Below are 56018 nucleotides of genomic sequence, written 5' to 3'. Positions count from 1 at the left end.
CCGACGACCCGGCGCTGATGCAAGCGATGGGCATGGCGGATGCCGAGCCCGCCGACGTGTTCGCCGCCATTCGCAAGAAGAGGGATCAATACTGATGAGTTCGGCTGCCCTGAAGATCGTCAAGACGCTCGACCTGAAGCCGCATCCCGAGGGCGGATGGTATCGCGAAACCTTTCGCGACGAACCGGCGAAGGGCAAGGGCCGGGCCCGCTCGACGGCGATCTACTATCTGCTCGAGGAAGGCGAGACGTCGCAATGGCATCGGGTCAAGGACGCCGCCGAGGTCTGGCACTGGTATGGCGGTGCGCCCCTGGTGATCACGGTGTCGCAAGATGGCCACGCGGCGTCGTCCCATCGTCTCGGTCCGGATGTCGGCGAACATGAATCGCCGCAATTCGTCGTACCCGCCGGCTGGTGGCAGACCGCGACGAGCCTTGGCGAATACACGCTGGTCGGCTGCACGGTCGCGCCGGGCTTTACGTTCAAATCGTTCGAGATGGCGCCGGAGGGCTGGCGGCCGACGCCGCGCGAGATCGCCGAGGACTGATCGCCGGCTCCGGGTCGAACCAACTCGGAGCCGACCTCAGTCGTGACGGCAAAGCAGCTTGCCGTCGGGGGATGTCAGTGTGAGATGGGCATCATAGGTCAACCGGTCCGAGCCGCCGAGGCCGACCACGCCCAAGACCGCGGTTTCATCTGCTTTCAGCTCGAAATCGCCGCTTTGCGCGGAGCTCGATATGCCGCCTCCACCGCGTTTTTGCACCTCGAACAGATAGGTTCCCGCGATCGCCTTGGGGCTTTCGGCGATGGCATTGAGGGTGATGCCGCCGCTGGCCTCGATCTTTTCGATCCTGCATGAGATGGCGGCATCGGCGCTTCTCTCGGTTTGTGCCGAGGCGGTGAAGCCGGCGACGAGAGCGAGGGCGGCGGTCAGGAATCCGGTCTTCAATGGCAGGGACATGTTGGTCTCCCTTGGTTGTCCGTTCGCCGGGCCGGGTGGAAGCGGATCGCCTCCACCCGTGTGACGCGGGATCAGCGGCGCCCCTGGATCACGACGGAGATATTGTTTCCACCATTCTGGACGATGCTGGTGCTCTGGCCGCTGCCGACCTGGATGGTCGCGGCGGCGTTATTGCTTCCGCTCTGCTCGATCATGGCCTCGTTGTCGCTGCCCATTTGCGCGGCCCCGGCCATGTTGCCGCGTCCGGTCTGGATGATCTCGCCGTAGTTGCGGTTGCCCTCCTGGCCGATCACGGCCTCGTTGCGCGCGCCCAGCTGGTCGGTGAATGCCCGGTTGGAGCGGCCGCGCTGGAAGGTGTCGGAGTAGTTGCGGTTCCCCTTCTGTATGGTTCTGACGTCGTTGCGCCGACCACGCTGGGTCTGGAAGATCACGCTGGACGAGCCGTCCTGGCTGATCGCGGCGCCATTGCCCCAACCGGACTGGTTGACGACGGTGCGGCTGCCGGCCGAGGCGATATCCAAGGTGGCGGCGGAGAACAGGCTGGCGAGGGCGGCGGCAGTGATAATCAGGCGCTTCATTGCAGTCTTCCTTCGTTGCGACGTCCAGAAGTGGCGTCCGATGACGATGGATGATGTGTAGGGAGTCGCGGGTGATCGGGTCGTGAATGCGCCGTTGTGCGCCGTTCAGGAATACAGGTGGCTCAATGTCGCAGCAGCCGCCGAAACAGCGGCAGCGCCGCGAGGCAGGCGCCGAGGGTGATCAGAACTGCCGCCGCGACGATTGCGCCAGTCAGGGCCGCTTCCCCCGCCGCGACCAGGACCAGCGTCGACAGGAGCGGCGCGGCATAGCTCGACGCGCCGATGATCTGGATGTTGCCGTGCTTGACGCCGTGGTCCCAAACATAGAAGGCGCCGCCGACCGGCAGCAGCCCCAGCAGGAGGACGGCCAGCCATTCGCCGGAGGTCTGCGGCCAGATGGTTGCCTCGAAGATGAGGTGAGCGACCAGCGAGAGCACCGCCGTTCCTGCGCAAAAACCGGTGACGACGTCGCTCGGAACGCTGCCGAAGCGGCGCGACAGCAGGGAATAGCTCGACCAGGTGAGGGCGCAGAGCCCGGCCAGCGCATAACCAAAGACGTAGTCGGGCGAAAAGGCGATGGCGCCGCCACCGGTGACAATCAGCGCCGCGCCGGCAAGGCCGAGGAAGGCGCCCGCTGCGTGAAACCAGCGCAGCCGCTCGCCGGGAAGCATAGCCGAGCCGAGCACGATGAACAGCGGCCAGAGATAGGCGATCAGGCTCGCCTCGGCCGTCGGGGCATTGCGCAGGGCGGCGAAATAGAGCGCGTGATAGCCGAACAGCCCGCCTACGCCGAGAATCCAGACGGCCAGCGGTTGCCGGAACACCGCCATCCCGGTTCCGCGGGCTTTCATTGCGACAAGACCGACGAGAGTGGCAATGACGAACGTCATGGCGGCGAGCTGAAACGGCGGCACCGCGCCGCTGCGGGCCGTCAAAAGCGCCAGCAGCGAGCACATCAGCACCGCCGAAAAGCCCAGAAAAGTTCCCAAACCCGCGTCCCACAATCCGTATCGACGCGTGCTTATGGGCGGCAGGCCGTTATCCGGTCAATGCGGTGCTCAGGAACAAGGCTCTGACGGTCACTTCACCGACACGGAGGTCGCTTGCAGCGTCAGGGATCCGACCTGGGTCGGGATGCGGGCGTAGACCGGCACGAAAAGATCGGGGCGCGCGATCGGCGCGAACCAGATCTGGATCGTCTGCTTTGCCAGATAGGTCAGGCCCTTCGACGATGCGTCATAGCCGCCGACCGGCCGGATCTTGACGTTGCAGATCGTGGCCGGACCGGAATAGCCGGGCATCGAATAGGTCTTCGTTCCGGCCGGCGTAAGCCGCAGGTCGAGTCGCGACCAGCCGTCGTAGAAGGGCAGGGTTCGCTTGCACACGGAGGCGGCGTCGCTCGTCTTGATCATCAGGCCGCTCAAGGGGTCGACGACGGCGGCGAGTTGGGATCGCTTGACCGGCACGTAGCTCGGCTTCGGCTTTTCGCGCTTCGGGCTGACGCTCGCCGCGGTGACCCGTCCACCACTGAAGGCGACCTCGCTTTTCCAGCGCTTGTCGTCGCTCGAATAATCGAGCCCGTAGCTGTCGGGGGCAAAGCTCTTGCCGGTTACCCGGCCGGAGACCCGGCTGGTGCCGGCGGTGTCGGAGACCAAACTGCCGAGGCCGGCGGAGGAGAGGGTGCCCTTGACCGAAAAACGGCCACCGTCGATCACCGTGTCGAAGGATGCCTTGCCGATCTTGAGGCCGATGACCGCCATGCCGTATTGTGTCGTCACCGTCTGGCGATCGGTCGTGGCATCGGCCGGGCCGATCGCAGGGACCCCGGCCAGTATCGCGACGCCGAGAAGAAGCTGTTTCAGTGTCATCGGTTTGCCTTCAAGGCTGAGAAAAATCGTTGACGCAGCCGTGACAGTGCGATCAGTGCGCTTTTGTGGCGCGGGAGTGCGATCCCGCAAAGTTGTAACGGCTTGACGCATTCCTTCGCGCGGCCTATAGAGCCGGTCGAATTTCCGGTCTTGCCCGACAGCGATGATCGCGCCGTTTAGAGCATCGGACCAAAAAGTGGAATCCGGTTTTTGGGTCATTCCGATGCTCAATCAAAGTGGTAGAGCGTCCTTTGTGCGTCCGGATGGACACACGGCGCTCTAGCGGCGGCGCGCCCGGATCGGGTGTTACGTTAATCTGAAAGGTGATCCGATGTCACGCACCTGCGAACTCACTGGAAAAGCTGTCCAGTCAGGCAACAATGTCAGCCACGCGAACAACAGGACGCGTCGCAAGTTCTTGCCGAATCTGTGCAACGTCACGCTGATCTCCGATTCGCTCGGACAGCGCTATCGCCTGCGCGTTTCGGCGTATGCGCTGCGCTCGGTCGAGCATCGTGGCGGCCTCGACGCCTTCCTGCTCAAGGCGGACGCCGGCGAGTTGTCGCAGCGTGCCCGCCTGCTCAAGCGTCAGATCGCCAAGAAGGCGACCGAAGCCGCGGCCAGCTAAGGCTGTTGCCGGCCGCGCGAGGCGGCCGGGCCATGCGATGATCCTTGCCGGTCGCGAGCCCCGCGTCCGGCATACTGGTTCCATTACCCAGGTTAAAAAAATGAAGCCCTTGCGAATCTATCTTCTGCCCGTCGCGGCGATGACGACGATCGTCCTCGCCGCGAACATCGCCGTGCAGTTTCCCCTCTTTGCTCAGCTCGGTTCGCTTCAATTCGCGGACATTCTGACCTGGGGCGCCTTCGTCTATCCCTTCGCCTTCCTGGTCACCGATCTCACCAACCGGCGCTACGGCCCGCAGGTGGCGCGGCGCGCCGTCTATGCAGGCTTCGCCATGGCGGTGCTGTGCTCGATCGTGGTGCCGCCGCTGCTGTTCGATCTCGGCCTGCTCGGCTACGCCACAGCAGCCGAGCGCCTGTTCCGCATCGCCATCGCCTCGGGCACGGCGTTCCTGGCGGCCCAGTTGCTCGACATCGCCGTCTTCAACCGGTTGCGGGGGGCGAGCTGGTGGCGGGCGCCGGCGGCCTCGTCGATCTCGGGGTCGGTGCTCGATACGTTCGTGTTTTTCACCGTGGCCTTCGCGCCGGTGTTCCTGTTCCTGGGGCCGAACGAGCCCTTCGCGTTGGAAAATGCTCCGCTTCTCGGCGTTTTTGCCACCGAAGCTCCGCGCTGGTTGTCCTGGGGGCTCGGCGATCTGGGAGTGAAACTCCTCATCGCCGTCTTCGCGCTGGTGCCCTACCGGGTCATCATGCAGCAGTTCATGCCGTATCGGACCGCGCAGGCCTGAGGGACACCGGACGAGCGCGGCTGATCAGTTGATCGGCGCGGGCTGATCGGCCAGACGAAACTCCAAGAGCAGATTGCGCTGGAAGATCGAGCCGTTATCGTCGGAAACGAGGGTGAGCCTGGTGCCGCCCTCGGCATCGATCCAGACGTCCAGCCCTTCCATATTGTCGATCTCGTCCGACAGATCGGCTTCCATGAGTACCGGACCATCGACGAGCGCACCGGGCCGGATGCTTGCTCCGGCGATCCGGCGGATCCGGATGCCGAGGCCACCCATGAAGCCTTGGTAGCGGCGTTCGAGCAGCAGGAGGTCGCCACCCGGGAGGAAAGCGCCGTCGGAGGCGTCCCAGTCGGCGTCCTTGCGGACCTTGAAGACACCGTTCGCGGCGCCGTCGAAGATCGCCGCGAAGAGATTGCCGTCGGGATCGATGGACCGCTCCGCGATGGCGATCCGCGCGCCGGCAAGCGGGCTTTTGGCGGGGGCGGTGGCGATCGTCTCGATGCCGCGATTGGTCCGCCACTCGTGCCGGGGGAGGGGCAAGGGGATTTCGCGGGCCGTTTCGCCGAACGGTGCGCGGGGGTTCTCATAGGCATAGATCCGGTGATCGCGCTCGAAACCGACGAACACGCGGTCGCCATCGATCGACAACGATTCGGCGTCGGCTGCGATCTTGCCGCGCATCGGCTGGCCGTCAGGCCCCAGAAGCGGCGCGATCACGGCGTCGCCAAAACCTGTCGGGCGGTCGGAGGCATCCCGCTCGATGCGGCCGGCGAACCAGTTGCCGGTGTCGGTGACGGCGAGGAACCGCTCGCCGCCGTCAATCAGGCGGATCGCCGAGACACCCTTGAGCCGGCCGTCGCGCGACCAGAATTCGAAGCCGCCGACAAAATCGAGGTCGCCGAAACGATCTGACGCTGAATCACGACTGAAACGCGGGATCGGCTTGGCCGAGACGTCGATCGGTTCCGCTGCCGTCACGCCACCGGAGGCGAACAACATCGCGAGCCCGGCGAGCGATGCCATGAGCCGCGTGATCGTTGGCGACTGATCGATCAATGTCGTCCGGCCGATCGGCGGCGCTGCGGCTTCCGGCCGCAACTTTCGTCCTCGAAGAGATCGGCGAGCTGCTCGGTCATCGCACCGGCCAGCTCCTCGGCGTCGACGATGGTCACCGCCCGGCGATAGTAGCGGGTGACGTCGTGGCCGATGCCGATGGCGAGCAGCTCGACCGACGAGCGCGTCTCGATCTCTTCGATCACCGCGCGCAGATGCCGTTCCAGATAATTGCCCGGATTGACCGACAGCGTCGAATCGTCGACCGGCGCGCCGTCGGAAATCATCATCAGGATGCGCCGCTGTTCGGGCCGCGCCAAAAGGCGGTTGTGCGCCCAGATCAGCGCCTCGCCGTCGATATTCTCCTTGAGCAGCCCCTCGCGCATCATCAGGCCGAGATTGCGCCGCGCCCGGCGCCAGGGCGAATCGGCGGATTTGTAGATGATGTGCCTGAGATCGTTGAGGCGGCCCGGCTTGGCCGGCTTGCCCGCCTTCAGCCACGCCTCGCGCGACTGGCCGCCCTTCCAGGCGCGGGTGGTGAAGCCGAGCACCTCAACCTTGACGCCGCATCGCTCCAGCGTGCGGGCGAGAATGTCGGCGCAGGTCGCCGCGACGGTGATCGGCCGGCCGCGCATCGAACCGGAATTGTCGATCAGCAGCGTGACGATCGTGTCGCGGAAGTCGGTGTCACGCTCCATCTTGTAGGAGAGCGGCTGCATCGGATCGATGACCAGGCGGTGCAGCCTGGCGCTGTCGAGGTAGCCTTCCTCGAGATCGAAATCCCACGACCGGTTTTGCTGCGCCATCAGGCGGCGTTGCAGGCGGTTGGCGAGCCGCCCGACAACGCCCTGGAGCGCCGCGAGCTGCTTGTCGAGAAACGAGCGCAACCGGTCGAGCTCGGCTTCGTCACACAGCTCCTCGGCGCCGATCATTTCGTCGAAGGCCTGGGAGAACACCTTGTAGTCGGCAGCGAGGCTGAGGTTGTTCAGCGGCTGGTTCGGCCGCCGCGAATCGCCGGGGGTTTCGGCGTCCTGGCTGTCGTCGTCGGTCGGATCCTCGGCGCTGGTTTCCGACGATTCGGCTTCCGCCGCGTCTTGGTTCTCGCCCTCGGTCTCGCTCTCCTGCGCCTCGGCCTCGTCGGTGCCGCTTTCCTTCTCCGAGCCGCCGTCCTCCGAATCACGGGTCTGGCTGTCGCCCTGCTCTTCGTCCTCGTCGCTTTCCTCGCTCTCGTTCTCGTCGCCGAGCTTTTCGGCCATCTCCAGCGAGACCAGCATGTCGCGCATGGCGCGAGCGAAATCTTCCTGATCGCCGACGGTTTCCGTCAGTCGGTCGAATTTTTCACCGGCCTTGCCGTCGACGAAGTCACGCCAGACGTCGACCAGCGCCCGCGCGCTCTTGGGCACCGGGCGGCCGGTCAGCTTCTCGCGTACCATCAGCGCGACGGCATCCTCGATCGGCGCCTCGGCGCGGTCGGTCACGTCGGTGAGGTTGGAGCGGACATATTTGTCCTCGAGCATTGCGGCGAGGTTGTCGCCGACGCCCTGCATGGCCTTGGCGCCGATCGCCTCGCAGCGGGCCTGCTCGACGGCGTCGTAGACGGCCCGCGCGGCCTTGCCCTCGGGGGACAGGCTGGCATGCAGCTTGGTGTCGTGGCGCGCCTTGCGCAGCGCCATCGCATCAGCAAGGCCGCGGGTGACGGCAAGGTCGTTCCGGGTGGCGCGTTTGGGCAGTTCGGGCAAGCGCGCGCGTGTGCCGGACAGCCCCGGCCGCTCGGAGGCATAGGTGACTTCGAGCTCGGGATCGCCGGCGATGGCGCGCAGGCATCCCGAGACGGCGCGCCGAAATGGCTCCCGGTCGACGGACTTCTGCGATGCGGGGCGCTGGTTGTCGCCGATGCGGGCCATGGTCTACTCGGCGGCTTGGAGCGCCCGCCGGGATGGAGTGGGGATATCCTCTCCGTCGGCGAGAGCACCTTCGATCCAGCACAGGGCGGCGGATCTCACGTCCAAGATCGCTTCCATTTCAGTCTCGCCATCGCCCATGCACCCCGGCAAATCAGGGATCGTTGCGAGGAATCCACCGCCATCATCCTCAGAAAGCGGTGTTACCGTCACCGTATAGGCTTCCGGCCGGAACGCCGTGCCGTCGGCATGTTTGAAATTTGCCATCATCACAACTCGGTATCTGGGTTCTGAAGGTAACGTATCAATTGGCGAATATAGTGCGGCTTGATCGGTTTGTGCGCGGGCACTGTCAGCCGATCCCGCTTCCCGTCCATCTTGACGTAAAAATGCGACCCACCGCCCGGCGGAGCCGCAGACTTCGCGCCGGCCTCGCGACATGCTTTTTCAACATCACGAATTCGCCAATCGGCCTTGGGGTTGGCACGCATCTTCTCGATGGTTTTTCCCATCAGCCCACACTATTCGGTGCGTTGGCGCACCGGAATGGCTCCCGGTCGACGGATTTCTGCGATGCGGGGCGCTGGTTGTCGCCGATGCGGGCCATGGCCGTCCGTCCGTCAGTCCAACACGATATTCGCCGCGCTTTCCGGCAGTTCCTCGCCGAAGGCGCGCTGGTAGAATTCCGCGACGAGCGCGCGTTCCAGATCGTCGCATTTGTTGAGGAAGGTCAGCCGGAAGGCGAAGCCGAGGTCGCCGAAAATCTCGGCGTTCTCGGCCCAGGTGATCACCGTGCGCGGGCTCATCACCGTCGACAGATCGCCATTGACGAAGGCCGAGCGGGTGAGGTCGGCGACGCGCACCATCTTGGAGACGGTCTCGCGTCCCTCCTTCGAATTATAGCTTTTCGCCTTGGAGACGACGATGCCGACCTCGTTGTCGTGCGGCAGGTAGTTCAGCGTCGTGACGATCGACCAGCGGTCCATCTGCGCCTGGTTGATCTGCTGAGTGCCGTGATAGAGCCCGGTCGTATCGCCGAGGCCGACGGTGTTGGCGGTCGCGAACAGCCGGAAGGCGGGATGCGGGCGCACCACGCGGCTCTGGTCGAGCAGCGTCAGGCGGCCGGAGGATTCCAGCACCCGCTGGATGACGAACATCACGTCCGGGCGGCCGGCGTCGTATTCGTCGAAGACCAGCGCGACATTGTGCTGATAGGCCCAGGGCAGGATGCCTTCGCGAAACTCGGTGACCTGCATGCCGTCGCGCACGACGATCGCATCCTTGCCGACCAGGTCGATGCGGCTGACATGGCTGTCGAGATTGACGCGCACGCAGGGCCAGTTCAGCCGCGCGGCCACTTGCTCGATATGCGTCGACTTGCCGGTGCCGTGATAGCCCGACACCATGACGCGGCGGTTCTTGGCGAAGCCTGCCAGGATCGCCAGCGTCGTCGGCTTGTCAAAGATGTAATCGGGGTCCAGCTCGGGAACGTGGAGGTCGCTCTTCGAATAGGCTGGGACGGTCAGGTCGCTTTCGAAACCGAAGGTTTCGCGGACGGAGATCGTGGTGTCCGGCAGGCCGGCCACTTCCTGTTCCGCTGCACTCATCATACCTCCAACGGTCCGGCACTCGTTCGGGCGATTCGCCGCGGACCCTGTCAAATCTGCCATACCATGCCGCCGGGCGCCCAACGGCCTTCCCGGTGACAATTGAATACGACGCCGGTCTTTAGGATCGGCGTCACGGCGCAAGCTGCAAGCTCCGCCGTGAATGGCCTAGCAAAATCCGGATTGTTTCAAAAGCTTGTAGGCTTGAATCACTTCACGCAACCGATCTTCGGTGCCGCGGTCGCCGCCATTGGCATCGGGATGCAGCTGCTTGACGAGGTTCTTGTAGCGCGCGCGAATGGCTTCCGCAGACGCCTGCTGGCTCAGATCCAGCGTCTTCAGCGCCTTGGCCTCCAGGGAGCGGACCTTCGTCCGCCGGGCTTGCGGCCGGGGTGGGGCGTCCTCGCCGGTGAAGATGTTGAAGGGGTCCCGCGTCCGCCCGTTCCTGCGCTTGGTGCGGGCGGCCGTTGCCGCCTTTGCCGCGTCGCCGGGGGCCGCGCCGCTGTGGCCCATTTTCCAGGTCGGGCGGTCGCCGGTCAGCGAATCCTTGAGGTGGCGCTGGATGTCCTTGTCATCGAGACCGGAAAAATAGTTGTAGGACTTGTTGTACTGCCGGACGTGGTCGACGCAGAAATGCAGATACTGACCCTCGTGGTCGCGACCCATCGGTGCCTTGTAGATGCCGGCCTCGTCGCAGCCTTCCCACGCGCATTCGGGCGCGCGCGGCTTGTCGGCGGCACGTTTGCCTTTGACGCGGATCGCGTCGAAATATTTTGAATCGAGCTTCATTGCGGTGGATTATGGTGCCCTACACCCGAACGAACAAGAATTGACAGAACGGAAAAAGCCGGAAACTCAAGGGGTCCGGCGGTTTCGCGCAAGCTTCACGGGGCCGAAATCGGCCAGAAAATCGGCCTCAGGAGACAAAGACGTCCATGAATATCAAGACCACAATCGAGACGAAACTGGCCGAGGCATTCGCGCCTGAGACGCTGGCCGTCATCGACGAAAGCCATCTCCACGCCGGCCATCATCATGCTGAAAGTGGAGATGACGCCACCTTCGACGGCTCCGGGGGCACGCATTTCCGCGTCAGACTGGTGAGCGAGGCCTTCGCCGGCAAGAGCCGCGTCGAACGCCACCGGGCGGTCAATGCGATTTTGAAGGAGCAATTGGCCTCCGGCGTGCATGCACTGGCGATCGAGGCCTCGGCGCCCGGCGAGGCGACACGGCGCTGATTCGGTCGCGGCGACAAAAGATCGCAGTGATCTGAGGATCAGTCACGTCGATCGTCTGAATCTTCGCTGTCCGATGCCGGTAGATCAGCGCTGTCCTCCAGCCCTTCCGGGCCCGGTGAGCCATCGGCCTCGTCGGCCGATATGACGGCTTCGTTCTCGAACATATCGTAGTCGTCGTCGAAGTCGCCATCGGTCTCCGGCAGCGGCGCCGAGGCGCCGGCCGCGGCTGCGTGACCGCCGAGTTTTTTCGGTGGCACCAGCACGGTCGCCGGTCGGATGCGCAGCTTGGCGATGCGGTTCTTCTCGCGCTTGAGGACGGTGAAGCGCTTGTGGAAGAAGGTGAAGGCCTGCCGCTCTTCCGGGATCGTCTGGGTTTCATGGATGACCAGCCCGGCGATCGTCACCGCCTCCTCGTCCGGCAGGTTCCAGTCCAGCGCCCGGTTGAGGTCGCGGATGGGCACCTGGCCGTCGACGATGACCGAGCCATCGGCCTCGATCTTGACGCCCTGCATGTCGATGTCGTGCTCGTCGGCGATGTTGCCGACGATCTCTTCCAGAATGTCTTCGAGCGTGATCAGCCCTTCGACCTCGCCATATTCGTCGACGACAATGGCGAAATGCGACTTGCGGCGCAAAAAGGCGTTGAGCTGGTCCTGCAGCGTCGTCGTCTCGGGCACAAACCAGGGGGCGGTGCAGATCTTGAGGATGTCCACCTTGGCGGGGTCGTTTTCGACGTCATGCAGGGCGCGCAGTAGATCCTTGGCGTGAATCACCCCAACGATATTGTCGTAGTGGCCACGCCACACGGGCAAGCGGGTGTAAGGGCTTTCGAGGATCTGCTTGACGATTTCGGCCGGTCCGTCATCGGCGTTCACTTGCCGCATCCCGGTGCGGTGGATCATCACGTCGGAGACTTCGAGCTCGTGTAGGTCGAGCAGTCCGCCCAGCCGGTTGCGGTCGGCATTGACGAGCGCGCCCTCGCGGTGGAGCACTTCGACGGCGCCGCGCAGTTCCTCGTGGGCGGTCAGCAGCGAGGCGTCGGATTCCAGGCTGACGCCGAACATGGCGAGGACGCGCCGGACGATCCAGTTGACGATGCGGGTCAACGGCCCGAACAGCGCGACCATAACCGAGACCGGCCGGGCGACGGCGAGCGAAAACCCGTCGGGCCGGGCGATCGCGGCCGATTTCGGCAGAACCTCGCCGAAAATGACGACGATGATGGTCATGGCGATGGTCGCGTAGACGACGCCGGCCTCCCCGAAGAGCTGGAGAAAAGCGGTGGTGGCCAGCGACGAGGCGAGGATGTTGACGAGATTGTTGCCGATCAGCAGCGCGCCGATCAGCCGATCCTTCTGCTCGATCAGCCGCTGCACGATCCCGGCTCGCAGGTCGCCGTTCTTCTCGAAACTCATCAGCCGCGCGCGCGACACGGCGGTCAAGGCGGTCTCGGAGCCTGAGAAAAACGCCGATATCGAAACCAGGACCAGAACGATGGCGAGCATAATCCACAAGGTGGTGGTCATCGGGCGTTCTCCCGGTCGAGAAAGGCTTCGACGGCTGCCGGCGCGACAGCGGACTCCACGAACGCCTGGCCGATGCCCCGGGTCAGGATGAAGGTCAGGCGGCCGCGTTTGACCTTCTTGTCCTGGGCAATGCCGGCCATCAGCTGCGCGGTGGTGAGCGGCGTGCCGGGGATCGCGCCGATCCGGGTCGGCAGGCCGGCGGCCTGAAGATGCGCTTCGCAACGCTCGGCGGCCTCGGCCGGGCAGAGACCGAGTTCGGCCGAGAAGCGGTAGGCGAGCGTCATGCCGATCGCGACCCCCTCGCCATGCACGAGCCGGCTCGAATCGTAACCGACCGCGGCTTCCAGCGCGTGGCCGAAGGTGTGGCCGAGATTCAGCAGCGCGCGGCTGCCGTCCTCGCGTTCGTCCGCCGCCACCACGGCAGCCTTCGCCTCGCAGCTTTGCCGAATCGCGTCCGCCCGCTCGGGGCCGCCGGCGAAGACCGCTTCGCGGTGGCGATCGAGCCAGTCGAAGAATTCCGGTCGGTCAATCAGCCCGTATTTGATGAGCTCGGCGTATCCGGCCGCGAATTCGCGCGGCGACAGCGTGTCGAGCAAAGCCGTGTCGGCGAGGACGAGGGACGGCTGATGGAACGCCCCGACGAGGTTCTTGCCGTGCGGCGAGTTGATGCCGGTCTTGCCGCCGACGGACGAATCGACCTGGGCGAGGAGCGTGGTCGGCACCTGGACGAAGCGCATGCCGCGCCGCACGATCGCGCTGGCGAAGCCGGCGAGGTCGCCGATCACGCCGCCACCGAGGGCGATGACCGCGTCGTCGCGCTCCAGGCGCTGCGCCAGCACCTCGTCGACGACCCGGGTCAGGTGCGCAAAGGATTTCGTCGTCTCGCCAGCCGGCAGGACGATCGTCGAATGGTCGATGCCGGCGGCGCGCAGCGCGATCGACAGACGCTCCAGATGCAGGCCGGCGACGGTCTCGTCGGTGACCACCGCGGCGCGAATGCCCGGCAGCCGGCGCGCGATCTCCTCGCCGGCCGCGTCGATGAGGCCGGGGCCGATCAGGATGTCGTAGGAGCGCGTTCCCAGATCGACGACGACGCGCCGGTGTGCCGTGGCGTCGTTGTCCGCCTGATAGGCCGCTTCACGTTTCATCGGGTACTCTCCGTCTCGAGGTGTCGGTCCAAGGCTTCGAGAATCTCGGCCGCGATGATGTCGCGCTTCACGTCGCGCGTGCCGATAGTGATGTCGGCTTCGGCGTAGATTGGATAACGAATGTCGATGAGGCGGCGCATGACCTCGCGCGGGTCGTCGGTCTGCAGCAGCGGTCGATTGGACCGGCGCGACACCCGCTCCATCAGCGTTTCCAGATCGGCCTTCAGCCAGACCGTGATCGCCGTCCGCTTCAGCATGGCGCGCGTTTCCGCGTGCAGATAGGCGCCGCCGCCGGTCGCGATCACCCGCGGGCCCTCGGCGGCGAGGCGGGCAACGACACGCGCCTCCAGGGCCCGGAACTCGGGCTCGCCATAGGCCTCGAACAGCTCAGGTATGGTCATGCGCGACGCCGCCTCGATCTCGACGTCGGTGTCGCAAAACGGCAAGGCGAGCAATGCGGCGAGCCGACGGCCGACCGTCGTCTTGCCTGCGCCCATCAGGCCGATGAGCGCGATCGAACGGTTGCCGAGTCGGTCCTGGATCGCCGCTGTTCCGTCCGGGGACAATTCGCTTCTCATGGCGCCTTTCGTTACCGTCCCGTGCTTCGGCGTGTGCCGAAGGACAGGAAATCTTAAAAACCGTCGGTTATGCCGGAACAGAACCGGACGCGTCGCTTGCGTCCCGCGCCATTCTCACTAGAAGCAAATGGCCGCAACGGGATCCGACCCAGCAGTGAGTGCGCCAGACCACGATGCCGACCCTCGTTCGCCTCCTGACGACGCTTCTCATCCTCGCCGGCATCATCTACGGCATCATGGCGGCGCTCGTCTACTTCGTCCAACCGACCCGCCACGAGATGACGGTCGAGGTGCCGTTGCCGCAGCTCGATCCGGGGGCGCCGACGGAGAGCCTGCGCCGATGAGCGCGGCCCCCGCTCCGCCCGTTGCCGCCGGCTCGGTCGGCCGGCGCGACGAAGCCGACATCGAAAGCTTCCTCGAGATGATGGCGGTGGAACGGGGCGCTTCCGACAACACCATCGCCGCCTATCGGCGCGATCTCGAGGACGCGGCGGGCTTCGTCACCGGGCAAGGCGGTTCGCTGACGGGCGCGCAGACGGACGATCTTCGCGCTTATGTCGCGCGGCTCGGGGCTCGCGGCTTTGCCGAGAGCAGCCGCTCGCGGCGGTTGTCGGCGCTGCGTCAGTTCTACCGCTTTCTCTATGCCGAGGGCCGCCGCGGTGACGACCCCACCGGGCCGATCGAGGGCGCGCGGAAAAAGCGGCCACTGCCGAAGATCATGGGCGAGGACGAGGTCGACCGGCTGATCGGCCGGGCCGACGAAGAGGCGCGAGACCCGGAGGCTTCGCCGCGCCGCCTCGCACGGGCTGCACGGATGTGCGCGCTGGTCGAGCTTCTCTATGCGACCGGACTGCGGGTCTCCGAACTCGTCAGCCTGCCGCTGTCGGTGCTTCGGGCGAAAAACCGGATGATCGTCGTGCGCGGCAAGGGCGACAAGGAGCGGATGGTGCCGATCGGCGAGGCCGCCCGGGAAGCCTTGGCGCGATTTGCCGAGGCGATGCGGGCGGCGGGCATCGCCGACGACGGGCAATGGCTCTTTCCGGCGCTCTCGGAAAGCGGACACCTGACCCGGCAAGCCTTCGCGCGCGACCTCAAAGCGCTCGCGGTTCGTGCCGGCATTCCCGCCGCGCGGATGTCGCCGCACGTCTTGCGCCATGCCTTCGCCAGCCATCTTCTGCAGAACGGCGCCGATCTGCGGGCGGTACAGGAACTTCTCGGTCATGCCGATATTTCAACGACGCAGATCTACACTCATGTTCTGGAAGAACGCTTGATCCGCCTCGTAACCGATCATCATCCGCTGTCGGCGCTGAGCGGCGATTGATGCGGCGCGCGGGATTCCTTGACAAGGTGGCGGCGCGTAGCCAGTTTCCGCCGCGCATGAAGACCTTCAGCCGATGGCGTCGGAGGGTGGCCGAACGGGCCGCTGCCGATTTTGCCTCGCGGCTCACCGGCCGCCCTGCCGGTCGCCACATCCAAAGGACGGCCGACGCCGCGTAACCGATGCACAATTATCTCGATTTCGAAAAACCGGTCGCGGATCTGGAAGGCCAGATCATCGAATTGAAGAAGATCGAGGGGGGCAAGGACGCCGTCGACGTCACCGACGAGATCCAGCGGCTCGAAAAGCGTTCGCGCGATGCCTTGGCCGACCTCTACCGCAAGCTGACGCCGTGGCAGAAGACCCAGGTGGCGCGGCATCCCGACCGGCCGCATTGCCTGAACTATATCAACCGACTGATCACCGATTTCGTGCCGCTGGCCGGCGACCGCTTCTACGCCGAGGATTACGCGATCATCAGCGGGTTCGGCCGCCTCGACGGCCAGCCGATCGCGGTCATCGGCCAGGAAAAGGGCTCGGACACGCAAGCCCGCCTCAAGCACAATTTCGGCATGGCCCGGCCCGAGGGCTACCGCAAGGCCGTCCGCATCATGGAACTCGCCGAACGCTTCGCCATCCCCGTACTCACCCTCGTCGACACGGCGGGCGCCTATCCCGGTATCGGCGCCGAGGAGCGCGGCCAGGCCGAGGCCATCGCCCGTTCGACGGAGGCCTGCCTCAATCTCAAGGTCCCGATGGTCTCGCTGGTGATCGGTGAGGGCGGCTCCGGCGGGGCCATCGCCATCGCCACGGCCAATCGCGTGCTTATGCTCGAGCACGCGATCTATTCCGTCATTTCGCCCGAGGCCGGCGCATCGATCCTCTGGCGCGACGCGACGCGGGCGCGCGACGTCGCCCAGGCGATGAAGATCACCGCGCAGGATCTGATGGGCTTCGGCGTCATCGACGCCATCGTCGAGGAACCCGTCGGGGGCATTCATCGCTCGCCGGAGGAAGGGATCGACAATGCGGCGGATAACGTGCGGGCCGCCTTTGCCGAATTGGCGAGCCTGGACGGCGAGGCCCTGCGGCGCCAGCGTCGGGAGAAATTCCTGGCGATCGGGCGGAATCTTTGATGCCTGTTGCGGTTTTGCCGCGATCGCCGGTTTCCTTACCCTTCGGCATTTGCCAAATTGCGGCCATGGTCGTGGCTTAATACAATAAGTCTTGACTGATCTATCAAGACGCGTGGTTTACGGTTCTTTCACCCTGATCGCGGTACGGATGGATCAAGCGTGCGATGGGCTCAGCCGGCGTCGCCGGGGTTCGCCATCGCAAGAGATCGAGCGGCTCCTCTGTGGCCGCGATCTGAGTGGGGACGAGGATCGCCGGGCGATCCTCGTATGCGATGGGGAATTGAGGGGATGTTCGTCCGACGCCTCGTGACGGCTGCCGCGCTCGCGCTGGGGCTCTTCACGCTTTCCGCCTGCCAATACAGCGATCTCCTGCCGGCGAACGCGCCGCTGCCAGCCGCGCTCGTTCAGGCGATCAATGCCAACGGGATGGGTGTCAAGTCGCCGATCCTCGTGCGGCTGTTCAAGGAAGAATCCGAGCTCGAAGTCTGGAAGCAGAAGACTGACGGGACCTATGCGCTGCTCAAGACCTACCCGATCTGCGCTTGGTCCGGGAAGCTCGGGCCGAAGTTCCAGGAGGGCGACCGGCAGGCGCCGGAAGGTTTTTACACCGTCACGCCGGCGCAGATGAACCCGAACTCGAACTATTATCTGTCCGTCAATATGGGCTTTCCGAACGCCTATGACCGGGCCAACGGGCGCACCGGCACCTTCCTGATGATCCACGGCTCGTGCAATTCCGCCGGCTGCTACGCCATGGACAACGGGCAGATCACCGAAATCTTCGCGCTGGCCCGCGAATCCTTCCAGGGTGGCCAGCGGGCGTTCCAGATCCAAGCCTATCCGTTCCGCATGACGCCGAAGAACATGGCGCGGCATCGCAATTCCCAGCACTACGAATTCTGGAAGATGCTGAAGAAGGGCTCGGATCATTTCGAGATCACTCGCCGCCAGCCGAATGTCGGCGTCTGTGATCGGCGGTACGTCTTCGATCAAAGCGCCGAGACCGTCGCCGGTCTTTCCCCGACCGGGGCATGTCCGGACTTTGACCTGGCTCCGGAAGTGGCGGCCAAAGTGACCGCCGACGAGACCAAGGAGCAGACGATCGCGGCCTCGATGGCGCCGAGCGAGTTCGCGGAAACTGCCAATTTCAGCTATCGTACGGGCCAGCCGATCAGCGCCGGAGCCTATGCCGAGGAGCAGCATCGCCGCGAGGGCTACGACCGGGAGGGCAACCGCATCGGCCGGTCGTCCTCGGGCGGCTCGATCTTCTCGGGCTTCTCGAAGTAGACGGATTTGCGGATCGGCCCTCGGCCTCGCGGTCGCTAGAGCGTCCTTTGTGCGTCCATTCGGACGCACAAAGGACGCTCTAGCACTTTGATTGAGCATCGGAATTATCCAAAATCGGATTCCACTTTTTGGTCCGATGCTCTCAACAAAACGGTCGCCGAAGCTTTGCTCCGGCGGCCGTTTTTTGGATTTGGTTCTACGCGTGGTCGGGCGTTCTTAGACCAGGGCGCCGTGGCAGTGTTTGAACTTCTTGCCCGACCCGCAGGGGCACGGTTCGTTGCGTCCGACCTGACCCCAACTGTCCTTGTTGTTCGGATCGCGTCGAAGGCCGTCGGCCTCGGTCGGCGTGAAGTTCGCGGTCAGCCGCTTGCTGCCGTCTCCGACCTCGTCGACGCCGGTCGATGCGTCGAAGTGATGGGCCTCCATCCGCGGCAGCGGCGGCGCTTCCTGCTCTTCCGGGCGGACGATCTCGACGCTTGCCAACTGCTTCGTCGTCCGCTCGCGCAGATTGCCGAGCATCGCCTCGAACAATTCGAAGGATTCCGACTTGTACTCGATCAGCGGGTCGCGCTGGGCGTAGCCGCGGAAGCCGACGACCGAACGCAGATGGTCGAGATTGACCAGATGCTCGCGCCAGAGCGCATCCAGCGTCTGCAGCACGACATTGCGCTGAACGTAGATCATCACCTCGGGGCCGAAACGCTTCGCCTTGTCGAGGGCAGCGGCATCGGCGGCCTCGCGGATGCGCTCGCGGATGTCGTCCTCGGCGATCCCTTCCTCGGCCGCCCATTCGACGATCGGCAGGTCGAGGTTGAGAAGCTCCAGGGTGTCCGCCTTCAATTCCGCGATCGACCACTGCTCGGGATAAGCCCGTTCGGGAATATGACGCGCGACGATTGCCTCAATGGTTTCGTGGCGCATGTCGGAGATCGTTTCGTCGAGCTCCTCGGCGTCCATCAATTCGATGCGCTGCTCGAAGATGACGCGGCGCTGGTCGTTCATCACGTCGTCGTATTTCAACAAGTTCTTGCGAATGTCGAAATTGCGCGCCTCGACCTTCTTCTGCGCCTTCTCAAGCGCCTTGTTGATCCAGGGATGGACGATCGCCTCGTCCTCCTTCAGGCCAAGCTTGGTCAGCATCGAGTCCATTCGCTCGGACCCGAAGATGCGCATGAGATCGTCCTGCAGCGACAAATAGAACTTCGAGCGGCCGGGATCGCCCTGGCGTCCGGAGCGGCCGCGCAGCTGATTGTCGATCCGCCGGCTTTCGTGGCGCTCGGTCGCCAACACGTAAAGACCGCCAGCCGCGATCGCCTCGTCCTTCAGGCGCTTGATGTCCGCCCGGATCGCATCTTCCTTGGTCTTGCGCTCCGGCCCGTCCGGCATGTCGGCGAGTTCCCGCTCGATCCGCATGTCGGCATTGCCGCCAAGCTGGATGTCGGTGCCGCGGCCGGCCATGTTGGTGGCGATGGTCACTGCGCCGGGTACGCCCGCCTGGGCGACGATGTAAGCTTCCTGCTCGTGATAGCGGGCGTTGAGGACCTGGAAATCCTTCAGGCCGTCCTCGCGCAGCCGTTCGGCGAGCAGCTCGGATTTTTCGATCGAGGTCGTGCCGACCAGAGTCGGCTGGCCGCGCGACGCGGCATCCTGGATTTCCCGGCTGATCGCCCGGAACTTCTCCTCGAAGGTCCGGTACACCTCGTCGTCCTCGTCGAGGCGCAGGATCGGCAGGTTGGTGGGGATCTCGATCACGTCGAGGCCGTAGATATCGCCGAACTCGGAGGCTTCCGTCTGGGCCGTGCCGGTCATGCCGGCCAGCTTCTTGTACATCCGGAAATAGTTCTGGAAGGTGATCGAGGCGAGCGTCTGGTTCTCCGGCTGAACGGTGACGCCTTCCTTGGCCTCGAGCGCCTGATGCAGGCCTTCCGAATAGCGCCGGCCCGGCATCATGCGGCCGGTGAACTCGTCGATGATGACAATCTCGTCGTTGCGGACGATGTAATCCTTGTCGCGCTGGAAGAGCGCGTGGGCCTTCAACGCGTTGTTGACGTGATGGACGATCGCGACGTTCTCGATGTCGTAGAGCGAGTCGCCGACAAGGTGGCCGGCGGCTTCCAGAAGCCGTTCCAGCTTCTCGTTGCCCTCCTCGGTGAAGGTCGCCGTGCGCTGCTTCTCGTCGAGTTCGTAATCGCTCTTGTCGAGCTGCGGGATGAAGGCGTCGATGGTCTTGTAAAGCTCGGAGCGGTCGTCGAGCGGTCCGGAGATGATCAGCGGCGTGCGCGCCTCGTCGATGAGGATCGAGTCGACCTCGTCGACGATGGCGAAGTGATGGCCGCGCTGGACCATCTGGCCGCGCTCGAACTTCATGTTGTCGCGCAGATAGTCGAAGCCGAGTTCGTTGTTGGTGGCGTAGGTCACGTCGCAGGCATAGGCCGCCCGGCGCTGTTCGTCCGACAGGCCATGCACGATGGTGCCCACGGTGAGTCCGAGGAAGCGGTAGAGCCGGCCCATCCACTCGGCATCGCGGGAAGCCAGGTAGTCGTTGACGGTGACGACGTGGACGCCCTTGCCTTCGAGGGCGTTCAGATAGACCGCGAGGGTCGCGACAAGGGTCTTGCCCTCACCGGTTTTCATCTCGGCGATGGCGCCTGAGTTCAGTACCATGCCGCCAATCATCTGGACGTCGAAATGGCGCATGCCGAGCGCTCGCTTGGCGCCCTCGCGCACGATCGCGAAGGCCGGCGCCAGAAGGTCGTCGATCGTCTTTCCTTCGGCGATCTCAGCGCGAAGCGCCTCGGTCTTGGCTCGAAGCTCGTCGTCGGTGAGGCGGGAAAACTCCTCTTCGAAGGCCGCGATGGGCGGGATCTTCGGCTGGAAGCGTCTGACGACCCTCTCATTTGCTGAACCCAGCAACTTACGGGCGAGCCCGCCAAAATTGACCATGAACCGGTCCTTCCAAGTATGTGAGTCGCCGCTGCCCCGACCGGCCTGCCGGCCGGCTGCCGCTGATTCCGGGCAGTCGCCGGAATGTCGGAAGCCCTCAAACTTCGCGGAAGGCGGCTGGACTTTCAGAACGCGCGAGAGATAAGAGGGGGCCAAACCGATGTCAACGGCGCGCCGCCAAAGGCCGCCACGCCGCGCCGAGAGCTCGCACGAGGCCGCTCTGCAACCCATCTCGCGGCTTGGTATCCGGGCCCATTTCGCACCGAACCGCAAAGGACGGTCTTTGCCATGACTTTCGATCTCAGACTGACGCTCGCAGCAAGTGCTGTTGCTCTCATGACCTTCGCCACGCCGGCTTTCGCCGCCGAATCCGACGTCGTCGCCAAGGTGGGCGACAAGGAGATCACCGAGCGCGACCTCATGGCCGCCGCCGGTGCGATTGGCCAGCAGTTCGCCCAGATGCCGCCGGAGCAACGCAAGCTGGCGTTGCTGTCCGCCCTGATCGACATCAAGGCCCTCGCCCAGGAGGCGGAGAAGGCCAAGCTCCAGGACGAGCCGGATGTCGCCACCGAGATCGCCTTCCAGCGCGAACGCGCGCTTCACAACGCCTATTTCGCCAAGAACGGCGTGGCGGCAGTGACCGACGAGGAGCTCAAGGCGCGCTACGACAAGGAAATCGCCTCGGTCGAAGCCAAGCAAGAGGTCCACGCCCGTCATATTCTGGTGAAGACCAAGGAAGAGGCCGAGGCGGTGATCAAGCAGCTCGACGAGGGCGGGGATTTCGAGGCGGTGGCCAAGGAGAAATCCACCGGCCCGTCCGGCCCCGAAGGCGGCGACCTCGGGTTCTTCGGCGCCGGCCAGATGGTGCCGGCCTTCGAGAAAGCGGCGTTTGCAATGGAGCCGGGTACCTACACCAAGGAACCGGTGGAGACCCAGTTCGGCTGGCATGTGATCAAGGTCGAGGAAAAGCGCGAAGCGCAAAAGCCGAGCTTCGAGCAGATCAAGGATCAGGTGCGGCAGGTGGTCCTGCGCGAGAAGTATATGGAACTGGTGCGCGATGCCCGCGCCGCGCTTTCGGTCGAATATGTCGACCCTGAGATGAAAAAGCAGGTCGAGGCGATCGAGAAGAGCATGGAGCCCGGCGCCGCGCCCGCTACCGAACCGGCCGCGAAATAGCGGTTGTTGCCCGTGAGCCGTCCGTTCGATTCGCCGGTTTCGATCGCGCCAGGATCGGCGGATGGCCTCGGCTTCGGCGCGTCCGCACCGGTATTGGCGGACGACCGTGATGCGGCTGGTTTATCGCGCCGCCGAATGCCGTTCTTTCCCTTTTGCAACCGATCTGTCCCGGTGACGATATGACTACGACCGTCTCGCCGCTTGCCCCTACTACCTTCGCGACCCTGCCTCCGATCGAGGGGCTGCGGATCGCGACGGCCGCCGCCGGCATCAAATATGCCGGACGCACCGACGTCCTCCTGATGACGCTCGATGGACCGGCCGCGGTCGCTGGTGTCTTCACCACATCGAAATGCCCGTCTGCGCCGGTGGATTTTAGCCGTGAGAGCCTTCGCGGCGGCGTTGCCCGGGCGCTGGTCGTCAACTCCGGCAATGCCAACGCCTTCACCGGCAAGAAGGGGCGCGAGGCGACGGAGATGACCGCCGCCGCCGCCGCGGCGGCGGTCGATGCATCGCCGCAGGACATCTTTCTCGCCTCGACCGGGGTCATCGGCGAGCCGCTCGATGCCGGCAAGTTCACCGGCCTCCTCGCCGGACTGGCGGAACAGGCCGCCGGCAACGGGTGGCGCGAGGCCGCTGACGCGATCATGACCACCGACACCTACCCCAAGTTGGCCACGCGGCAGGTGACGATCGAGGGGACCGTCGTGACGATCAACGGCATCGCCAAGGGCGCCGGCATGATCGCGCCGGACATGGCGACGATGCTGTCCTTCGTCGCAACCGACGCGGCGATCGCGTCGCCGGCGTTGCAGGCGATGCTGACGGAGGCCGTGGCTCCGAGCTTCAATTCGGTGACGGTCGATAGCGATACCTCGACCTCCGACACGCTACTTCTTTTCGCGACGGGCGCCGCCGCGCGGCGCGGCTGCCCGGAAATCTCCGATGCCGACGACGACCGCGTCGCCGGCTTCCGCCAAGCGCTCGGCGATCTCATGCTCGATCTCGCGCGCCAGGTCGCGCGCGACGGGGAGGGCGCACGCAAGGAGATTCAGGTCACCGTCGAGGGCGCGACCAGCGACGCGGCCGCCAAGCGCATCGCGCTGTCGATCGCCAATTCACCTCTGGTCAAGACGGCCGTAGCCGGCGAGGACGCCAATTGGGGCCGCGTCGTCATGGCCGTCGGCAAGGCCGGCGAAGAGGCCGACCGGGACCGGCTGACCATCCATTTTGGCGGCGTTCGTGTCGCCGAGGGCGGCGCGCGCGATCCCGACTATTCCGAAGCCGAAGCCTCGGCCGTGATGCGCGGGGCCGAAATCCCGATCCGGGTCGAACTCGGCCTCGGAACCGGACGTTGGACGGTCTATAGCTGCGATCTGACCAAGGACTATGTCGCGATCAATGGCGATTACCGAAGCTGAGACGATGCGCCAGCTCGCCGTCGTTCGGCGGCTCGAGGCGGCCGGTTTCCGGGCGTGGCCGGCGTCTTCGACCGCGTTCGACGGCACCTGGGCGGTGCGCCTGACCGCCTCGTTTCCCGCCAAACGCCTGAATTCCGTCAATCCGCTCGATCCATCCGACAATTCCGACATCGCGCAGCGCGTCGCGCGTGCCCGCGAGTCGTTCACGCAATTCGGCCGCGCGATCATCGTCCGGCAGTCGCCGTTGGCGCCCCCCGAACTCGTCAATTATCTCGACGCTGAGGGATGGGAGCGCTTCGACGAGTCGATCGTCATGACGGCGGACCTGACCCAACTCGATCTCAGCGCCTCGATCGAACGGATTCCGATCCGCGACACGGCGCGTTATGTCGAGGCCAGCCTTCAAGTCCACGAACGCGCGTCGACCCTGCGTACGGGGCTGACGGATATACTGGAGGCGATCCGACCGCCGACGGGCTTGTTCGTTCGCGAGAACGAGGCAGGAGCGCCGATCGCGGTGGCGCTCGCGATCCACGACAACGATCTCGCCGGCCTTCTCGACGTGGCTGTCCATCGTCGCGAACGCCAGAAGGGAATCGGTCGCGACCTCGTCGCAACGGCGCTGCGCTACACGGTCCACAAGGGCTCCAGGACGGGCTGGGTGCAGGTCGAGGCCGCCAACGCGGCGGGTCTGTCACTTTATCGTTCGCTCGGCTTTTCGGAAGCCTATCGCTACGTCTATCGCGCGCCGCCGGGCGGAACGCGATGATGTCGGCAGAACGTCGCCTGCTCCTCGTCGTCGCCTGCGCGCTGATCGATGCCGACGGGCGCCTGCTCATCGCCGAGCGTCCAGCCGGCAAGCCGCTCGCCGGCTTGTGGGAATTTCCCGGCGGCAAGGTCGAGCCCGGCGAGACGCCGGAGGCGACGCTGATCCGCGAATTGCACGAGGAGCTGGGCATCGTGACGAAGGCGGCCTGTCTGGCGCCACTGACCTTCGCCAGTCATTCCTACGACGACTTCCATCTCCTCATGCCGCTTTACATCTGCCGCCGTTACGAGGGCATCCCGGTCCCGCGTGAGGGGCAGCGGCTGAAATGGGTCCGCGCGACGCAGCTTCGCGACTACCCGATGCCGCCCGCCGACGAGCCGTTGATCCCCCATCTGATCGATCTGCTCTGAGGGCGGGCGGGAAAAATCGTTACACAGCCGTGAAAACGCACTGAGTTGCTTAAGAGCTTTTTCATTGTAAGCACGCATATTGATCCACGAAGCTTACCAGCTTTGTGAGGAAACGATGCGCGATTTCGAGGCTGATGACGAACTGGGCGGCGGACGCCGCGCGCCCGACTCCATCACGGAACTTCGAACCGGACTGTTCCGGGCGACGCTGCTGTTCGGATCGATCGCGCTGGCATTGGCCCTCATTGTCGCGCCGGCCGCCAAACGGGGGGCCGACTACGTCGCGTCAACCGCCCAGATCGACAGGATGGCAACGGGTTCCATCGGGTCGTCGAACCGGTACACCGTGCGGCGGAGCGTGCTGCAACGGTCAGGCGCGCGGCCCTGCGTGATCTTCTCGGATGGCGGGAGTACCGGCGCGTGCTGAACTGGCCACGGTCGCCTCGTCAGCCAGGACGCGCGCGCAAAGCGGCGAAGAAGCTTCTCCATGACGTCAGCGGGGCAACCGCCATCGAATACGTGATGATCGCCGGGCTGATTTCGATTGCGATCGTCGTGGCAGCCACCGGGATCGGCACGTCGGTCGTTTCCATGTTCGGCGGTGTTTTGGCGGCGTTCTGACCGTCAGGCCGCGCGCACCCTTGGTAATCGATAGTCATACCGAATGCGGCGGGGGCCGGTCGGAAGCGATTGGTCTGGCCCTCAGGTCAGATCGTCCGACTTGTCCTTGAGCGCCGCGGCGAGGCTTGTCCGGGCACTGCCTGGCCGCAGGGGCTTTTGCTGGCTGTCGTGCGGCCGCCAGCCGGACAGGTAGACGATGTCGAACGTGGCGCGAATGCGTCCGTCGGGATCGGCGAAGCGCTCGGCGTAGATCTCCGCCGCCCGCAGGAACAATCGCCGCGAGGCCGGACGACGGGACCGCTCGACCAGCATGTTGGCCATGCCCATGGCCCGCAAATCCGCCATCAGATCGAACAGCGTGTCGTAACGCACCGTCAGCCGATCCTGATCGGCCACCGGCAGCGCGAAACCGGCCCGTTGAAGCAGGCCGCCGGCATCGCGCACATCGGTAAATGGCGCGACCCTCGGCGAGACGCCGCCGGTGATCTCGGCTTCGGCCGCCAGAAGGGCGGTCCGAAGCTCCGACAAGGTCTCTCCGCCGAGAAAGCCGCAAAGGAAGAGACCGTCCGGCCGGAGCGCCCGCCGGATCTGGACGAGCGTGCCCGGCGTGTCGTTGGTCAGATGCAGCGACAGCGTGGAAACGACGAGATCGACGCTGTCGTCGGCGAGCGGCAGGGCCTCCTCGTCGCCGACGCAGGCGAATTCTTCTCCCTCCAGCAGTGCCGCCAGCCGTTCGATCCGCACGACCCGGTCGGCCTGGCCGCCGGCGCGAAGCCGCGCCGCCATTTCGCCGGTGTGGCCGCCCAGGTCGACGGCGACCGCAAAACGCCGTTCGACCAGCGACAGCCGGTCGCCAAGTTCGTCGGCGATCGCCCGCAGCAAAAAGCCGGCGCCCTTCGGCGGCTCCGCGTCAAGCCAGCGCTGCCGCCGACGGTCGAGCAAAGCCCGATCGAAAACCTGGTGATCCAAAATATCCGGCATGATCCCTCAGCGCTCTGTCGAAGGTGACCGCGACAGCGCTTGTAGCTGACGGCGGGTGGCGTATCGTCAAGGGGACGGGGGCCATCCCTGTCGTCGAGGTGACCCGACCGGTCGACGAGTCAACCGGGGGCACCCGGGCTGGAGGGCAGGACGAGGCAATGAGCCCATTCAAGCGCGGCACCGGAGCGGTCGGCAACGCGATCGGCCAATTGCTGTTTCCACCGGTCTGTCCGGGATGTCAGGCGGCCGTCACAGGAGTGGACACCGTTTGTCCGGCCTGCTGGGCGAAGCTGCGCTTCATCGAGCGGCCCTATTGCGAGGTTCTGGGGCTGCCCTTCGCCTATGATCTCGGCGAGGGGTTCCTGTCGGCGGAGGCCATCGCTGATCCGCCGCCCTTCGCCCGGCTGCGGGCCGCGGTGATCTACCAGGATCTTTCCGCGCGCCTGGTCACGGCGCTGAAATACGGGGATCGTACCGATCTGGTGCCGCTGATGGCCGGATGGATGGCCCGTTCGGGCGCGGAGCTTCTCGGCGACGCCGATGTCGTGGTCCCGGTTCCGCTGCATGCCGGCCGGCTGTGGCGGCGCCGGTTCAACCAATCCGCCGAAATTGCCCGGCTGCTCGCCCGCAACGCCGACATCGCCTTCGCCCCACTGGCGCTGAGGCGGGTGAAGCCGACCCGCAGCCAGGTCGGGCTGGGATCCCGCCAACGGCGGGACAATGTTCGCGGTGCTTTTCGCGTCATCGACACGCGCCGCGTCGAGATCGAGGGGCGGCGCGTCCTCCTCGTCGACGACGTCTATACGACGGGTGCAACCGCAGCGAGCGCGACACGGGCGTTGAAGCGGGCGGGCGCGAGGGATGTCGATGTTCTGACTTTCGCAAGGGTTGCGGCCGGCATGGAGTGAAGCCATATGCTTTCGGGCTCATAACCAGGAATGTGATCCGATGCCGGACGTCACCATCTATACCCGTCAGTTCTGCGGCTTTTGCAGCCACGCCAAGCAGCTTCTCGACCAGAAGGGCGTAGCCTACGAGGAAAAGGACGCCAGTTCCTCTCCGCAACTGCGTCAGGAAATGTACCAGCGGGCGAAGGGGGGCGCGACCTTCCCCCAGATCTTCATCGGCGAAACCCATGTCGGTGGCTGTGACGATCTCTACGCACTCGAGCGCGCCGGCAAACTCGACGCCCTGCTTACGGCGTGACACGATGTCGCTGACCGTTGGAGCCTTGTCATGACCGTTTTTCGCGCCGCCGTCCTGCAGATGCGCTCAGGGCTTGAGCCGCAGGCCAATGCCGAGGCCCTCGAAGGCCTGGTCCGCGAAGCCGTGACCGAGGGCGCGTCCTATCTGCAGTCACCGGAAATGACCGGCATGGTCCATCGCGACCGCGCCGAGCTGATGAACCGACTTCGCTCCGAGGACGACGACCTCCTGGTCGCCACGGCCGGCCGACTCGCCAAGGAGCATTCGATCTATCTGCATGTCGGCTCAACAGCCATCGCGGCTGGCGATGGCAAGGTGGCCAACCGGGCTTTCCTGTTCGCGCCCGATGGCAGCCGCGTCACCACCTACGACAAGATCCATATGTTCGACGTTGATCTCGACAATGGCGAGAGTTGGCGCGAATCGAGCACCTACCGACCTGGAACGCGCGCGGCACTGGCTGATCTCAGCTTTCCCGATGGCGGTGCGCGGCTCGGCTTCGCGATCTGCTACGACATGCGGTTTGCGCATCTGTTTCGTGAAGAGGCGCTGGCCGGTGCCGAAATCCTGACGGCGCCGGCCGCCTTCACCCGCCAGACCGGCGAAGCCCATTGGCACGTTCTTTTGCGCGCCCGCGCGATCGAGAACGGCGCCTATGTGGTGGCGGCGGCGCAGGGCGGACGGCATGATGACGGACGCGAGACCTTTGGCCATTCGCTGATCGTCGATCCGTGGGGCCGGGTGGTCGCCGAGGTTGCCGGTGCCGAGCCGGGGATCGCGATCGCGACGATCGACACAGCCGAGGTCGCAGCGGCGCGGGCGAAAATTCCCAATTTGCAAAACGCGCGCGCCTTCGTCGTCGGCGATGAGATAGCGCAAATCCGCGTGACCGGCTCGCTCGAGGCGGCAGAGTGATCAGCTTCTCGCTCCGCTGCCGTCCCGCGGCCCATGCGTTCGACGGCTGGTTCAGGTCCGGCGAGGATTTCGAGCGGCAGGCCTCCGCCGGCTTGCTCGAATGTCCGATCTGTGGGGCGTCCGACGTCTCGAAGGCGTTGATGAAGCCCGCGGTTGCCGCCAGCGCAAAGATGAAGGCTCCGGGCGCCGTCGCCGGGGAGCCGTCCCAGCCGGTCGGGGAATTCGCCAACGCCGAGGCGGCGAAAGCGATCGCCAAGCTTCAGGCGATGGCGCGCGAATTACGGGCGAAGTCGGATTATGTCGGGCCGAAATTCGCCGAGGAAGCGCGGCGCATCCACTACGGCGAGAGCGAGCATCGCCAGATCTATGGCGAGGCCTCGGCGCGGGAGGTCAAGGGCTTGAGCGAGGAAGGCATCGCCGCCTTTCCGCTGCCGGGGCTTCCCGAGGACAAGAATTGACGCTGTCGTGCCTGCGCCGTCAGCCGCGCGCCGTGCGGGCGAGGGTCACGCCCTTGCGACGCGACGCGGGGTCGCTGTCGTCGAACAGACCGACTTCCGTCGCCTGGCTATAGAGGAGATCGCCCTTGGTGCCCGCGATCAGTCTGAGATCGCGGAGTTCGCACAGCGCGGCGACCTGAAACGCCAGTGAGCGAAGATGGACGCGATTATAGCAGAAAAAGGCCAATCTTGCCCGCGATGAACCCGGGATTTCCTGGATCAGGGCCTGTTTGGTCCGGCTGTCCGAGCGTAGCAGCAGAGCGAGAATCTCCAGATGGATCGGACAACTCGCCTCATTGGGTATGTTGTCTGTTTGTGCCGCGACCATCTCGCCCTCCAAAGTTCGCTACTCTACACGTGCCGGTTCCCGTCAGATTTCATGTCTGTGGTTGTGCACGCAAAGCGCGCCCGCAACAGAACAATGCAACCGGAAGCTTGCGCGCAGCTTGCTTGTCGCGACGGTCGCTGATTATCCACCGTTTTTCCTCAGAGGCTTAGGCGTCCGGGCGCCGCGCCAGCACCATGTAATTGACGTCGAGATCGCGGGAGCGGCGCCATGCGTCAGCCAGCGGATGGTAGACGACGCCCGCCTCATCGATCATCGAGAGCCCGGCCCGCTCGACCGGTGCCGCGATTTCCTCCGGCCGCACCAGCTTGGCGTATTGATGGGTACCCTTCGGCAGCCAGCCGAGCACATATTCGGCGCCGACGATCGCGAAGCCGAGCGCCTTGAGGGTCCGGTTGATCGTCGCCACGAACAACAGGCCCCCCGGCTTCACCATCTGAGCGCAAGAAGTCAGGAACAGCTCGACGTCGGCGACGTGTTCGACGACTTCGAGGGCCAGAACGACGTCGAAACGCTCGCCTCCCGCCGCGATCGCCTCGGCGGTCGTCGCGCGATAGTCGATGGCGAGGCCGCTCTCGGCGGCGTGGATCTTTGCCACCTCGATATTGGTTTCCGATGCGTCCGCGCCGACGACACTGGCGCCGAGCCTTGCCATCGGCTCGCAGATCAGGCCGCCGCCGCAGCCGATGTCGAGCACCGCGAGACCCTCGAAGGGGCGTCCGCTTCGCACGTCGCAGTCGAAATTCATCGCCAGCTGTTCGCGAATATATTCCAGCCGAACCGGGTTGAACTTGTGCAGCGGCTTGAACTTGCCGGCCGGATTCCACCATTCCTGGGCGAGGCGCGAGAAGCGCTCCACTTCGCCTGGGTCGATCGTCGTCTGCCGCGCCTCGGTCATTGCGTCTGCCCCGTCGATTGATGGCCGCGCCGATCTGTTCGTCGTCGCGTCGCCGGCTTCAGTATTTCAGGGCTCAACTTTCGGCGCTACCGCACGAAGTCAAGCCTTCTTCTCCCTCCTGCAGCCGGTGGCGTCGAGATATCCGGATAGGCGTGTGGGGGAGGAGGGCGAGTGCCAATTTCGAGCAAAGCCTGGGACGGCGCCGTAGAGTCTCCCGTCGACATCTGTTTTGGCGTTGAAGTGTATATGCGGGCGATCCGAGTCATTCTCATTATATTTTAATAAAACTTTAGTGAAAAATGATTCGCGCTCGAGTCATTCATTTCAATTTGATTCTATACGTCAAAGGAGGGTGCGCGAAAGATTCATTGCCGCAGGGCGGAACGCAAAAGAATTCTGCCCGTTTGCAGTGATGAACTTGGAGAAATGGCGTGTTGTTGAAGCTGTGATGCCGATCACCAAATGTCAGGGAAGGGCTGTCACAGTCGTTCCGGTAGATCGCCTGGACCATTTCGTCCATGCGGGCCGGCGGCGCGGTGCGTTGTGCGGACTTTCCCCTGTTTCGCGTCTCATCCTGCGGGCATCGATTGCGACTTGCGCGGTCGTTCTGGCCCAGTCAGGAGCCGCGCAACAAGCACGTTTGTCCGCGTCCCAGGATTCGCCGAAAGCCGTTGTCGCTCTTTTGGAGGCTGCCGAGCAGCCAGGAGCGCGCCCGGTCGCCGTGAGTCCTGTCGATCGACGCATCGCGCAGGCTTTCGCCGTCTCCGCATCACGCCCCCATGTCGAGCGGGGACTGGTCGCAGTCGATGTTGCGGATTCTCCGATCTTCAGTCTGCGTATAGTTCTTTCCAAGCCACAGGCGGAGAGCGAGCGCAGTCCTGCTCCTGTGCCTGCGGCACGGTACGCCGCTTCCGACCCCAGATTGCCATTCACCTACATCCTTCGCGAACCTCTGGGCGCGCTGGACGGACCGAATGCTCCGATTGCAGATTACGTCGCGGCTTTCGCGCCGCAGGAGGGGCTTCCCTCTGGTGCGATTTCCCCGCTCGCCGACGCCCCGACGCTGACGCCGGGAACCGCGGTGCCTGTTCCCACAGGGCGGCCAGAGTGGAACGCCTCCAGTGCAGCCGTAACATCGCCGGATTCGGGTCGCTCCGCCGCGCCGGCGAAGGTCGCCCTACCGGCCCGGAGGGTCAAAGGCCCGGCCAGTCCAGCCGATCGGCCTCGCGAGGTGACGGCCCAGGCCCGACAGGCCAGCAATACCGGCTCCGTCGCGCCCGCTGTTGCTGAGCCCGCCGCTCGGCGGAAAAAAGCCCAGCCGCAAGCAGCGGTGCCGCCGGTGCCCAAACTTCCCGATTCGCTGCTGCCGACGCGACCGCCGGCGAACTGAACAATGACATCATGGAGCTTTCCAATGACGAGACCCGGTATCGTTCTTGCTGCCGCTGCCATCCTTTTGTTTCCCGCCACCGCTAGAGCGATCGACGTCGGCGCGGGCGGCGTGAGTGCCAGCGGCGGCCCGTCGGGCGGTGCGTCCGCCGGGGTCTCGGCAGGCGGGGTGTCGGCTGGCGCGTCGATAGGCGGCGATGGCGGAGGCGTTTCGGCGAGCGGTGCCGGAGTTGGAGTGAGCGCGGGGAGCAGCGGTGCCGTCTCTGCTGGCGCGTCGGCTGGCGGTACGTCCGCAGGGGTTTCGGCCGGTGGCGGTGACGCATCTGCCGGCGTATCGGCTGGCAGCTCTGGAACGAGCAGCGCTTCCGGAGCCGCGGCGGAAAACGCCGCCTCGCCCGGCCCGCAGGCGACCGGTGCTGACCCCACGATCGTTTTGCCTCGGTATCTTCGCCCAACAAGTGGTGGAGAGGCCGCTTTGCTCACCCGCGATGAGGCCTCGTCGGCTTCCATCCAGCAAATCGCCGGTACGCCTCGCCGCGTCCTCGGGGCCTGCAAGAAGTCCGTCGCGCAAGCCGCCCTGCCATACGGCTCCACCGAGGTGACCGTCAGGAGCTATGGGCAAATGAAGAGCCTGAAGGATGGTGGTTATCTGGCGCCTCTATTCACACGGATCACGTATAAGCGCCGGGGCGGGTACGAGGTCAGACAGGCTCCAATCTGGTGCCAAATCGATGCGAAGGGCACTGTCAGCAGCCTCCTCGACAAGGCTTGAAGACCGTCGCTCGCCCGGCGGCAGAGGCACCGGGTGAGGCACGCGCTTGGCGTCCGGCGCGTCGTTCCCCTGGGTGCTGTTCGCAAGCCGGGTAACGATTTGGCTCAAGCCTCCGTGGAACAGGGAAACGAGCCTTGTTGTTTGAGCAGAGGTTCCAGCCTCGACGGCACATCAGATGTTTCGCAAGACAGAAATCGCAAATTCCCCGGACGTAGCTTCGATCTTCGATCCGGCGGGGTCCGGCGCGCCAACACCTGGTGCGACGACGAATGTCGTTCATCGTCCTTCGTTGTTCGCCACGAACCCTACGGCGCTCGACCTACGCCCGTTGGTCGCCGTCCCGGCGCGGGACGAAGCAGAGCGGCTTCCGGGGCTGATCCGCGCTTTGGCCAAGCAGAGCTGGCTTAGGCGTGGCGTTGCACGGCTGGATGTCGTGCTCATTTTGAACAATTGTCGCGACGACTCGCTTGGGGCCGCTCTGCGGGAGGCGGAAAAGCATGCGGGCATCGCCCTTCATGCGGTGACGGTCGCATTCGAACCGGTCGACGCCCATGCCGGCTCGGCGCGGCGGCTCGCATTGGACACGGCCCGCGCGCTGTGCCCGTCGGATGGGAGTGGCGTCTTGCTGACGACCGACGCCGACGCCGTACCTGCGAACAATTGGATCGAAGCCAATCTGGCTGCGATCTCCCAAGGCGCCGATCTCGTCGGAGGACGCCTGATCGGCAATGTCGACGAGGAAGCCTTGCTTGGCCCGGCGTTTCTCCGCCGCGCGCGCGATCAGCAAGAGTTTGCCATGCTAAGCGACCAACTGACCGCGATCGTCGACCCGCTGCCGCATGATCCGTGGCCGCGCCATCACGACCATACCGGCGCAAGCCTTGCGGTGAAGGCCGACGTGTATGATCGGGTCGGTGGGCTGCCGGCATTGCCTCGCCGGGAGGACCTTGCCTTCGTGACGAATGTCCGTTCAAGCGGCTTCAAGGTGCGGCACGCGCCGGAAGTCATCGTCGAGGTCTCGGCGCGTTTGTCCGGTCGCGCCGCTGGCGGAATGGCGGACTGTCTGAAGCAATGGGTCAAGGCGACACAAGCCGGCGATCCGCATCTGGTGGAGGCTCCAACGGCGATACTGGAACGCGCGCGGCGCCGCCGACTGTTGCGGACGCTCGGTGATTGCGATGCGGCGTCGCTCGCCACGGCCGCCATGCGTCTTTCCATTCTGCCGGCCGACCTCCACGATTCGTTCGGGCAGCTGCTATCGCCGCAGGAACTGGTGGAACGCTTCGCACCCGAGGCGCCCGACGCGATCGCGACCGTTCCGGTCAGGGCGGCAATCGACGAACTGGACGGGCTGATCCGACGTTTCGGGGGCGCGTCCCGTGCGGCATGATCTGTACGAGGCGGCGCAACTGGAGGAACTTTCTGATCGTCTCGCCGCCCTTGCCGCGGCGCGAGACCGGGACGGCGAGTTTCCCCATGAGGCGTTCGCGGTGCTGGAATCGCGCGGCTACTCCACGCAACCGCCGGTCGGCTCTGGCGAAACGGCGAAGCTGCTGCGGCTTCTGGCCGCGATTGGCCGCGGCGATCTCAGCACCGGCCGGATTTTCGAGGGGCATGCCAACGCGTTGCTGCTGGTCTATCGCTACGGGACGCCGGAACAGGCCGCAGCGTATCGCGCCAAGGCGGAGAGGGGGGAATTGTTCGGCGTCTGGAACACCGACGCTCCCACCGACCCGCTGCGGCTCGAAGAGGGACACTATGCCGGCAAGAAGAACTACGCTTCCGGCGTCGACGGCTTGTCGCAGGCGATCGTGACGATGCCGACGGCGGGAGGACGTCAGATGATGTTGGCTCCGCTCGACGCCGCGTCGATCGACCGCTCTTGGTGGCGCCCGCTCGGCATGCGCGCTTCGGGCAGTCACATCATCGACCTGACCGGGGTGTCCGCCGACGCCGATCATGTCCTCGGGCAGCCGGACGACTATGTCCGGGAGCCGTGGTTCAGCGGTGGCGCCATCCGCTTCGCCGCCGTGCATGTCGGCGGCATGCATGCAGTGCTTGATGCCGCGCTGGCCCATCTGACCAGCACCGGGCGAGCCGGTGACCCCCACCAGCTGCATCGCCTGGCGCGCATGGGGATCGCCGTCGAGTCGGGCTATGGCTGGATCGACCGGGCCGCCGGCGCCTGGGACGCCGCCGAGAGCGGGCGGGCCGACGATGAGGCCCCGGCGCAGGCGCTTCTGGCCTATGCCAACGCGACGCGATCCGCGGTCGAGGCGAACGCGTTGCAGGTTCTGGAAACGGCGGAACGAGCCGTCGGAGCCGCGGGGTTCAATGCGCCGCATCCATTGGAACGACTGGTCCGCGATCTTCGGACCTATCTGCGTCAGCCGAACCCGGATGGCGCGCTCCGATCCTTAGGCGAAGCGATGGCGACGGGCGACTGGCATCCCGGCGCGGTGCCGCGGACATGACCAACACGGGAGTTCCCCAGGCGTTCGCAGCCGCGCGAATCCTTGTCGTCGCGCCGCATCCCGACGACGAATCGCTCGGCTGCGGCGGAGCGATCGCCCGCTCTGCGGCGCTCGGGCGGCAGACCCACACGATCTTCGTCACCGACGGCGGCGCGTCGCATCCCGGCTCCGCAACATGGTCCCGGGAGCGGTTGGCGGCCCAGCGCGAAGTCGAAGCGTCGAATGCCTTGGAATGCCTCGGCGCCGGCGACCATCCGCGCAGCTTTCTGCGTTTGCGGGACGCCGATATGCCGGCCGAGGACACTGCGCTTTGGCGCGAAGCCAAGAGCAAGGTTGTGCAGATCGTCAAAGATTTTCGTCCTGACCTCGTCCTTCTGCCTTGGCGGCGCGACCCGCACCGGGACCATCGCGACAGCTGGGGGCTGGTGACCGCGGCCCTGACGACGGCGGCCCAGCAGCCCTTGCAGCTCGAATACGCGATCTGGCTCGACGAACTGGGCGCGGCGGACGCTCGGCCCCGGGCGGGCGAGATGGTCGAACGGCGCCTCGACATCACTTCGCATCAGGCGGCCAAGCGAGTGGCCGTGGCCGCGCATGTCTCGCAGACGAGCGAGTTGATCGCCGACGACCCAGACGGCTTCCGGCTGAACCCTGCGACCATCGCGCGTCTGACCGGACCCGAAGAGATCTACTGGCAGCCATGCGAAAGGTGATCGACGTCGCGGGATTCGAGGCGCTGTTCGCCGCCGATCCGGACCCTTGGCGCTATGCTGCGGCACCGTTCGAGCACTACAAGCGCGGCGTGCTGCTGCGGGCTTGCGGCTCGCATAGCTACGGCAGAGGGCTGGAACTCGGCTGTGCCAATGGCGAAACCACGGCGGCATTGGCTGACCGGTGCCTGCGCCTGACCGCGACGGACGGCTCGGCGACCGCCCTGGACATTGCCCGGCGCCGCAATCGAGGGCGAGATCGGGTGAAATTCGTGCAGGCCGTGCTGCCGGAGGCAATGCCCAGAGGGCCATTCGATCTGATCGTCGTCTCGGAAGTGTTCTACTACTTGTCGCCGGAGGCGCTCCGGCATTGTCTGCTGGCACTCGAACAGGCGATCGCACCGGGCGGGCGGATCGTCCTCCTCCATCACATCATTCCCTTCGACGATGCGGCCACCTTGCCGGCGCGCGCCACCATGATGGCCAATCGATTCCTGCGTCGGCGCTGGCGGCTGCGATTTCATTACCGCAACGCCCGCTATGTGGCTCTCGCCTTCGATGCGGGACCAAAGCGCGTCGTCTCGGGCCACGCGCGAGGAAGCCGGGGATGAGGCGCGGTCGAACCAGAGCTGACCCCCGATCCTTTTGGCGGCAGAGCGCTAGCGAGCCGCCAGCAAGGTTCCAACCGACGTCCCCCGATTGCAGTTGCGGGCCGCATCGGCTAGGGAACGCCCGCTTAACCCTTACTGGGCATTTCAAGAACGCGCCGTGACAAGCGTTCGCCGCACCCGTCACCGATCGGACCCCTGGGGCTCGGTCCCCCAAGACAACGAACCCGTTTTCATGGCCCGTCTCGTCCTCAAATTTGGCGGAACCTCCGTCGCCGACATCGACCGCATCCGCAACGTCGCGCGGCATGTCAAACGTGAGGTCGACGCGGGCCACGACGTCGCCGTCGTCGTCTCCGCCATGGCCGGCCGGACCAATGAGCTCGTCGGCTGGTGCCGCGAGGCCTCGCCGATCCACGACGCGCGCGAATACGACGCCGTCGTTGCGTCGGGCGAGCAGGTGACGGCCGGCATCCTGGCGATCACGCTTCAGGGGATGGGGGTCAACGCGCGCTCCTGGCAAGGCTGGCAGATCGCCATCAAGACCGACGGCGCCCACGGCGCGGCCCGCATCCAGGAGATCGACGCGTCCGACATCATCCGGCGGTTCGAGGACAATCAGGTCGCGGTGATCGCCGGTTTTCAGGGGATCGCGCCGGACAACCGCATCGCTACGCTCGGCCGCGGCGGCTCCGATACATCAGCCGTGGCCGTGGCCGCGGCGCTGGGCGCCGATCGCTGCGATATCTATACCGATGTCGACGGGGTCTACACCACCGATCCGCGGATCGAGCCCAAGGCGCGGCGCATGGCCCGCATCTCCTTCGAGGAAATGCTGGAAATGGCCTCACTCGGCGCCAAGGTGCTACAGGTCCGTTCGGTCGAACTCGCCATGGTGCACAAGGTGCGCACCTTCGTGAGGTCTTCTTTCGACGACCCGGACGCGCCCGGCATGGGCGATTTCGACAACCCGCCGGGAACGCTCATTTGCGACGAGGATGAAATCGTGGAACAGCAGGTCGTCACAGGGATCGCCTACGCCAGGGACGAAGCACAAATCTCGCTGCGGCGAGTGGCCGATCAGCCAGGTGTCGCGGCGGCCATCTTCGGGCCGCTCGCCGAGGCCGGCGTGAATGTGGACATGATCGTCCAGAACATCTCCGAATCGGGCGCCTCGACGGACATGACCTTCACGGTCCCGGCCGGCGATCTGGGCAAGGCCACTGCCGTGCTCGACAAGGCCAAGGCGGAAATGCGCTACGACGCGATCCAGAGCGAACAGGGGCTGACCAAGGTCTCGGTCATCGGGGTCGGCATGCGCAGCCATACGGGTGTTGCCGCCACTGCCTTCAAGGCGCTGGCCGAGCGCGGCGTCAACATTCGCGCCATCACCACCTCCGAAATCAAGATATCGATCCTGATCGATGGCGATTACACCGAGCTTGCAGTTCGCGCTCTGCATTCGGTCTATGGCCTCGATAAGGGGTAATGTCTTGGGGCGGCGCGCCGAATCGTGCCATCGAGGACGCCAAGGCACTTTTCTTGGCGGTCACGGCTCATTTCCCCAATGGGGTTCTCGGCGAACCTGAGTATGTGATCTTGTAGGGACAGGCCGTGGCGTAGCCGGACTGGATCGGTTGCGACGCTTTGTCGGCCCCTGAAACGGAAGACCGCGTTGTTGAGAAGCGACATGTCAGGCCCGCGCGTTCTCATGCGCCGCATCCGGGAGCTCATGGCCGAGCCTCTCGACGCGCAGGTGCGCCTCGACCAGATCGTCCGCTCCATCGCCCAGAACATGGTGGCCGAGGTCTGCTCGCTCTACGTGCTGCGCGCCGACGCGGTGTTGGAACTCTATGCCACCGAAGGTCTCAATCCGGCGGCAGTCCACCTCGCCCAGCTCAAGCTTGGCGAGGGCCTCGTCGGCACGATCGCGGCGACGGCGCGGCCGCTGAACCTGTCCGAGGCGCAAAAGCACCCGGCCTTCACCTATCTGCCAGAGACCGGCGAGGAGGTTTACCACTCCTTCCTGGGCGTGCCGATCCTGCGCGCTGGCCGGACCCTCGGCGTGCTCGTCGTCCAGAACAAATCCGCGCGAATCTATCGCGACGAGGAATCCGAGGCGCTGGAGACGGTGGCGATGGTCGTTGCCGAGATGATCGCCGCCGGCAGTCTGGAGGGCTTGCAACGCCCCGGTGTCGCGCTCGACCTGTCGCGGCCGGTCAGCTTCGATGGTGCTGCCCTGTCGGATGGCATCGGCCTGGGCAAGGTGGTTCTGCACGAGCCGCGGGTCGTCGTCACCAACCTGTTCAATGAGGACACGGAAGCGGAGGTCGAACGCCTCGACAAGGCGCTCTGCATCCTCAGGGTGTCGATCGAGAACATGCTGTCGCGCCGGGACGTGGCTGGCGAAGGCGAGCATCGCGCCGTTCTCGAGGCCTACCGCATGTTCGCCCATGATCGGGGCTGGGTGCGCAGGCTCCAGGAAGCGGTTCGCAACGGACTGACCGCGGAAGCCGCGGTCGAGAAGGTGCAGTCGGACATGCGCGCCCGTATGATGCACATGACCGATCCGTATATTCGCGAGCGGTTGCATGATTTTGACGATCTTGCCAACCGGTTGCTGCGCCAGCTGATCGGCCGCGACGACCACGCCGGGGCGGAGAATGCCGACGCCATCATCGTCGCGCGTTCGATGGGCGCGGCGGAGTTGCTCGACTATCGCCGGGACGACATTCGCGGGCTGGTGCTGGAGGAGGGCGCTGCGACCAGCCACGTCGTCATCGTCGCGCGAGCGCTGGGAATTCCCGTCGTGGGCCAGGTCAAGGGCGCGGTCTCGATGTCAGAGAACCGCGATTCGATCATCGTCGACGGCGAGGACGGCAGCGTTCATCTGCGTCCACCTCCGGAACTCGAGGCGCTGTATTCCGACAAGGTGAAGTTCCGGGCGAAGCGCCAGGAGCGCTATCATTCGCTGCGCGATGTGCCGACCGAGACCAAGGACGGCGTGCCGATCAGCTTGCAAATGAACGCGGGCCTTCTCGTCGACCTGCCCCAGCTCGACGCTGCAGGCGCGGAAGGCATCGGCCTTTTCCGCACCGAACTCCAGTTCATGGTCGCTTCGACGATGCCGCGTGCGCGCGATCAGGAGCGGCTCTATTCGGCGGTCATGGATGCGGCCAACGGCCGGCCGGTGACGTTTCGCACGCTGGATGTCGGCGGCGACAAGGTGTTGCCTTATCTCAGCCAGTCGCCGGAGGAAAATCCGGCGCTGGGCTACCGGGCGCTGCGGCTTGCCCTCGACCGTCCCGGCTTGATGCGCACCCAGCTGCGGGCGTTGCTCAAGGCGGCCGCCGGGCGCGAACTGCGCGTCATGTTTCCGATGGTGACGGAGGTGTCGGAGCTCAGGCAAGCGCGCGAGATGATCAGCCGCGAGTTCAAGCATCTGACGCGCTTCGGCCATGTCATGCCGAAGCGGCTGAAGGTGGGCGCGATGATCGAGGTGCCGGGGCTTTTGTTCCAGCTCGACGAGCTGATGGAAGTGCTCGATTTCGTGTCCGTTGGCTCGAACGACCTGTTCCAGTTCTTCAATGCCGTCGATCGCGGCAATGCGCGTGTCGCCACGCGCTTCGACGATTTGTCGGCGCCGTTCCTGCGGGCGTTGAAGTCGATCGTCGATGCCGGGCAGCGTCACGATGTCCCGGTGACGCTGTGCGGCGAGATGGCCGGTCAGCCGCTCTCGGCGATGGCGTTGATTGGACTCGGCTTCCGCTCCATATCCATGGCACCGCCCTCGATCGGTCCGGTGAAGGCGATGATTGTCGAACTGGAGGCGGAAAAGCTTTCCGAGGCGCTGGCGCAGCAACTCAACGGCAGCCAACTGGCGGCCAGTCCGCGACAGCTTCTCGTCGATTTCGCGGAAGCCAATGGAATCCCGTATTAGCGGACCGCAGTGATCGGCGGCACGCCCCGCCTCTTCGCCGCGGCATGGGCCGCGCTCCATTCACCTTGACATCAGCTTCAGGACATTATGGCGACGCTGCCGAATTCGACCCTTGATGAGATCCTGGCCCGCTTTGGTCATCTCGAGAACGAGATGGCCAAGGGGCCGGCGCACGACGTCTATTCCAAGCTCGCCGCGGAATATTCCGGCTTGGAGGCGGTGGTCGCGGCGATCCGCTCCTATCGCAAGGTGGAACGGGAACTCGCCGATTCCCGCTCGCTGCTGGACGACCCGACCGCCGATCGCGAGATGCGCGACCTCGCCGAGGTCGAGATCGACGAATTGAAGCAGCGTCTCGACCAGCTCACGGACGAGATTCGTATCCTGCTGCTGCCTAAGGACGCCGCCGACGAAAAAGGGGCCATCCTGGAAATCCGCGCCGGCACAGGCGGGTCCGAAGCGGGGCTCTTCGCCGGCGACCTGTTTCGCATGTATCAGCGCTATGCTGAGTTGAACCGCTGGAAGGTCGAGCTCCTGTCGGCGAGCGAGGGCGAGGTCGGCGGCTACCGAGAGGTGATCGCCTCGATCCAAGGGCCCGGCGTATTCTCACGGCTGAAGTTCGAATCAGGCGTGCATCGGGTGCAGCGCGTTCCCGCGACCGAATCGGGCGGCCGAATCCATACCTCGGCCGCGACCGTGGCGGTCCTGCCAGAGGCGGAAGACATCGACGTCGACGTGCGCGCCGAGGATATTCGCATCGACACGATGCGCGCCTCGGGCGCCGGCGGCCAGCACGTCAACACCACCGATTCGGCCGTTCGCATCACCCATCTGCCGACCGGCATCGTGGTGACATCGTCGGAAAAATCGCAGCATCAGAACCGCGCGCGGGCGATGCAGGTGCTGAAGGCGCGCCTTTTCGATCTCGAACGCCAGAAGGCTGACGACGAACGCTCCGCCGCGCGCAGGGGACAGGTCGGCAGCGGCGATCGCTCCGAGCGCATCCGCACCTACAATTTTCCGCAAGGCCGCGTGACCGACCACCGTATCAATCTGACCCTTTACAAACTCGATCGCGTGATCGAGGGCGAGATGGACGAACTGGTCGGAGCCCTGGTCGCCGACCATCAGGCCCACCAGCTTGCCGCCGTCGGCGTGGATGACTGAGGCGGCCGACAGGCTGGGCCCGTTGCTGCGCCACGCTATCGAGCGCCTGCGCGCGGCCCAGTCGGCAACGCCGGAGTTCGACGCGCGCCTGCTCATTGCCGAGTGCGCGGGCCTCCCACTGGGAGAGGTTCATTCCGCGTCCGCCCTGACGGTGTCGAGCGGGGCGGTGGCGTGCCTCGAATCGCGCCTCGCCAGACGGCTCGCCGGCGAGCCCGTTCATCGCATCCTCGGCCGCCGCGCCTTCTACGAGCACGAGTTCGAAATCTCTCCCGACACCCTGGAGCCGCGACCGGACACGGAAATTCTCGTCGACGAGGCGCGCAAGGCGATGGCCGAGATTATCGACCGGCGCGGGGAATGTCTCTTCGCCGATATCGGCACGGGGTCGGGTGTCATCGCCGTTTCGCTGCTGGCGCTGTTTCCGCGGTCGCGGGCTCTGGCGATCGATATCTCGCCAGGCGCGCTCGCAACCGCATGCCGCAATGCCGAAGCGGCGGGCGTTGCCGACAGGATGCAGCCTGTCCTGTCGGATTATCTTGCGGCGGCCGGCGGCCCCCTTGATCTGGTGCTGTCGAATCCACCATATATCCGGAGCGGCGATATTCCGTCCCTGGCGGTTGACGTGCGCGAGCATGATCCGCTGGCAGCCTTGGACGGTGGCGAGGATGGGCTGGATGCCTATCGTGCGATCGCGGCGGGAATCGACGCGGTTTTGCGGCCCGGCGGCCGCGTGATCGTCGAGATTGGCCTGGGGCAGGAAGACGACGTGGCGGCGATATTTGCATCACAAGGGTTGCATCTCCACGTTTGCACACGCGATTTTTCCGGTGTGGTTCGCGTCCTGAGTTTCGGCCGGGAGGAGAAACCGCTGTCAGAGCAGGAGGGGGATCGCGCTTCGATCCAGTGTTGACCGCCTTAATTGTTGAAAAGGCACTTGTTACGGCGCGCGTTACCCTCTAGGGTCGCCGCCAGTACGGAACATCCGAGGGGGCAGTTCCTTTAGGCGCCGCTCGACGGCAGCCCACAGGACGCTCGAGATGACTGGTAGGTCGTCCGTCAAGCCGGCGTGAGGGTATCGCCAGGCACAACCGATTTTAACCTCTCTATGTTGGCTTTGCTCCGGCGGAGCTAATTTCGTGCGGGCGCGCATGGCGCACCCTGAGGCAGTAGGCCATACCGGCGCGACCGGTGCATCCAATAGACAGGAAGTTCATGAGGCCAGGACAGCAGAAAAACCGTATGCGCAGCCGCGGACGGAAAGGTCCTAATCCGCTCTCGCGCAGTTACGAGTCGAACGGCCCGGATGTGAAAATCAGGGGTACCGCCCAGCATGTCGCGGAGAAGTACACGACGCTCGCGCGCGATGCTTCGGGTGCTGGCGACCGGGTGATGGCCGAGAACTATCTGCAGCACGCCGAGCACTACAACCGCATCGTGGCGGCTGCGCAGGCGCAGTTCCCGCAACAGCGTGACGAACGTGATTCCCGCGACGATTCCGATGAGGACGACGATTCGCAGGATAATTCGAGCGATCGCGGCGAGCGCAACGATCATCGTCAGCAGGACGGCGATCGTGATGGCCGCGAGGGTTTTCGCGATCGTGATAGCAACCGTGATCGGGATCGCGATGGCAACCGCGACCGTGAGAACGCTCGCGACAACCGAGACCGTGACGGCAACCGCGATCGCGATGGCAACCGAGATCGTGACCACAATCGCGACCGGGACGGCAATCGGGGCCGTGATGGCAATCGCGACAGGAACCGCGACCGCCGGGACAGGGTTCAGGCGGACGGCACCGGCCCGCAGCCGGTGATCGGACGCGAGAACTCCGAACAAGGCGACAGCGGCCGCCATCAGCGCAACGACGGCGAGCGCACCCGTGACGAGCGTTCGTCGGAAGCGCCAAGCGGCGCAGCGGTCGCTGCCGGCGAATCGCAACCCGACGCACAGGCGGAACGGACGCCGCGTCGCCGGGGCAGGCCGCGCCGGAGCCGCGAGGGTGACGAAGCGATCGCTGCGAGCGAAACCCGTCCGGGCGATGAGGCCGCGACGGTCGAAGCCCGCACGGTCGAGGCGGCCGTCAACCCGGATCACGGGGTGAAGGCACCGGAGACGGAAGGCGAAGCGCCCGTGAAGCGTCGGCCCGGCCGGCCGCGCAAGAAGAAGCCCGAAGAGGCGTCGGCCGAGACCCGCGATGGCGAGGGTAATACGCTGCCGGACTTCCTGTTGGCGTCGAACGGCTGAACCGGCTGGCTTTTCGGCCGATCGCCATAGCCATATGATCAAGATCAAGGACGTCGCGGCTGCCGCGGCGTCCTTTTGCGTTCAAAATGGCGCAACATTTTTGCAACAGTCCGGCAAGCCGCCTCTTTCGCGGCGACCCGTCCGATCCCATATCCGTTGCGGGCGGCTCGCCGGTGTCGGGAGCCGTTCTCCATGGATGTGCGGCTCATGCCTCGGGCGAGGGTGGACCGCCGAAAGGAGAAGCGATCCAATGAATCTGGAAAAATATACCGAACGGGTGCGCGGCTTTATTCAGGCGGCCCAGACGCTCGCGGTGTCGCGCGACCATCAGCAATTCACCCCGGAGCATCTCCTCAAGGTTCTCGTCGACGACGAGGAGGGGATGGCGGCCGGCCTGATCGAGAAATCCGGTGGCCGGCCAAAGGACGTGCGTATCGCCGTAGATGCGGCGCTGGATGCGATGCCCCGTGTCTCGGGCGGCAGCGGGCAGATGTATCTGGCCCAGCCGCTGGCCAAGGTGTTCGCGACGGCGGAGGAAATCGCCAAAAAGGCCGGCGACAGCTTCGTCTCCGTCGAGCGGCTGCTGCTGGCGCTGACGATCGAGACATCCGCCAAGACAGCCGATATCCTGAAGAAGGCCGGCGTGACGCCGAACGGCCTCAACGAGGCGATCAACGAAATACGCAAGGGACGCACGGCGGATTCCGCCTCGGCCGAGAGCGGCTACGACGCCTTGAAGAAATACGCCCGCGATCTCACCGCCGTGGCGCGGGAAGGCAAGCTCGACCCGGTGATCGGCAGGGACGAGGAAATCCGCCGCACGATCCAGGTCCTCTCCCGGCGCACCAAGAACAATCCTGTTTTGATCGGCGAGCCGGGTGTCGGCAAGACCGCGATCGCCGAAGGCCTGGCGCTCAGGATCGTCAATGGCGACGTGCCGGAGTCGCTGCGCGACAAGCAACTGATGGCGCTCGACATGGGATCGCTGATCGCCGGCGCGAAATATCGCGGCGAATTCGAGGAACGGCTGAAGGCGGTGCTGTCGGAAGTCACCAGCGCGGCCGGTTCGATCATCCTGTTCATCGACGAGATGCACACGCTGGTCGGCGCCGGCAAGGCGGACGGGGCGATGGACGCCTCAAACCTGCTGAAGCCAGCGCTCGCCCGCGGTGAGCTGCACTGCGTCGGCGCGACGACGCTCGACGAATATCGCAAGCACGTCGAGAAGGACGCGGCGCTGGCCCGGCGTTTCCAGCCGGTGTTCATTGCCGAGCCGACGGTCGAGGATACGATCTCGATCCTGCGCGGCCTCAAGGAGAAATACGAGCAGCACCATCAGGTGCGTATCTCCGACTCCGCCCTGGTGGCGGCGGCGCAATTGTCGAACCGCTACATCACCGACCGCTTCCTGCCGGACAAGGCGATCGACCTTGTCGATGAAGGCGCGGCGCGGCTGCGCATGCAGGTGGATACCAAGCCCGAAGCGCTCGATGAGATCGATCGGCGTGTCATGCAGCTGAAGATCGAGCGCGAGGCGTTGCGCAAGGAGACCGACGACGCGGCACGGGACCGGCTGGAGCGGCTCGATTCCGAGATCGCCAATCTGGAGGAAGAATCCGGTCGCATCACCAGCGCCTGGCAGGCGGAAAAATCCAAGCTGGGCCTTGCCGCGGATCTGAAACGGCAACTCGACGAGGCCCGCAACGACCTCGCCATCGCTCAGCGGCAAGGTGAATTCCAGCGCGCCGGAGAACTCGCCTATGGCGAAATCCCCAAGCTCGAGCAGGAACTGCAGGAGGCCGAGGCGAGCGACGGTGTGCCTGATGCCGATTCGATGGTCGATGAAACCGTCACCGCCGACCATATCGCCCAGGTGATCTCGCGCTGGACCGGTATTCCGGTCGATCGGATGCTGGAAGGCGAACGCGACAAGCTGCTGCGCATGGAAGACTCGCTGCAAAAGCGCGTCGTCGGCCAGGGCGAAGCGGTTCAGGCCGTCTCCAGGGCGGTGCGGCGGGCGCGGGCCGGCCTTCAGGACGTGAACCGGCCGATTGGCTCGTTCATCTTCCTCGGCCCGACCGGTGTCGGCAAGACCGAGCTCACCAAGGCGCTGGCCTCTTTCCTGTTCGACGACGAAACGGCGATGGTCCGGCTCGACATGTCGGAGTTCATGGAAAAGCATTCGGTCGCCCGGATGATCGGCGCGCCTCCGGGCTATGTCGGCTACGAGGAAGGCGGTTCGCTCACCGAGGCCGTGCGGCGCCGGCCCTATCAGGTCGTTCTGTTCGACGAGATCGAAAAGGCCCACCCGGACGTCTTCAACGTCCTGTTGCAGGTGCTCGACGACGGGCGCCTGACGGACGGGCAGGGGCGGACGGTCGACTTCCGCAACACCATGATCATCATGACCTCCAACCTCGGGGCGGAATATCTGGTCGCGCTCAAGGACGACGAGGACGCGGAAGCCGCACGGGAACAGGTGATGGCCGTTGTGCGTGCCTCCTTCCGGCCGGAGTTCCTCAACCGGGTGGATGAGACCATCCTCTTCCACCGGCTGCACCGCTCGGAGATGGGCGCGATCGTCGACATCCAGATGGCGCGGCTCGAAAAGCTGCTCGTCGATCGCAAGATCCAGATCGAGCTCGACGAGAGCGGACGGGCCTGGCTGGCGGAGAAGGGCTACGATCCGGCCTACGGCGCTCGACCCCTGAAGCGGGTGATCCAGCGCGAGGTGCAGGACCCGCTGGCCGAGAAGATCCTGCTCGGCGAGGTTCGCGACGAGAGCACGGTGAAGATCACCGGCGGGACCGATCACCTGANGACCCGCTGGCCGAGAAGATCCTGCTCGGCGAGGTTCGCGACGAGAGCACGGTGAAGATCACCGGCGGGACCGATCACCTGATTTTCCATGTGGTCGGCTCGAAAGCAAACGCCGCTGGCGACCGGGCGGCCGCCTGACAAGTGCGATAACGAACGAAAAAGGGCGGCCGCGAGGCCGCCCTTTTTCATTGGGCCCTGATTCCCACCGGTCAGATGTAGGCCGGGCGATAATAGTCGTCGATGCTGCGGCCGTAGTCCGGGTCGCCCCAACTTGGCGTGGCGCCCGCGGCATAACGCGGCGCGCCCTCGAGTTGATCGCGGGTGATGCCAACGACATAGCCACCTTGCCGCTCGTCATATTTCAGCACCTGCCAAGGCAGGGGATGAAATTCTTCGCCGATCCCCAGAAAGCCGCCAAACGACATGATCGCGTATTTCACCCGTCCGTCGCGCTTGCCGAGCACGAGGTCATGGATATGACCCAGATGATGACCGTCGGTGTTGTAGACTTCGGTCCCCGAGACGCGGCTCGCCTCGATATTGTCGACGCCAACACCGCCCGTGGCCTCGTCGCCCATGATAGTCCGTCCTTCCGTCGATGACATGCTGCTTCTCCGATCCGTTTCGGTTGCCCCATCAACGGGTTGCGGACCCCTCGTGTTCCACCGGGCCGCATTCGGCGGCGGGCGAGGAGGCGGTCGGGTCGTCGGAAGGCGGGCTTGCCGCAGGGTGCCGTTCGGGCGCATCTGGCGCTGTCGCGAGGCTGGATCAGCCGATTAAGACCGAAAAAAGAAGCAAAACCGCCATTTTCATGTCCGGTTCATCTGCCATTCGCTATGGCAATACGGTCAGGACCGGTCGTCAAGCTGCCACGAAATCCGCCTGCCTCAGCGAGGAAGCGTTTTCGCAGGCCGATCGCGGCGTCCGGGTCACCGGCTTTGGTGGAGAGGTGAAGATGAGTGTAATCGCGCGGTTGTATCTTCCGGCGCTCGTGCTGTCATTCGGCGCAACGGCGGCCTTGGCGCAAACCGTCGATCCCGCGAGGCGGATCGATGAAGGCGTGCAGCTGGCGCAATATTACGATCCGAACGTCGAGATTTATGACGACAACGTCGCCGAAGTCTACATCGACGAGATGGGCCGGCGCGTCATGGTCGATGCCTATGGCCGCATCATCGGCGTGGAGCAGCCGCGCCGCCAGCAGTTCCGGGAACGTCGTCAGCGCTTCGAGGACCGCCGTGGCGCGATTATCGACGGACCGCCGCCGCCGGGAGTAACGCTCGAAGGGCGGGTCGACATCGCTCCTCCGGGCGTCATCGTCGAGCCGGTCCCCATAGAGCCTTCGACAGTTCGTCCACGCTCGGCGGACCCGTACCATACAGAGCCCCGTAGCGGCCCGGGTTTCGATGCCCCGGTGATCGCCGCGCCATTGCCCGCGCCCGACCAACCGGCCGCCGAGCCGCGCCGCGAAGCGGAACTGCCCCCATCAGCGCCTGCAGATGCGGTCGTCGAGCCGCAGAGGGACGCCGCGCTGCCGGACACGATTCCGTCTTCCGAGCCGCTGCCGGAGCCGGGCGCGCCGATCGTTCAGCCGGAGGGGCAGACGGTCCAGGAGAGCGATCCGGCCCCCAAGGTGGCGACGCCCAAGGGCAAGAACGCCAAGGCCGAAATCGCGGCCCTGCAGATCTTGCTCGACAGGGCCGGCACGTCGCCCGGCGTGATCGATGGGCGTATGGGCTCCAATGTCGATAAGGCGGTGGCCGCCTATCAGGAAAAGTTTGGTCGTACCCTTCCCACCGGCGACGCCCAGGCGTTGGCCGAGGAACTCGACGCGACCGGCGGTCCGGCCATCACTACCTACGAGTTGACCGCCGACGACGTCGGCGGCCCCTTCGTAGCGTCGATCCCCTCCGATTACGGGGAAAAGGCACAGTTGCCGGCGATGAGCTTCGAGCGGCCGTCCGAGAAGATCGCCGAGAAATTCCACATGGACGAGGCCTATCTGCGCGAGATCAATCCTGGCGCCGACTTCAGCCGTCCGGGCACGCGGATCAAGGTCGCCGCGATCGGCGAGCCGGTGAAGCAGGACGTTGCCAGGATCATCGCCGACAAGGGGCGCGAGCAGGTCCGCGTCTACGCCGCCGACGGCACGTTGATCACGGCTTATCCGTCGACAATCGGTTCGACCCAGACGCCGTCGCCCTCGGGCATCGTCCAGGTGAACCGCATCGCCTTCGACCCGAACTACACCTACAATCCGAAGATCAACTTCAAGCAGGGCGACAACGACAAGGTGCTGACGATCCAGCCGGGACCGAACGGCCCGGTCGGCTCGATCTGGATCGCTTTGTCGAAGCCGACCTATGGCATCCACGGCACGCCCGAGCCTTCCAAGATCGGCAAGACCAACAGCAATGGCTGTGTGCGCCTGACGAACTGGGATGCCACCGAGCTTGCCAAGATGGTCAAGCCGGGCGTCACGGTGGAGTTCGTGGAATAGTCGGACGGCGGGATCGATATTTACGGTTCATTAGCCATACCGGGGAAGTTTATCGATATTGGGGAGCCTTCGGGCTCCCCTTTTGCGTTGTACGGACTTGGATCACTCGAGATGCGAGGCCTTTTATGAAAATTCTTTCGATCGCCGCCGCCAGCGGAATACTGGCGTTTCTTTCGACATCCACGTCTATCGCCGCCCCCGTTTCGCTTTCGAAGGAAGCGATCGAGGTCGCGACATTCATGGATTGGCAGTCTCGTCAGACGGACGCCAAGGCCGTTGCGGCGAGCGCGAAGTCCGATCCGACCTTGCCGGAAGCCCAATCGCTGCCGGCCGGCGAGACGCCCGCCATTGTGCCGCCTGCTGATCATGGCGCTGCCGACGCGGCGGCCGATGGCGTCGACACCGCGGCTCCACCGGTGGTGGAAGTGACCGGCGAGCCCGGCATGGTCGTCGAGACGCCGTCCTTTTCGACCGATATTCCCGACGAAGCCGGCCTTGAAAACGCCGATCAGCAGGTGGCGCCTGATCCGTTTCTCATCCGCATTCAAGTGTTGCTCGGCCGTACGCATGCCTCGCCGGGTGTCATCGACGGATTCTTCGGAGACAACACCCGCAAGGCTGTCAGAGCCTACGAAATGATGCGCGGTCTGCCGGTGGACGGTGAACCCGACGCCGACCTTTGGACCGTCCTCGTCGTCGACGAAGGCGAGGCCATGCAGACCTACGCGATAACGGCGGAGGACGTTGCGGGGCGCTACGTTGAGTCGATCCCGGAGGATTATGGACAGCGCGCCGAGATGGAATGGCTCGGCTACCATGATGCCGCCGAAATGCTGGCCGAAAAATTTCACATGGACGAGAATCTTCTCAGGGCGCTCAATCCGGGTGCCGATTTTTCAAAGGCGGGCACGACGATTCTCGTCGCCGATCCCGGGAAGGCACCGACGACCAAGGTGGCCCGGATCGTGGTCGACAAGACGGCCGGCCGTCTCGTGGCATACGACCACGACGGCGAGATCGTGCTCGCTAATCCGGCGACGATCGGATCGACCGCGACGCCCTCACCGTCGGGCACCATGAAGGTCAACGCTCTGGCCTCTGATCCGACCTATAATTATAACCCGAAGATCAACTTCCAGCAGGGCGAAAATGCCAAACCGCTCACCCTTCCGCCGGGGCCGAACGGCCCGGTTGGCTCGATGTGGATCGACTTGTCGAAGCCCAGTTACGGTATTCACGGCACTGCCGAGCCCTCGAAAATCGGCAAGACCAACAGCAATGGCTGTGTGCGGCTGACCAACTGGGACGCCGAGGCGCTGGCCAAACTGGTCGAGCCGGGGCAGACGGTCGTCGAGTTCACCGGGTGAGGGGCGCGGCGCGCCGCGCGGCGGTCTTCCTCGGCTGCTGCGTTGCGGCCGCTTGGCTGGCTCAGGCGCCCGCTATGGCGCAGACGCCGGACAATGCACCGCCGAGGCCTGAGGCGCGACCGGACGCGGCGACAGGGGCGCGGGACGGAATATTTTTGAAGCCGGCGGAGGGGGAGCTTCGCAAAGAGCCCGCCGGACCGGATGCGCATGGCATCAACGGCAAAAGCGGTGGGGTGCGCAATCGCAAGACCGAAAGCCGCGCGCCGGCCGCCGGCATCGCGGCATCCGAAGAGCCCCTCGACGTTGTTCCCACGCCCACGCCACGGCCAGAAGCGGTGCCTCAGACGGCGTCATCGGTTGCGCCGGAGAAGGCCGCGCCAGCGACCGCCAGGCCGGTCGCTCCGGAGATGGGGAACCTCGCCAAGGTCTCGAATGCCCCCGATCCTTCGAACGCCCGCGAGGCGGCGATCACGCCGGCCGCCGCGGTCCTGGCTGCCGCGGCCATCGAAGACGCCAGGATGTGCGAGGCGGAACTTGAAAAGCGCGGCGTTCTTTTCACCATTGGTGAGAGCATCAGCGACGGCGCCTGCGGCGTCCTGCGGCCGGTCAATATCGAACGGCTTTCCAGCGGCGTCGCGATTTCGTCTGACACCCAGCTGTTTTGTCGATCGGCGCTTGCCCTCGACCGGTGGATGACGGACAGCGTCGTTCCGGCGGCCAAGGCAAGTTTTCCGGCCGAAGAACTCGCCGAATTCCGGCATGCCTCCACCTATGTCTGCCGCAACCGCGCATCCGAAAACGGCATCTCCGAACATGCGCGCGGCAGCGCCGTCGACATCGCCGCTTTCGCCTTCAAGAATGGGACGACGATCGGTGTCGAGGCGCACGAGCCGGGCTCACCGGAAGCGCGGTTTCAACGCTCGATCCGCGAGGGCGCGTGCGGGCCGTTCAAGACGGTGCTCGGTCCTGGCACCGACGCCGACCATGCGACGCATTTCCATCTCGACATCGCGGCGCGGCGAAATGGCGGGACTTACTGCAAGTAGACACGCCGCGGCTAAGAGGCCGATCGAGCTGGCGTCCCGCCGCCCTTTTCCCTGACGGCACGACCGCCTATACCGGCAGGCATTCCTGGTTCGCCAAAAAAGGTCCGCTGCATGCCCTACCTCGCCGAGGCCAATCGTTACGACGCCATCCCTTACCGCCGTGTCGGGCGCTCCGGTCTGAAACTGCCGGCCATTTCGCTCGGCCTTTGGCAGAATTTCGGCGGCACGGACGTCTTCGAGACCGGACGGGCGATCCTGCGGCGGGCGTTCGACCGAGGCGTCACGCATTTCGACCTGGCGAACAATTACGGCCCGCCCTACGGCTCAGCCGAAGAAAATTTCGGTCGCTGGATGGAGATGGATTTCCGGCCCTACCGGGATGAGCTGATCATCTCGTCCAAGGCGGGCTATGACATGTGGCCCGGTCCCTACGGCAATTTCGGCACGCGCAAATATCTGATTGCCTCCTGCGACCAGAGCCTGAAGCGCATGGGGCTAGACTATCTCGATATCTTCTACCATCACCGGCCGGACCCCGAGACCCCGCTCGAGGAGACGATGGGCGCCCTGGATCACATCGTGCGGTCCGGACGGGCGCTCTATGTCGGCATTTCGTCCTATTCGCCGGAGCTGACGCGGCAGGCCTACGCGATCCTGAAGGAGCAGGGCACGCCCTTCATCATCCACCAGCCGTCCTATTCGATGCTCAACCGGTGGGTCGAGGACGGGCTCCTGACAACCCTCGGCGAGCTCGGCATCGGCTGCATCGCGTTTTCGCCATTGGCCCAGGGGCTTTTGACCCGAAAATATCTGGAGGGCGTTCCGAGCGATTCGCGTGCGGCGCGCGAACGCTCGTTCAAACCCGAGATGCTCAGCGCCGCGAACATCGAACGGATTCGCGCTCTCACCGCGATCGCCGAGGCTCGCGGACAGAGTTTGGCGCAGATGGCGATCGCCTGGGTGCTGCGGCGTCCGGAGGTGACCTCGGCGCTGGTGGGTGCGCGCACCGTCGCGCAGCTCGACGATTCGCTGGACGCCCTGAACCGGCTCGACTTCTCCGAGACCGAACTTGCCGAGATCGATCGTTACGCCGGCGAAGGCGATATCGACCTCTGGCGGGCGCAGTCGCGCGTCGAAAGCGCCGGCTGATTGCAAGGGACGATGGCCGGTCGCTGCCGCTCATGAAAAGGCGCCAGGGACCATGATGTCCCCGCAGCCCGAGCCCCCCCCCGCTCAGGCGAGGGCGAGGCTCAGGGAGGGACGAAGGTCGGCGAAGCTTTCGGTGACGTGCTCGGCGAGCGCGTCGGCGATCTTGCCGCAGCCCTTCCGCTTCATCAGCGCCACCTCATATTGGCGCAGCGGCGGCAGTCCGTCGGCTTCGCCTAATTGGCGCAGCGACGCGGAGACATGGCTTTCGGGAAGTGGCGCGATCGCCAGATCGGCGAGAACCGCGGCGATCTGTCCTTGCGAGTGTTCGCTCGAATAGGCGATCCGGTAACCGATGTGAGCCGCGTCGAGCGCAGCGAGGGCGCTGGCTCGCCAGGCGCAGCCCCGGGTCGCGAGAGCCAGCGGCAATGGGTCCTTGCTGACGGCTTGACCGTGCTTGAGTCCGATCCAGACCAGATTTTCGGTGTGAACGACCCGCACGTCCCGCTTGCCGTAATCCGAACAGCACAGCACCGCGAGATCGAGCGCGCCGGTATCGCAAAGTCGGCGCAGTTCGTCGCTGGACTTGAGCTTCACGTCGACTTCGACATGCGGATGGGTCGAGGCGAAGCGCTTCAGAATCTGCGGAATCGCGATATAGCCGATGTCGTCCGGCGCGCCGAACGCCACCCGACCCTCCATGGCGGGCGCGCGAAAGCGCGAGACCGCCTCCTCGTTGAGCTGCATTAGGCGGCGCGCATAGCCCAGGAATGCCTCGCCGTCGCCGCTGAGGCCGACCGAGCGACCCTCCCGCACGAAAAGCGCGCGGCCCAGAAGCGCCTCAAGCTTTTTCATCTGCAGGCTGACGGCCGAAGGCGTGCGAGCGACGTGCTGCGCGGCTTTTGAGAAGCTGCCGGTCTCGCAGATCGCGACGAAGGTTCGGACGAGATCGACCTCGATCAGGGGCATACGCGGATCCTGCTAGAGAGATTTGACGATTTTTTCTCACCGATCTGTTTAAAACTTGTCGCTGGACTAATCAAACGAATTGTCGCACAGTAAAATGGTATCTGCAGACAAGCGTAGGGGTGCGACATGTTTGGATTGAAGACCGGTATCAAGACCAAGACCGCTGGCCGGGCCATGAAGAGTGCCGAACTTCTCAACCGCTCCATGGCCGCGCATGACGGCCATATTCTCGCAGATGTCGGACTGCTTGGGCGAAGCGGCGACGCGAACGAGACCGTGCTGTCGACCTCACGGCGCTGGCGGATGGTGCAGGAAAGCCGTTTCGCTCCCTACCGGACCTTCGCCTGAGGTATCACTGGCGTCCCGTCCACTTGGTCGGGAGTTGCTCCAGCGCGTCGGCGCGGGGCGATTAGGACTCAGCGGCTTTGACGGGTTCTCGCGTCGCGCGGACGCGACGCCATCTCCGATGGTCAGCGACTGGCGACCAGCGGCGACTCGACGCGCTCGCGCAACAAATTGTCGATGCGGTCGCGTTCCCGCTCGAAGGTGTCGAGTTCGGCGCCCTTCAGCGCGCGGCCCGAGGGCAGCTTGATGCGCATCGGATCGACCTTCTTGTCGTTGACCGACAATTCATAGTGAAGATGGTTGCCGGTTGACAGGCCGGTCGAGCCCACATAGCCGATCACCTGCCCTTGGCGCACTTTGGCGCCCGCCTTGACGCCCTTGGCGATGGCGTTCTGGTGCGAATAGGAGGTCTCGTAGCCATTGGCATGACGGATGATGGTCTGGCGACCATAGCCGCTGGACCAGCCAGCCTTTTCGACGACGCCGTTGCCGGAGGCGAGAATCGGCGTGCCGCGCGGCGCCGCCCAGTCGACCCCCCAATGCGGACGCACATAGCCGAGCACCGGATGCTTGCGATTGGGCGAAAAACTCGACGTGAAGCGACCGTTGGGCACGGGATTGCGCAACAGGAACTGTTTGGCGCTGCGGCCTTCCGCATCGAAATAGTCGGCACTGTCGGCGTCGTTCGGTCGAAACCGGTAGAAGCGCTTCGTGGTGTCGCCGAAGCGGACCTCGACGAACAGGATCTCTGATTTGTCGGTTGCGTCTTCTTCGCCTTCTTCCAGGGAATAGAACACGGCCAGTCGATCGGTCGGGCTCAGCCGAGCCTGGAGGTCGACCTCCGAAGCGAGCATGCTCACCAATTGACGGCAAAGCCGGCTGTTCAGACCATAGGAAAGCGCCGCCTGGTAGACGCCATCATAGACGCTGGGCATGTCGGCGCGCAACGGCGCCTCGTTTTCGTTCTCATTGAAGGCATCTGCAACCGATTCGCCCATTTCCGGCGCCGCCGCCGCCGCGAAGGGGCCATCCTCGGTCTCGGCGGCGGTGGCAAGATGCCGGCTGCCGCGGTAGGCCGAAAGCCGCACGACCCGCGCGCGATCGTCGCTCGTGACGATACCGACCCGCAATGCGTCACCGGCTTTCAGTTCATCGGATTTCAGAAGTCCAACCAACGCCTCCACCGCGGCGCCAGCCTCGGCATCCGAGCGGCCGCTGCCATCGAGAATGTCGGCAATCTTCGTCGTCTCGCGCAACGGGATGACTTCCTCGTGGAAGCGCGGAAGCGTGTCGTCCGTGTCGGAGGTTGCCAGCGAGACGTTTTCCTCCACCACCCGGAACGCCGAGCCCGGCTCGTAGTCGGGTGCGTCGCTTGTCAGGTTGAAGCGCATCGGGTCGACGGTCGCCAGCGACGCGATCTGGACCGGCCGGTAGGAAAGGCCCGGCGCGACCGAGCGCACAAGCTGTTCCGCATTGGCGGCGGTGAGGGCATCGATGCGTTCATAGGCGGCCTCGTCATAATCGAAGGACTGGACCTTGAGTTGCACCTCCGATTCCACCCGCGCGCCATAAATCTGGGCAGGCTCCGCGTCCACGCCCGCCCCGCCCTCCGCGGCGTCGGCGAAGATTTTCAATGGATCGAAGCTCGGATAGTCGGCGCCGGCCTGATAGCGCGCGCCAAGCAGCATGTTGACGTAGCCGAAGGGGAGGGTGCGGATGACCTCGCGATCACCCTCCTTGCTCATGGTCGACAGCTCGATGATCTGGCGGCTGCGGGCGATCGGGATCGCGGTCGCAACGACGCGCTCACCTTTCTCGGTGAGCGTCTTGTTGAAGACCAGCGCCGCGAGGCCGGCGGGCCGCGCGGCGCCGCGGTGACCGTCGAGCGCCGCGGAGAGGGCGATGCCCATCAAGGCGGTCGAGGTGAGGCCGGTCAGCAGCGTACCGGCCAGCCAGCGCGCCGACACCTGCCGCCGGTCCGGTCGGCGACGCCGATCGGCTACCAGCGGCGGCTCGTCCCCAAAAGCCGGCCTGTCGTATCGCAAGCGGTCTGTCCCCCGTCGTCATTTGTTCATCGCGTTTGCGCGTACAAGGTGGCGAAATATCGACCGAGGCGCTTCGTTGGCGGAGCGCGCCTTGGAAAACCCCTGTCTGCCGGCAATAGCGTCTCGACCATGTGGGCTCAAGGGCGGTTGCTGACCGCGCTGGTGGCACCGCCTCGATCCGCTGCTGCGGTTCAGACCTCGATGCACGAGGCAACCGCCGGCGCTTTCGGCGGATGACGTTCCAAACCGGAGGAGCACCGCGCCGAGCGTCTTTGCGCGCCACGCGGCGCTGGCGCCAGGCAGCCGCTGTGGGCTTTTTGAATTTTTTGCGACGACCGGCGTTGACAGGCGGATCAGCGATCGCCTATATGCCGGTCATCGACGACGGCGGTGGCGCCGGGGTGACCTGAACGGGCCGCCAGGAGCCGGTACGAACAAAATGTTCTGACCGGTTCGGTTTTGTGCCGCCTTCGTCCTATTTTTTCGAGTGCCGCTAATGCAGCGACCCTCTCAAGGGTACGGCAGGCTTTCGCTTGCGGTTCCCGGCGTTGTGACTTCGGTCATGCCGTGATCTTTGACAATTTGATATTGAGAAGAAAGAGAAGCGTGGGCGGCGGTAAGTCTGCGTGGAGTTTCGTGCCGATTTCCTTTTCGGTTACGAGGCATCCATGAGAGA

General features: G+C 65.0%; 55 protein-coding genes (1 of these 55 running past the window's edge). 35 read left to right on the top strand and 20 right to left on the bottom strand.

The features are described from left to right. Together gloB and VQ045_RS14015 are read left to right on the top strand one after the other, a co-directional pair. A protein-coding gene (gene gloB / locus VQ045_RS14020) for a hydroxyacylglutathione hydrolase (protein ID WP_331830549.1) crosses the window boundary here: on the top strand, positions 1-95 show its 3' end. Its footprint begins 676 nt before the window's first position; the window shows 95 of its 771 coding nt (coding positions 677-771); its start codon lies beyond the left edge, outside the window; the stop codon is at positions 93-95. Beyond that, positions 95-547, top strand: coding sequence for a cupin domain-containing protein (locus VQ045_RS14015; protein ID WP_331830548.1), 453 nt, complete (start codon positions 95-97; stop codon positions 545-547). Before gloB ends, VQ045_RS14015 begins: the two co-directional genes overlap by 1 nt. 36 nt (positions 548-583) lie before the next feature. On the opposite strand, the gene csgH is transcribed toward VQ045_RS14015, so the two are convergent. The 4 genes from csgH to VQ045_RS13995 all read right to left on the bottom strand — a co-directional run bounded on the left by csgH (position 584) and on the right by VQ045_RS13995 (position 3407). Beyond that, complete coding sequence (gene csgH / locus VQ045_RS14010) at positions 584-961, bottom strand: curli-like amyloid fiber formation chaperone CsgH (protein WP_331830547.1); 378 nt, start codon at positions 959-961, stop codon at positions 584-586. A gap of 71 nt (positions 962-1032) precedes the next feature. After that, positions 1033-1539, bottom strand: a complete 507-nt coding sequence (locus VQ045_RS14005; protein WP_331830546.1) for a curlin — start codon at positions 1537-1539, stop codon at positions 1033-1035. A 122-nt stretch (positions 1540-1661) separates the two neighbouring features. After that, a complete protein-coding gene (gene yddG, locus VQ045_RS14000; protein ID WP_331830545.1) occupies positions 1662-2528 on the bottom strand; it encodes an aromatic amino acid exporter YddG in 867 nt (288 codons plus the stop codon). Between the two features lie 90 nt (positions 2529-2618). After that, a complete protein-coding gene (locus VQ045_RS13995; RefSeq protein ID WP_331830544.1) occupies positions 2619-3407 on the bottom strand; it encodes a DUF3108 domain-containing protein in 789 nt (262 codons plus the stop codon). Between the two features lie 331 nt (positions 3408-3738). Between VQ045_RS13995 and rpmB the strand changes: the two genes are divergently transcribed. Continuing rightward, the gene (rpmB, locus tag VQ045_RS13990; RefSeq protein ID WP_327624737.1) at positions 3739-4035 is read left to right on the top strand and encodes a 50S ribosomal protein L28; all 297 of its coding nucleotides are present in this window, start codon (positions 3739-3741) and stop codon (positions 4033-4035) included. Between the two features lie 100 nt (positions 4036-4135). After that, positions 4136-4819, top strand: a complete 684-nt coding sequence (locus tag VQ045_RS13985) for a queuosine precursor transporter (RefSeq protein ID WP_331830543.1) — start codon at positions 4136-4138, stop codon at positions 4817-4819. Positions 4820-4843: 24 nt separating this feature from the next. On the opposite strand, the gene VQ045_RS13980 is transcribed toward VQ045_RS13985, so the two are convergent. The 6 genes from VQ045_RS13980 to VQ045_RS13955 all read right to left on the bottom strand — a co-directional run bounded on the left by VQ045_RS13980 (position 4844) and on the right by VQ045_RS13955 (position 10169). Next, positions 4844-5842, bottom strand: coding sequence for an esterase-like activity of phytase family protein (locus VQ045_RS13980; protein ID WP_331830542.1), 999 nt, complete (start codon positions 5840-5842; stop codon positions 4844-4846). Positions 5843-5871: 29 nt separating this feature from the next. Then, positions 5872-7776, bottom strand: coding sequence for a cobaltochelatase subunit CobT (gene cobT / locus VQ045_RS13975; RefSeq protein WP_331830541.1), 1905 nt, complete (start codon positions 7774-7776; stop codon positions 5872-5874). 3 nt (positions 7777-7779) lie between these two features. Then, the gene (locus VQ045_RS13970; RefSeq protein ID WP_331830540.1) at positions 7780-8040 is read right to left on the bottom strand and encodes a type II toxin-antitoxin system HicB family antitoxin; all 261 of its coding nucleotides are present in this window, start codon (positions 8038-8040) and stop codon (positions 7780-7782) included. A gap of 2 nt (positions 8041-8042) precedes the next feature. Next, positions 8043-8285 carry a type II toxin-antitoxin system HicA family toxin gene (locus VQ045_RS13965; RefSeq protein WP_331830539.1) on the bottom strand — a complete coding sequence of 81 codons (243 nt, stop codon included), beginning with the start codon at positions 8283-8285 and terminating at the stop codon, positions 8043-8045. A 108-nt stretch (positions 8286-8393) separates the two neighbouring features. Beyond that, the gene (gene cobS / locus VQ045_RS13960) at positions 8394-9380 is read right to left on the bottom strand and encodes a cobaltochelatase subunit CobS (protein WP_327624730.1); all 987 of its coding nucleotides are present in this window, start codon (positions 9378-9380) and stop codon (positions 8394-8396) included. Positions 9381-9548: 168 nt separating this feature from the next. Then, positions 9549-10169 carry a J domain-containing protein gene (locus VQ045_RS13955; protein WP_327624729.1) on the bottom strand — a complete coding sequence of 207 codons (621 nt, stop codon included), beginning with the start codon at positions 10167-10169 and terminating at the stop codon, positions 9549-9551. A gap of 146 nt (positions 10170-10315) precedes the next feature. Here VQ045_RS13955 and VQ045_RS13950 point away from each other — a divergent pair, with 146 nt between their 5' ends. Further along, entirely contained in the window at positions 10316-10618 is a 303-nt protein-coding gene (locus VQ045_RS13950; RefSeq protein ID WP_327624728.1) for a BolA family protein, read from the top strand. A gap of 38 nt (positions 10619-10656) precedes the next feature. Here VQ045_RS13950 and VQ045_RS13945 read toward each other — a convergent pair whose 3' ends face one another. Genes VQ045_RS13945 through VQ045_RS13935 form a run of 3 tightly spaced genes read right to left on the bottom strand, consistent with a single transcriptional unit; the run spans position 10657 to position 13870 of the window. Then, the gene (locus VQ045_RS13945) at positions 10657-12144 is read right to left on the bottom strand and encodes an HlyC/CorC family transporter (protein ID WP_331830538.1); all 1488 of its coding nucleotides are present in this window, start codon (positions 12142-12144) and stop codon (positions 10657-10659) included. Next, the gene (gene aroB, locus VQ045_RS13940) at positions 12141-13292 is read right to left on the bottom strand and encodes a 3-dehydroquinate synthase (RefSeq protein WP_327624726.1); all 1152 of its coding nucleotides are present in this window, start codon (positions 13290-13292) and stop codon (positions 12141-12143) included. Before aroB ends, VQ045_RS13945 begins: the two co-directional genes overlap by 4 nt. Further along, entirely contained in the window at positions 13289-13870 is a 582-nt protein-coding gene (locus tag VQ045_RS13935) for a shikimate kinase (protein WP_331830536.1), read from the bottom strand. Before VQ045_RS13935 ends, aroB begins: the two co-directional genes overlap by 4 nt. Before the next feature lie 158 nt (positions 13871-14028). Here VQ045_RS13935 and VQ045_RS13930 point away from each other — a divergent pair, with 158 nt between their 5' ends. From VQ045_RS13930 to VQ045_RS13915, 4 genes are all read left to right on the top strand, one after another. Beyond that, complete coding sequence (locus VQ045_RS13930) at positions 14029-14214, top strand: histidine kinase (protein ID WP_442872910.1); 186 nt, start codon at positions 14029-14031, stop codon at positions 14212-14214. Further along, positions 14211-15194 (top strand): site-specific tyrosine recombinase XerD, encoded by a 984-nt coding sequence (locus tag VQ045_RS13925; RefSeq protein ID WP_331830535.1) that lies wholly within the window; start codon positions 14211-14213, stop codon positions 15192-15194. The genes VQ045_RS13930 and VQ045_RS13925 overlap by 4 nt, the downstream gene beginning before the upstream one ends. 179 nt (positions 15195-15373) lie before the next feature. Beyond that, the gene (locus VQ045_RS13920) at positions 15374-16327 is read left to right on the top strand and encodes an acetyl-CoA carboxylase carboxyltransferase subunit alpha (RefSeq protein ID WP_331830534.1); all 954 of its coding nucleotides are present in this window, start codon (positions 15374-15376) and stop codon (positions 16325-16327) included. Positions 16328-16615: 288 nt separating this feature from the next. Continuing rightward, positions 16616-17614, top strand: coding sequence for a L,D-transpeptidase family protein (locus VQ045_RS13915; protein WP_442879871.1), 999 nt, complete (start codon positions 16616-16618; stop codon positions 17612-17614). A 216-nt stretch (positions 17615-17830) separates the two neighbouring features. Here the strand turns inward: VQ045_RS13915 and secA are convergent, their stop codons facing one another. Continuing rightward, positions 17831-20557 (bottom strand): preprotein translocase subunit SecA, encoded by a 2727-nt coding sequence (gene secA, locus VQ045_RS13910; RefSeq protein ID WP_331830533.1) that lies wholly within the window; start codon positions 20555-20557, stop codon positions 17831-17833. Positions 20558-20845: 288 nt separating this feature from the next. On the opposite strand from secA, the gene VQ045_RS13905 reads away from it, so the two are divergent. The 6 genes from VQ045_RS13905 (at position 20846) to VQ045_RS13880 (ending at position 24954) form a co-directional block, all read left to right on the top strand. Next, a complete protein-coding gene (locus VQ045_RS13905) occupies positions 20846-21733 on the top strand; it encodes a peptidylprolyl isomerase (RefSeq protein WP_331830532.1) in 888 nt (295 codons plus the stop codon). A 179-nt stretch (positions 21734-21912) separates the two neighbouring features. After that, positions 21913-23154: a bifunctional glutamate N-acetyltransferase/amino-acid acetyltransferase ArgJ gene (argJ, locus tag VQ045_RS13900; protein ID WP_331830531.1), complete on the top strand. Its 1242-nt coding sequence runs from the start codon at positions 21913-21915 to the stop codon at positions 23152-23154. Beyond that, positions 23135-23923, top strand: coding sequence for a GNAT family N-acetyltransferase (locus VQ045_RS13895; protein WP_327624719.1), 789 nt, complete (start codon positions 23135-23137; stop codon positions 23921-23923). Before argJ ends, VQ045_RS13895 begins: the two co-directional genes overlap by 20 nt. Next, positions 23923-24333 carry a (deoxy)nucleoside triphosphate pyrophosphohydrolase gene (locus VQ045_RS13890; protein WP_442872912.1) on the top strand — a complete coding sequence of 137 codons (411 nt, stop codon included), beginning with the start codon at positions 23923-23925 and terminating at the stop codon, positions 24331-24333. Before VQ045_RS13895 ends, VQ045_RS13890 begins: the two co-directional genes overlap by 1 nt. A 115-nt stretch (positions 24334-24448) precedes the next feature. Continuing rightward, on the top strand, positions 24449-24760 hold the full coding sequence (locus tag VQ045_RS13885; protein ID WP_327624717.1) for a hypothetical protein: 312 nt from the start codon (positions 24449-24451) through the stop codon (positions 24758-24760). Further along, positions 24754-24954, top strand: a complete 201-nt coding sequence (locus tag VQ045_RS13880; RefSeq protein ID WP_327624716.1) for a Flp family type IVb pilin — start codon at positions 24754-24756, stop codon at positions 24952-24954. Before VQ045_RS13885 ends, VQ045_RS13880 begins: the two co-directional genes overlap by 7 nt. A gap of 81 nt (positions 24955-25035) precedes the next feature. On the opposite strand, the gene VQ045_RS13875 is transcribed toward VQ045_RS13880, so the two are convergent. Next, positions 25036-25935 carry a class I SAM-dependent methyltransferase gene (locus tag VQ045_RS13875; RefSeq protein ID WP_327624715.1) on the bottom strand — a complete coding sequence of 300 codons (900 nt, stop codon included), beginning with the start codon at positions 25933-25935 and terminating at the stop codon, positions 25036-25038. A gap of 158 nt (positions 25936-26093) precedes the next feature. On the opposite strand from VQ045_RS13875, the gene VQ045_RS13870 reads away from it, so the two are divergent. The 4 genes from VQ045_RS13870 to VQ045_RS13855 are packed head-to-tail and all read left to right on the top strand — an operon-like array spanning position 26094 to position 28514. Further along, entirely contained in the window at positions 26094-26843 is a 750-nt protein-coding gene (locus tag VQ045_RS13870; RefSeq protein WP_327624714.1) for a ComF family protein, read from the top strand. Positions 26844-26883: 40 nt separating this feature from the next. Next, complete coding sequence (gene grxC, locus VQ045_RS13865) at positions 26884-27141, top strand: glutaredoxin 3 (protein ID WP_327624713.1); 258 nt, start codon at positions 26884-26886, stop codon at positions 27139-27141. 30 nt (positions 27142-27171) lie between these two features. After that, entirely contained in the window at positions 27172-28056 is an 885-nt protein-coding gene (locus VQ045_RS13860; protein WP_331830530.1) for a carbon-nitrogen hydrolase family protein, read from the top strand. Continuing rightward, complete coding sequence (locus tag VQ045_RS13855) at positions 28053-28514, top strand: DUF1178 family protein (protein WP_331830529.1); 462 nt, start codon at positions 28053-28055, stop codon at positions 28512-28514. The genes VQ045_RS13860 and VQ045_RS13855 overlap by 4 nt, the downstream gene beginning before the upstream one ends. A gap of 19 nt (positions 28515-28533) precedes the next feature. Here the strand turns inward: VQ045_RS13855 and VQ045_RS13850 are convergent, their stop codons facing one another. Both VQ045_RS13850 and ubiG read right to left on the bottom strand, forming a co-directional pair. Next, entirely contained in the window at positions 28534-28881 is a 348-nt protein-coding gene (locus tag VQ045_RS13850; protein ID WP_327624710.1) for a hypothetical protein, read from the bottom strand. A 166-nt stretch (positions 28882-29047) separates the two neighbouring features. Continuing rightward, positions 29048-29797, bottom strand: coding sequence for a bifunctional 2-polyprenyl-6-hydroxyphenol methylase/3-demethylubiquinol 3-O-methyltransferase UbiG (ubiG, locus tag VQ045_RS13845; RefSeq protein WP_331830528.1), 750 nt, complete (start codon positions 29795-29797; stop codon positions 29048-29050). Positions 29798-31661: 1864 nt separating this feature from the next. Here ubiG and VQ045_RS13840 point away from each other — a divergent pair. The 11 genes from VQ045_RS13840 to clpB all read left to right on the top strand — a co-directional run bounded on the left by VQ045_RS13840 (position 31662) and on the right by clpB (position 45979). After that, positions 31662-31958, top strand: a complete 297-nt coding sequence (locus VQ045_RS13840; protein WP_327624707.1) for a hypothetical protein — start codon at positions 31662-31664, stop codon at positions 31956-31958. A gap of 175 nt (positions 31959-32133) precedes the next feature. After that, positions 32134-33348, top strand: coding sequence for a glycosyltransferase (locus tag VQ045_RS13835; protein WP_331830527.1), 1215 nt, complete (start codon positions 32134-32136; stop codon positions 33346-33348). Further along, positions 33338-34432 carry an acyl-CoA dehydrogenase family protein gene (locus VQ045_RS13830; RefSeq protein WP_331830526.1) on the top strand — a complete coding sequence of 365 codons (1095 nt, stop codon included), beginning with the start codon at positions 33338-33340 and terminating at the stop codon, positions 34430-34432. Before VQ045_RS13835 ends, VQ045_RS13830 begins: the two co-directional genes overlap by 11 nt. Next, positions 34429-35145 carry a PIG-L deacetylase family protein gene (locus VQ045_RS13825; RefSeq protein ID WP_331830525.1) on the top strand — a complete coding sequence of 239 codons (717 nt, stop codon included), beginning with the start codon at positions 34429-34431 and terminating at the stop codon, positions 35143-35145. The genes VQ045_RS13830 and VQ045_RS13825 overlap by 4 nt, the downstream gene beginning before the upstream one ends. Next, on the top strand, positions 35133-35753 hold the full coding sequence (locus VQ045_RS13820; protein ID WP_331830524.1) for a class I SAM-dependent methyltransferase: 621 nt from the start codon (positions 35133-35135) through the stop codon (positions 35751-35753). The genes VQ045_RS13825 and VQ045_RS13820 overlap by 13 nt, the downstream gene beginning before the upstream one ends. Positions 35754-35985: 232 nt before the next feature. After that, positions 35986-37239: an aspartate kinase gene (locus VQ045_RS13815; protein WP_331830523.1), complete on the top strand. Its 1254-nt coding sequence runs from the start codon at positions 35986-35988 to the stop codon at positions 37237-37239. A 201-nt stretch (positions 37240-37440) separates the two neighbouring features. After that, positions 37441-39690 (top strand): phosphoenolpyruvate--protein phosphotransferase, encoded by a 2250-nt coding sequence (gene ptsP / locus VQ045_RS13810; protein ID WP_442879870.1) that lies wholly within the window; start codon positions 37441-37443, stop codon positions 39688-39690. A gap of 87 nt (positions 39691-39777) precedes the next feature. Continuing rightward, entirely contained in the window at positions 39778-40857 is a 1080-nt protein-coding gene (gene prfA / locus VQ045_RS13805) for a peptide chain release factor 1 (RefSeq protein WP_327625934.1), read from the top strand. Continuing rightward, positions 40850-41767 (top strand): peptide chain release factor N(5)-glutamine methyltransferase, encoded by a 918-nt coding sequence (prmC, locus tag VQ045_RS13800; RefSeq protein WP_327647549.1) that lies wholly within the window; start codon positions 40850-40852, stop codon positions 41765-41767. The genes prfA and prmC overlap by 8 nt, the downstream gene beginning before the upstream one ends. Positions 41768-42069: 302 nt before the next feature. Further along, positions 42070-43104, top strand: coding sequence for a DUF4167 domain-containing protein (locus VQ045_RS13795; protein ID WP_331830521.1), 1035 nt, complete (start codon positions 42070-42072; stop codon positions 43102-43104). A 250-nt stretch (positions 43105-43354) separates the two neighbouring features. Continuing rightward, complete coding sequence (gene clpB, locus VQ045_RS13790) at positions 43355-45979, top strand: ATP-dependent chaperone ClpB (RefSeq protein WP_331830520.1); 2625 nt, start codon at positions 43355-43357, stop codon at positions 45977-45979. A gap of 154 nt (positions 45980-46133) precedes the next feature. Here the strand turns inward: clpB and VQ045_RS13785 are convergent, their stop codons facing one another. Further along, positions 46134-46529: a PRC-barrel domain-containing protein gene (locus VQ045_RS13785; protein WP_327647553.1), complete on the bottom strand. Its 396-nt coding sequence runs from the start codon at positions 46527-46529 to the stop codon at positions 46134-46136. A 206-nt stretch (positions 46530-46735) separates the two neighbouring features. Here VQ045_RS13785 and VQ045_RS13780 point away from each other — a divergent pair, with 206 nt between their 5' ends. The 4 genes from VQ045_RS13780 (at position 46736) to mgrA (ending at position 51986) form a co-directional block, all read left to right on the top strand. Then, positions 46736-48424: a L,D-transpeptidase family protein gene (locus VQ045_RS13780; protein WP_331830519.1), complete on the top strand. Its 1689-nt coding sequence runs from the start codon at positions 46736-46738 to the stop codon at positions 48422-48424. Between the two features lie 125 nt (positions 48425-48549). Then, positions 48550-49791, top strand: a complete 1242-nt coding sequence (locus VQ045_RS13775; RefSeq protein WP_331830518.1) for a L,D-transpeptidase family protein — start codon at positions 48550-48552, stop codon at positions 49789-49791. 74 nt (positions 49792-49865) lie between these two features. Further along, a complete protein-coding gene (locus VQ045_RS13770; protein ID WP_331830516.1) occupies positions 49866-50837 on the top strand; it encodes an extensin-like domain-containing protein in 972 nt (323 codons plus the stop codon). A gap of 111 nt (positions 50838-50948) precedes the next feature. Next, entirely contained in the window at positions 50949-51986 is a 1038-nt protein-coding gene (gene mgrA, locus VQ045_RS13765) for an L-glyceraldehyde 3-phosphate reductase (RefSeq protein ID WP_327647561.1), read from the top strand. A gap of 84 nt (positions 51987-52070) precedes the next feature. Here the strand turns inward: mgrA and VQ045_RS13760 are convergent, their stop codons facing one another. Further along, positions 52071-52952 carry a LysR substrate-binding domain-containing protein gene (locus tag VQ045_RS13760; RefSeq protein ID WP_327625925.1) on the bottom strand — a complete coding sequence of 294 codons (882 nt, stop codon included), beginning with the start codon at positions 52950-52952 and terminating at the stop codon, positions 52071-52073. 126 nt (positions 52953-53078) lie between these two features. Between VQ045_RS13760 and VQ045_RS13755 the strand changes: the two genes are divergently transcribed. Then, complete coding sequence (locus VQ045_RS13755; protein ID WP_327650245.1) at positions 53079-53300, top strand: hypothetical protein; 222 nt, start codon at positions 53079-53081, stop codon at positions 53298-53300. Between the two features lie 122 nt (positions 53301-53422). Here VQ045_RS13755 and VQ045_RS13750 read toward each other — a convergent pair whose 3' ends face one another. After that, entirely contained in the window at positions 53423-55264 is a 1842-nt protein-coding gene (locus tag VQ045_RS13750; protein WP_331830514.1) for a M23 family metallopeptidase, read from the bottom strand. Positions 55265-56018: the final 754 nt, after the last annotated feature.

The sequence above is a fragment of the Aurantimonas sp. E1-2-R+4 genome (genome assembly GCF_036549515.1).
GTDB classification, from domain to species: Bacteria; Pseudomonadota; Alphaproteobacteria; order Rhizobiales; family Rhizobiaceae; genus Aurantimonas; species Aurantimonas coralicida_A.
Note: the sequence above shows the minus strand (reverse complement) of the source record. Positions and strands in the feature narration are given on the sequence as shown.

What these genes read in the sequence shown, in the direction of transcription:
- VQ045_RS13985 (WP_331830543.1), top strand. Translation starts at nt 4,136, where the DNA reads ATGAAGCCCTTGCGAATCTATCTTCTGCCCGTCGCGGCGATGACGACG.
- VQ045_RS13825 (WP_331830525.1), top strand. Translation starts at nt 34,429, where the DNA reads ATGACCAACACGGGAGTTCCCCAGGCGTTCGCAGCCGCGCGAATCCTT.
- VQ045_RS14005 (WP_331830546.1), bottom strand. Translation starts at nt 1,539, where the DNA reads ATGAAGCGCCTGATTATCACTGCCGCCGCCCTCGCCAGCCTGTTCTCC.
- prfA (WP_327625934.1), top strand. Translation starts at nt 39,778, where the DNA reads ATGGCGACGCTGCCGAATTCGACCCTTGATGAGATCCTGGCCCGCTTT.
- VQ045_RS13875 (WP_327624715.1), bottom strand. Translation starts at nt 25,935, where the DNA reads ATGCCGGATATTTTGGATCACCAGGTTTTCGATCGGGCTTTGCTCGAC.
- VQ045_RS13935 (WP_331830536.1), bottom strand. Translation starts at nt 13,870, where the DNA reads ATGAGAAGCGAATTGTCCCCGGACGGAACAGCGGCGATCCAGGACCGA.
- VQ045_RS13905 (WP_331830532.1), top strand. Translation starts at nt 20,846, where the DNA reads ATGACTTTCGATCTCAGACTGACGCTCGCAGCAAGTGCTGTTGCTCTC.
- rpmB (WP_327624737.1), top strand. Translation starts at nt 3,739, where the DNA reads ATGTCACGCACCTGCGAACTCACTGGAAAAGCTGTCCAGTCAGGCAAC.
- VQ045_RS13820 (WP_331830524.1), top strand. Translation starts at nt 35,133, where the DNA reads ATGCGAAAGGTGATCGACGTCGCGGGATTCGAGGCGCTGTTCGCCGCC.
- VQ045_RS13785 (WP_327647553.1), bottom strand. Translation starts at nt 46,529, where the DNA reads ATGTCATCGACGGAAGGACGGACTATCATGGGCGACGAGGCCACGGGC.
- prmC (WP_327647549.1), top strand. Translation starts at nt 40,850, where the DNA reads ATGACTGAGGCGGCCGACAGGCTGGGCCCGTTGCTGCGCCACGCTATC.
- mgrA (WP_327647561.1), top strand. Translation starts at nt 50,949, where the DNA reads ATGCCCTACCTCGCCGAGGCCAATCGTTACGACGCCATCCCTTACCGC.
- grxC (WP_327624713.1), top strand. Translation starts at nt 26,884, where the DNA reads ATGCCGGACGTCACCATCTATACCCGTCAGTTCTGCGGCTTTTGCAGC.
- cobS (WP_327624730.1), bottom strand. Translation starts at nt 9,380, where the DNA reads ATGAGTGCAGCGGAACAGGAAGTGGCCGGCCTGCCGGACACCACGATC.
- VQ045_RS13970 (WP_331830540.1), bottom strand. Translation starts at nt 8,040, where the DNA reads ATGGCAAATTTCAAACATGCCGACGGCACGGCGTTCCGGCCGGAAGCC.
- VQ045_RS13755 (WP_327650245.1), top strand. Translation starts at nt 53,079, where the DNA reads ATGTTTGGATTGAAGACCGGTATCAAGACCAAGACCGCTGGCCGGGCC.
- VQ045_RS13980 (WP_331830542.1), bottom strand. Translation starts at nt 5,842, where the DNA reads ATGGCATCGCTCGCCGGGCTCGCGATGTTGTTCGCCTCCGGTGGCGTG.
- VQ045_RS13920 (WP_331830534.1), top strand. Translation starts at nt 15,374, where the DNA reads ATGCACAATTATCTCGATTTCGAAAAACCGGTCGCGGATCTGGAAGGC.
- VQ045_RS13815 (WP_331830523.1), top strand. Translation starts at nt 35,986, where the DNA reads ATGGCCCGTCTCGTCCTCAAATTTGGCGGAACCTCCGTCGCCGACATC.
- VQ045_RS13770 (WP_331830516.1), top strand. Translation starts at nt 49,866, where the DNA reads ATGGCGCAGACGCCGGACAATGCACCGCCGAGGCCTGAGGCGCGACCG.
- VQ045_RS13850 (WP_327624710.1), bottom strand. Translation starts at nt 28,881, where the DNA reads ATGGTCGCGGCACAAACAGACAACATACCCAATGAGGCGAGTTGTCCG.
- cobT (WP_331830541.1), bottom strand. Translation starts at nt 7,776, where the DNA reads ATGGCCCGCATCGGCGACAACCAGCGCCCCGCATCGCAGAAGTCCGTC.
- ptsP (WP_442879870.1), top strand. Translation starts at nt 37,441, where the DNA reads ATGTCAGGCCCGCGCGTTCTCATGCGCCGCATCCGGGAGCTCATGGCC.
- VQ045_RS13890 (WP_442872912.1), top strand. Translation starts at nt 23,923, where the DNA reads ATGTCGGCAGAACGTCGCCTGCTCCTCGTCGTCGCCTGCGCGCTGATC.
- VQ045_RS13835 (WP_331830527.1), top strand. Translation starts at nt 32,134, where the DNA reads ATGTTTCGCAAGACAGAAATCGCAAATTCCCCGGACGTAGCTTCGATC.
- VQ045_RS13870 (WP_327624714.1), top strand. Translation starts at nt 26,094, where the DNA reads ATGAGCCCATTCAAGCGCGGCACCGGAGCGGTCGGCAACGCGATCGGC.
- ubiG (WP_331830528.1), bottom strand. Translation starts at nt 29,797, where the DNA reads ATGACCGAGGCGCGGCAGACGACGATCGACCCAGGCGAAGTGGAGCGC.
- VQ045_RS13965 (WP_331830539.1), bottom strand. Translation starts at nt 8,285, where the DNA reads ATGGGAAAAACCATCGAGAAGATGCGTGCCAACCCCAAGGCCGATTGG.
- VQ045_RS13925 (WP_331830535.1), top strand. Translation starts at nt 14,211, where the DNA reads ATGAGCGCGGCCCCCGCTCCGCCCGTTGCCGCCGGCTCGGTCGGCCGG.
- argJ (WP_331830531.1), top strand. Translation starts at nt 21,913, where the DNA reads ATGACTACGACCGTCTCGCCGCTTGCCCCTACTACCTTCGCGACCCTG.
- VQ045_RS13915 (WP_442879871.1), top strand. Translation starts at nt 16,616, where the DNA reads ATGTTCGTCCGACGCCTCGTGACGGCTGCCGCGCTCGCGCTGGGGCTC.
- aroB (WP_327624726.1), bottom strand. Translation starts at nt 13,292, where the DNA reads ATGAAACGTGAAGCGGCCTATCAGGCGGACAACGACGCCACGGCACAC.
- VQ045_RS13760 (WP_327625925.1), bottom strand. Translation starts at nt 52,952, where the DNA reads ATGCCCCTGATCGAGGTCGATCTCGTCCGAACCTTCGTCGCGATCTGC.
- VQ045_RS13795 (WP_331830521.1), top strand. Translation starts at nt 42,070, where the DNA reads ATGAGGCCAGGACAGCAGAAAAACCGTATGCGCAGCCGCGGACGGAAA.
- VQ045_RS13950 (WP_327624728.1), top strand. Translation starts at nt 10,316, where the DNA reads ATGAATATCAAGACCACAATCGAGACGAAACTGGCCGAGGCATTCGCG.
- VQ045_RS13780 (WP_331830519.1), top strand. Translation starts at nt 46,736, where the DNA reads ATGTCCGGTTCATCTGCCATTCGCTATGGCAATACGGTCAGGACCGGT.
- VQ045_RS13885 (WP_327624717.1), top strand. Translation starts at nt 24,449, where the DNA reads ATGCGCGATTTCGAGGCTGATGACGAACTGGGCGGCGGACGCCGCGCG.
- VQ045_RS13995 (WP_331830544.1), bottom strand. Translation starts at nt 3,407, where the DNA reads ATGACACTGAAACAGCTTCTTCTCGGCGTCGCGATACTGGCCGGGGTC.
- secA (WP_331830533.1), bottom strand. Translation starts at nt 20,557, where the DNA reads ATGGTCAATTTTGGCGGGCTCGCCCGTAAGTTGCTGGGTTCAGCAAAT.
- VQ045_RS13955 (WP_327624729.1), bottom strand. Translation starts at nt 10,169, where the DNA reads ATGAAGCTCGATTCAAAATATTTCGACGCGATCCGCGTCAAAGGCAAA.
- VQ045_RS13945 (WP_331830538.1), bottom strand. Translation starts at nt 12,144, where the DNA reads ATGACCACCACCTTGTGGATTATGCTCGCCATCGTTCTGGTCCTGGTT.
- VQ045_RS13775 (WP_331830518.1), top strand. Translation starts at nt 48,550, where the DNA reads ATGAAAATTCTTTCGATCGCCGCCGCCAGCGGAATACTGGCGTTTCTT.
- VQ045_RS14015 (WP_331830548.1), top strand. Translation starts at nt 95, where the DNA reads ATGAGTTCGGCTGCCCTGAAGATCGTCAAGACGCTCGACCTGAAGCCG.
- VQ045_RS13860 (WP_331830530.1), top strand. Translation starts at nt 27,172, where the DNA reads ATGACCGTTTTTCGCGCCGCCGTCCTGCAGATGCGCTCAGGGCTTGAG.
- csgH (WP_331830547.1), bottom strand. Translation starts at nt 961, where the DNA reads ATGTCCCTGCCATTGAAGACCGGATTCCTGACCGCCGCCCTCGCTCTC.
- VQ045_RS13895 (WP_327624719.1), top strand. Translation starts at nt 23,135, where the DNA reads ATGGCGATTACCGAAGCTGAGACGATGCGCCAGCTCGCCGTCGTTCGG.